Here is a 56,687-nt window from a genome sequence, read left to right as displayed (position 1 = left end):
CCAGACCTACAAGGCAGAGTCCGGCGGGTTCGTCCGCGAGCACTTCTTCGGCAAGACCCCGCAGACCAAGGACATGGTCGCGGACCTTTCCGATGACGAGATCTGGAACCTCAAGCGCGGCGGCCACGACTACAACAAGGTCCACGCCGCGTATAAGGCAGCCACCGAGTTCAAGGGCAAGCCCACCGTGATCCTGGCCAAAACGGTCAAGGGCTACGGACTCGGACCCCACTTCGAGGGCCGCAACGCGACCCACCAGATGAAAAAGCTCACCCTCGATGACCTGAAGAAGTTCCGCGACCACCTGCGGATCCCGGTCACCGACGAGCAGCTGGAGAAGGACCCGTACCAGCCTCCGTACTTCCACCCGGGCACCGATGCGCCGGAGATCCAGTACATGATGGAACGCCGCGCCCAGCTGGGCGGTTCTGTTCCTGAGCGCCGCTCCAAGCACCAGGAGATCGCCCTCCCCGAGGCAAAAACGTACGAGGTTGCCAAGCGCGGTTCCGGCAAGCAGCAGGCGGCCACCACCATGGCGTTTGTCCGGCTCCTCAAGGACCTTATGCGGGACAAGAACTTTGGCAAGCACATCGCGCCGATCATCCCCGATGAGGCCCGCACGTTCGGCATGGACGCGTTCTTCCCCACGGCGAAGATCTACAACCCCAAGGGCCAGAACTACCTATCCGTGGACCGGGACCTCGTCCTGGCCTACAAGGAATCGGCCCAGGGCCAGCTGATCCACCCCGGCATCAACGAAGCAGGCGCAGTCGCGGCGTTCACCGCCGCCGGCACCGCCTACGCCACGCACGGCGTACCGCTGATCCCGGTGTACGTGTTCTACTCCATGTTCGGTTTCCAGCGCACCGGCGACGCTTTCTGGGCCGCCGGGGACCAGATGGCCCGCGGGTTCATCATCGGCGCCACTGCCGGGCGGACCACGCTGACCGGCGAAGGCCTCCAGCACGCCGACGGCCACTCCCCGCTGCTGGCCTCCACGAACCCGGCAGTGGTCACCTACGACCCCGCATACGGGTACGAGATGGGCCACATCATCCGGGACGGCATCGAGCGCATGTACGGGCCCGATTCGGCTGACCGGAACCTGATGTACTACATCACGGTCTACAACGAGCCCATCTCCCAGCCGGCAGAACCCGAAGAGCTCGACGTGGAAGGTGTCCTCAAGGGCATCTACCTCCTGGCTCCGGCGAAGATCGACGGTCCCCGGACCCAGATCCTGGCCTCCGGCGTCTCGGTTCCCTGGGCCATCGATGCCCAGCGGCTGCTCGCCGAGGACTGGGGCGTCTCCGCCGACGTCTGGTCCGTCACGTCCTGGAACGAACTGCGCCGCGACGGCATGGCCGCCGAGGAAGAGGCGTTCCTGAACCCGGGCAAGCCCGCCCGTGTTCCGTTTGTGACCCAGCAGCTTGCCGGTGCCACAGGGCCCGTGGTTGCGGTCTCGGACTACATGAAGGCCGTCCCGGACCAGATCCGCCAGTTTGTGCCGAACGAGTTCGCCACGCTGGGTGCGGATGGCTTCGGCTTCTCCGACACCCGCGCAGCTGCCCGCCGCTTCTTCAAGAACGACATCCACTCCATCGTGGTCCGTTCCCTGGAACTGCTGGCGCGCCGCGGCGAAGTTGATGCCCAGGCCCCGGCCCAGGCAATCGAGAAGTACAAGCTGCACAACGTCAACGCCGGTTCCACCGGCAACGCGGGGGGCGAGTCCTGATCAACTCCCGCTGACCTGCTGTCAGCGGAAATGAACGACGACGGCGACCCTCACCGAAAAGGCGAGGGTCGCCGTCGTCGTCCCCCTGCCTTTCCGGACAGGAGGCCGCCTGTGATGCAGGTCCAACAACGTTGTAGCCTTTGCACAAATGGAGCTTGCCGGGCAAGCACCGTATGCTCGTAGGATGCCAGAGCCAACCACCCCGCCCGTGAAGCGCAAGCCGTCCTCGCGCAGCATGACACCGGAGAAATCCGAAACCCTGAAAAAGCTCCGGGCAAGCGTGGGCCAGCTCTCCACCACCACCCTTCGCCAGCTGGAAAAGTCGCTGCCGTGGTATTCGCGGCTCAGCTCCGACGAGCGCTCGGCCCTGGGCATGGTGGCGCAAAACGGCATCGCAGCGTTTGTCACCTGGTATGAGCGGCCCAGCTCACCGTCGTGGATCCTCACCGACGTTTTTGGGACGGCCCCCACCGAGCTGACGCGCTCCATCAGCCTCCAGAAGGCGCTCCAGCTCATCCGCATCGTGGTGGAAGTGGTGGAAGACCAGGTGCCGGTCATCGCCCCCGAAGCTGACCAGCCCTCCCTCCGCGAGGCGGTGCTGCGGTACTCACGGGAAGTGGCCTTCGCGGCGGCAGACGTGTACGCGCGGGCGGCCGAGTCCCGCGGTTCCTGGGATACGCGGCTGGAAGCGCTGATCGTGGACGCCATCCTCCGTGGCGAAAACACGGACGCGCTGCGGTCCCGGATCGCCGCACTGGGTTGGAAGGCACAGGAGAGGTTCACTGTGATGGTGGGCAATTCGCCGTCTGAACCCAGTGCCAGCTACGTCAGCGAACTGCGCCGCCTGGCAGGCCGCTACGCCGAGGATGCGTTGGTGGGCATCCAGGGCGACCGGCTGATCCTGATCCTTGGCGGCGTCCAGGACCGCGAGACCGCATACCTGAAACTCAGCGAAATGTTCGCCCCCGGCCCGGTGGTCTACGGTCCGGAAGCCGGCTCCCTGCTGGAGGCCAGCGGCTCAGCGCAGTCTGCCTTTGCCGGCCTGACCGCGGCAAGGGCGTGGCCCGCCGCTCCCCGGCCCGTGGCCGCCGATGACCTGTTGCCGGAACGCGTCATCTCCGGTGACGAAGCGGCGCGCCGTTCCCTGGTGAAGAACATCTACCGTCCGCTTGTCGCCGCCTCCAACGGGCTGGTCGAGACCTTGGGCACCTACCTGGAGTTGGGCCATTCCCTTGAGGCGACTGCCCGCGAATTGTTTGTCCACGCCAACACCGTCAGGTACCGGCTCAAGCGCGTCTGCGACGTCACGGGCTGGGATCCGCTGCTCCCCCGGGAGGCGTTTGTGCTGCAGGCGGCGTTGGTTGTCGGGCGGCTTTCGGCGCCGCCAAAAGCCCCGGCGGAGCGTCATCCGGCGCGGAATCAGCCGTGAGTCGTTGTAGACTTCCTACAATCTGACCCCTTGAGCTTGGTGCAGTGAAACACCGCTGGATGACCCCATAATTTGGAAAGCTGGATACGTGCTTGCAATAGTCTGCCCTGGACAGGGCTCACAGACCCCGGGTTTTCTGGCCCCTTGGCTGGAACTGCCTTCGGTAGCAGGCCATCTGGCCTCCCTCAGTGAGATCGCAGGCATCGACCTGACAGCCCACGGGACCACCTCTGACGAGGACACCATCAAGGACACCGCCGTTGCGCAGCCCCTGATTGTTGCCGCCGGGCTGGTGGCCGCAAAGTCGCTGTTCGACGTCGAACTCGGCACGCTTCCCGTGATCCTTGCCGGCCACTCCGTCGGTGAAATCACCGCCTCGGCCCTCGCCGGCGTGCTCACCGAGCAGGAAGCCATGACGTTCGTCCGTGAACGCGCCAACAGCATGGCCGCCGCCGCTGCCGTAACCCCCACCGGCATGAGTGCCGTGGTGGGCGGGGACCCTGCAGAGGTCCTGGCCGCCATCGAGGCCACCGGCGCTACACCGGCCAACGTCAACGGCGCGGGCCAGACCGTGGCAGCCGGAACTTTCGAACAGCTCAAAGCCCTGGCGGACAACCCGCCGGCCAGGGCGCGTGTCATCCCGCTGAAGGTGGCCGGGGCGTTCCACACCTCCCACATGTTCCCCGCCGTGAGCGCCCTCGAGGCGCTCAAGCCGGGCCTCAAACCGCAGAAGCCGCAGGTGCCCCTGCTGTCCAACTTTGACGGCCGGGAAGTGACCGACGGCGGCGCCGCCGTCGAGAGCCTCATCGCGCAGGTCTCCCGGCCGGTCCGCTGGGACCTCTGCATGGAAACCCTTGTGCAGCGCGGCGTCACCGGTGTCATTGAGCTGGCCCCCGCCGGCACCCTGGCCGGGCTCGCCAAGCGCGGCATGCCCGGAGTCAAGACCGTTGCAGTCAAAACCCCGGACGACCTCACGGCCGCACTGGCACTCTTCGCAGAACTGGAGGGAGATGCATGAGCGTTCCCACGCTGAAACAGGTTCCCGTCAACGAATACAGCCGCATCATCGGCCTCGGGGCATTCCGGCCTGATGTCATCGTCACCAACGACGACGTCTGCCAGTGGATTGATTCCTCGGACGAATGGATCCGCCAGCGGACCGGCATCGTGACCCGTCACCGGGCCGCTGCCGACGTCAGCGTCATCGATATGGCCGAGGGCGCAGCCCGGGAGGCCCTGCAGCAAGCAGGCATCGAAGCCTCCCAGCTGGGCGCCGTCATCGTTTCCACCGTCACCCACCCGTACGCCACGCCGTCCGCTGCCGCCGCCCTGGCTGACCGCATCGGTGCGACGCCGGCTCCGGCCTTCGATATCTCGGCCGCCTGCGCCGGGTACTGCTACGGCATCGCCCAGGCTGATGCCTTGGTCCGCGCCGGCACGGCCACGTACGTGTTGGTGGTTGGCGCGGAGAAGCTTTCCGACGTCATCGACAACCGGGAACGCACCATCTCCTTCCTGCTGGGCGACGGCGCGGGCGCTGTTGTGATCGGCCCCTCGGACACCCCCGGAATCGGACCCTCGGTGTGGGGTTCGGACGGAAGCAAGTGGGACGCCATCGGCATGACGCGTTCCATGCTGGATGTCCGCGACCTCAGCATGGCGGCCCGCCAGTCCGACGAGCCCGGCGACTTTGCCCTGCTCGAAGAGGCGCAGGAGCTCTACCCGACACTCCGCCAAGACGGGCAGACCGTCTTCCGCTGGGCGGTCTGGGAAATGGCCAAGATGGCACAGCAAGCTTTGGAGGCCGCTGGTGTCCAGGCTGAGGACCTTGTTGCGTTCATCCCGCACCAGGCCAACATGCGGATCATCGACGAGATGGTCAAGAAACTGAAACTTCCCGAATCCGTCACCGTGGCCCGGGACATCGCCGATGCCGGAAACACCTCGGCGGCCTCCATCCCTCTGGCCACCCACCGCCTGCTCAAGGAAAACCCTGAGCTCAGCGGCGGCCTCGCACTCCAGATCGGCTTCGGCGCCGGGTTGGTCTTCGGTGCCCAGGTAATCGTCCTTCCTTAGGAACGCCCCATACAGGCCGCATCCGCGGACTGCACCGTTTCCGGCATCCCCTGCCGGCAATAACAAGAAAAGGAGCCATCAATGGCTAGCAACGAAGAGATCCTGGCCGGCTTGGCTGAAATCGTCAACGAAGAAACCGGCCTTGCCCCCGAGGCTGTGGAACTGGACAAGTCCTTCACCGAGGACCTGGACATCGACTCCATCTCCATGATGACCATCGTGGTCAACGCCGAAGAGAAGTTCGGCGTGCGTATCCCGGACGAAGAGGTCAAGAACCTCAAGACCGTGGGCGACGCCGTCAGCTTCATCGCCGGCGCTCAGGCCTAGCCAAGGCTTCAGCCCCTTATGGCTGACTGGACTGCCGGTCCGTGCTCAGGCCGGACCGGCAGTCCACCACATTTTTCGGCAGCCAACTGCCCCACACGCGGGACCCCGCCGGACAACCGGATCGGCCTGCCCACCGACAGAGAGTGATCCAATGACACGCAAAGTAGTCATTACCGGTCTGGGTGCTACCACGCCCATCGGCGGCGACGTACCCACCATGTGGAACAACGCGCTGAAGGGGGTCTCCGGTGCCCGCACGCTGGAAGACGAATGGGTCGCCAAGTACGAACTGCCGGTCCATTTCGCGGCCCGCTGCTCCACTCCGGCGCTGGAGGTCCTGAGCCGCGTTGAGGCCAAGCGGATGGACCCGTCCACCCAGTTCGGCGTCATCGCTTCCCGTGAAGCCTGGGCCGATTCCGGCATCACCGAAATTGATCCCGACCGCCTTGCGGTCGCCTTCGCCACCGGCATCGGCGGCGTCTGGACCCTGCTGGACGCGTGGGACACCTTGAAGGAAAAAGGCCCGCGCCGCGTCCTGCCCATGACGGTGCCCATGCTGATGCCCAACGGCGTCGCAGCAGCCGTCAGCCTTGACCTTGGCGCCCGTGCTGGCGCCCATACCCCCGTTTCGGCCTGCGCGTCGGGCACCGAGGCCCTTCACCTGGGCCTGGAGCTGATCCGCTCCGGCAAGGCCGACGTGGTGATGTGCGGCGGCGCCGAAGCGGCCATCCACCCCATGCCCCTGGCCGCGTTCTCGTCCATGCAGGCGCTCTCCCGCCGCAACGATGATCCCCAGGGCGCCTCACGCCCTTACGATCTGGGCCGTGACGGCTTTGTGATGGGCGAAGGCGCCGGTGCGCTGGTGCTCGAGGCTGAGGAGCATGCCATTGCCCGCGGCGCCCGCATCTACGCCGAACTGGCCGGCACCTCCGTGACGGCCGATGCCTACCACATCACCGCCCCGGACCCGCAGGGCCTGGGCGCCACCCGCGCGCTGAAGGCAGCCATGTTCGACGGCCGGATCCAGGCCGAGGACGTTGTCCACGTCAACGCGCACGCCACCTCCACTCCCGTAGGTGACAAGCCCGAGTACACGGCCCTCCGCGCATCGCTGGGGAACCACCTCGACAACGTCGCAGTGTCCGCCACCAAGTCACAGATGGGCCACCTGCTGGGCGCGTCCGGTGCCGTGGAGGCAGTACTCACCGTGTTGGCCGTGTACCACCGCAAGGCCCCGGTCACCATCAACCTCGAGAACCAGGACCCGGAGATCCCGCTCGACGTCGTCACGTCGGCGAGGGATCTGCCGGCAGGCGACATCGTGGCGCTGAGCAACTCGTTCGGCTTCGGCGGCCACAACGCCGTGATCGCTGTCCGCAGCATCTAACAGCAGCGCGGGAACAGCAAGTACCGCAGTCGAAGCAGAGGCCCCGCCATGTGGCGGGGCCTCTGCTTTTGCTATGGAGCGCCGCATTCCGATCCGGCACGGCTTCTGCCGGGACAGCGGAGAGGAAATACGACAGAGTGATGTCCGACGGCGGTCAGCCCACCTGGTGCAGCCAGCGGACCGGTGCGCCCTCGGCTGCGTGGCGGAACGGCTCGAGTTCCTCGTCCCACGCCTCACCCAGGGCCAGGGAGAGCTCGTGGTACACGGCGGAAGGATCGCCGGCGCCCGATTCGTAGGCGTAACGGATGCGGTCCTCTGAGACCATGATGTTGCCGTGGACATCCGTCGTGGCGTGGAAGATTCCCAATTCGGGGGTATGCGACCAGCGGCCGCCGTCAACGCCCTGGCTCGGCTCTTCGGTGACCTCGTAGCGAAGATGGGCCCAGCCGCGAAGGGAGGATGCCAGCAGCGATCCGGTGCCCGGGGTTCCTGTCCAGGAGAGCTCGGCGCGGAACATTCCGGGCGCGGCAGGCTGAGGGGTCCACTCTAGATCCGTCCGCTTGTCCACGACGGATCCAATGGCCCACTCAACGTGCGGGCACAGTGCTGTAGGGGCTGAGTGAACAAACAGCACACCGCGGGTCATTGCAACAGACATTCCATCCTCCATAGCTGTAGGTACGTCTTCCCCAACGACCTCTGCCTGAATGAAACTGCCCGGTGCTGTATGTTCCAGCGGCGGTGTTCCCTGCCTGATTATTAAGCTGTGTCCGGACTTGCGGGTGACGCGCGAAGCGAAATAGCTTCAAGCGAACCTTGAAAGTTGCCGGACGTGACTCTTATTGTGCCGTACGCCGCGTAATTACGCCAGTGCGATTCGCCACAGGTGACAGGGTCCTAGAATTACCCCGCGTTGGCGGGAATCCCCGGCTCTCAGGCCCGGGGATGGGCCTGCCGGTAGCTGGTCCGGAGCCGCTCAACGGACACATGGGTGTAGATCTGCGTGGTGGCGAGGCTGCTGTGGCCCAGGATTTCCTGGACCGCACGAAGATCCGCGCCGCCATCGAGCAGGTGCGTTGCCGCAGTATGCCTTAGCGCGTGCGGACCGGTTGCTGAGGTGTCGCCCAAAGCTTCGAAGAGAGCATTCACCACGGTCCTGACCTGACGCTGGTCAACACGGTTTCCTCTGGCGCCCAGGAAAAGCGCCGGTCCGCTGTGGCCCGTCGCCAGGAGCGGCCTGGCCCTGCGGAGCCAGTCGTCGACCGCTACAGCTGCCGGGACGCCGTAGGGAACCGTCCGTTCCTTGTTGCCCTTGCCGACCACCCGTAGGGTCCGGCGGTCCGGGTTGAGATCGTCCACATCCAAGGCGGCCAGCTCCCCCACCCGCAGCCCTGTGGCGTATAGGAGCTCCACCATGGCCCGGTTACGCACCGGAACCGGTGACCCGTCAGCCGCGGTTTCTTCCAGACTGTTCAGCAGCCTGAGGAGTTGTTGGGACTGCAGCACCCCGGGCAGTGACTTTTCCGCTTTGGGAGCCCTGAGACGGAGGGCAGGATCGGTCTCGATGAGCTCTTCCCGCATGGCCCACGTGGTGAAGGAACGCGCTGTAGCCGATCTCCGCGCAAGGGTGGCCCGGGATATCCCGGCCTGGCTCTGCGCCCCGAGCCAGCGTCGGAGAGTGCCCAGCTCCAGTTCCGGCAGATCCGTGACGCCCTCGGAGGCGGCGTATTCCAGGAGGCTTCGAAGATCGGACAGGTATGCCCGAAGCGTATGCCCGGACCGGGCCCGCTCGGCGGTCAGGTATCTGCCGAAGTCTGCGAGTGCCTGCTCAAACGCCCGGGACAGTTCCTGATTCTGCACTGTTCCACTGTCCCAGAACTCCGCGGGAATCCCGTGCCGGACACAGGCAACTACGCTAATTCCTTGGCCCGTTTCCAGCCTCCCCTTTCTGAAGCTGCGAGACCCAGCAGGCCTAGCCTGCCCAACCCGGCCCGCACGGAGTCCGCACTGAGGCCGGCAACTGCGCAGAGCTTGTCCACGGACGTGGTGGACCGCAGCGGCAGGGCGTCAAGAAGGATCAGATCCTCCAGGGTCAGTCCGTCATGGTCGGCCGCATGCGCTGTCCCGGGCGCCGCAAGCCCCACGCCGCTTGGGGAGGCCAGTTCGGCGATCTCCGCGGCGTCAGTCACGCAGACAGCCCCGCCATCCCGGAGTAGACGGTGGCAGCCGGCGGAGTTGGCGCTGTGCACGGACCCCGGCACAGCTCCCACCGCCCGGCCAAGCGTCTCCGCGTGGTGGGCCGTGTTCAGCGCACCGGACCGCCAGCGCGCTTCCACCACCACCGTCACAGCGGCCAAGGCCGCGATCAGCCTGTTCCGTTGGAGAAAGCGGTAGCGAGTGGGCGCCGACCCCGGCGGCACCTCTGCGAGCACCGCTCCCTGGTTGCAGACCGCCCGCAGGAGATCCTCATTCCCGGACGGGTAGAACCGGTCCACACCACCAGCCATCAGCGCGATGGTAGGCACCGCCGCTGATCCCCCGGCCAGTGCTGCCCGGTGCGCGTGGGCGTCGATGCCGTACGCGCCCCCGGACACCACGGTGAAGCCCCGCTGAGCCAGGGAGTAGGCGAGGTCCCCGGTCACCGAGGCGCCGTAGCTGGTGCTGTCGCGGGACCCCACCAGCGCCACGCTCCGGGCCGGACCGGGAAGCTCCTGTTCCAGGCCCCGCCACCACAGACAGATGGGCTCCTGCATCCCAAGGTCCCCGAGCTGGGCAGGCCAGAGATCATCCGACGGGATAATCAGCCGGCCGCCAAGGCGTGCCATGGTGGCCAGGTCACGCTCGGGCGCCAGATCCGGAATGCGGGGAGCCCAGCGTTTGAGGGAGGTAGTCATCCCCGCCCAGCTGGTTCCGGCGCCGTTGTTCGCCAGCAGTCCGCTGATCTCCCGCTCCAGTGCCGGGCCGGCGGCCGCCTGGCCCGTGGCGATTTTCAAGGCGTCGGGTGCGCCGGTGGCCTGTACGAGGGCCAGTCCGGCCGCGTCCTGCGGTTCCATGAGCCGCGACAGGGCGGCCCGGGCGATCCGTTCGTTGTCCATGTGGTTTCTTCCTTCACGCAGCTGCCGAGGCAGCCTGCCGGAGGCCAAGGGCCTGGCCGATGTCGTTGGTGTCGGGCACGTCGCGGTGCGACAGGTCCGCCAGGGTCCAGGCCAGCCGGAGAACCCTGTCATAGCCCCTGGCGGTCAGCACGCCCCGCTCCAGTGAGTGGTCCAGGATCCGCGTGGCGCCGGCCGGCAACCGCAGGGCGCCGCGCAGAATCCGGCCGGGCACCTGCGAGTTCGTTTCCATTCCCAGCGGCTGCAGCCGTTCGGCCTGCCGCCAGCGTGCATCGCCGACCCTCCGTGCCACGGCGGCTGTGTCTTCTTCGGCGCCCGCCTGGCCGAAGTCGGCCAGTGACACGCGCTCCACCTGCAGCTGGATATCCACCCGGTCCAGCAGCGGACCGGACATCCTGGCCACGTAGCGGCGTCGCATCATGGGCGTACACGTGCAGTCCAGGCCCTTTCCCGAAGCCTTGCCGCAGGGACAGGGGTTGGCGGCAAGGACCAGCTGGAACCGGGCAGGGTAGGCTGCCGTTCCTGCCGAGCGGTGAATGACCAGCTCCCCGCTCTCCAGGGGCTGGCGGAGGGCGTCCAAGACGCGCCGTTCGTACTCCGGGGCCTCGTCCAGGAACAGGACACCGCGGTGTGCCCGCGACGCCGCACCCGGGCGCGGCAACCCCGATCCCCCGCCGATAATGGCGGCGGCTGTGGCCGAATGATGCGGGTTTTCGAACGGCGGCCGCCGCACAAGCTGAACGGCGGATGAGGGAAGGCCGCAGAGGGAGTGGATGGCAGTGACTTCCATGGCCTCATTGTCGGCAAGGTCCGGCAGGAGACCGGGAAGTCTTTCGGCCAGCATGGTCTTGCCCGCACCCGGGGGTCCGGTCAGGAGCAGGTGGTGGGCCCCGGCAGCGGCCACCTCGAGTGCACGCCTGGCTTCGCCCTGGCCGGAGACGTCGGCCATGTCAGGAACGGTCTGAGCCCCCGGTTCGGAGTCCCCGTGACCGGCCTCGTCCTCCGGCTCGAAGTCCAGTGCGAGCTCTTGCGGGTCTGCACCGAAATCGAGCGCCAGCCGCGCCAGCGTGCGGTACCCCTTGACGTTGGCTCCGGGGACCAGCGATGCTTCGCCGAGGTTGGCGTGCGCGACCACCACGTCCGGATAGCCGGCCTGCACCGACGCCATCACTGCCGGCAGGATGCCGCGCACCGGCCGTAACCGGCCATCCAACCCAAGTTCGGCGATGAAGACGGTCCGGCCGGTGGGCTTGATGTCATTTGCGGCCCTCAGGACTGCCATGGTCACGGCAAGGTCGAAGCCCGAACCGCGTTTGGGCAGCGACGCAGGGATGAGGTTGGCCGTGATCTTCCGCCGGCTCAGCGGAATTCCGGAATTCTTGGCCGCGGAACGTATGCGTTCCTTGGCCTCGTTGAGGGCGGCGTCCGGGAGGCCCAGGATTACGAATGCCGGCAGGGTCTGGCCAATATCGGCTTCTACCTCGACGATGTACCCGTTCAATCCCACCAGCGCCACGGAGTAGGCCCGGCCCAGCGCCATCTACCCCACCCCCTTGAGGTGTTCCACCAGGGGTTCGCCGCCGCCGTCGTCCACCACGGCGATGACGTCCACGCGCCGTAGCGGCATCCGCAGCTCCCGGTCCCGGCACCATGCCGAACCAAGCCGATGCAGCCGGGCGAGTTTGTCCGGCCCCACGGCTTCGAACGGGTGCCCGTAGTCCAGGGAACGGCGGGTTTTCACCTCTGCGATGACCAGGGCGTCCCCGTCTAGGGCCACAATGTCTATTTCACCTTCGGTGCAGCGCCAGTTGCGTTCCACCACCAGCATGCCGAGCGATTCAAGATAGCCGGCCGCGAGCTCCTCGCCGCGCCGGCCCAACAGGTCTTTGGATTTCATTTCTACCTCCGCAACCAGCCTGCAGTGGCAGGACAGCGGAGGACAGCAGGCTATTCGCGTATGTGGGCAACCCGGGAAAACCGCCCCAATACAGCGGGGCTGTGGAGGAGCAGTGGGCCGGCGTCAGTTGCCGAGGTCAACGTCCTTCGGCAGGGCGAGTTCCTCGTTGCGGGGCAGTTCTTCGACGTTGACATCCTTGAACGTGAGGACGCGGACTGTCTTGACGAACCGTGCCGAACGGTACACATCCCACACCCAGGCATCCTGCAGCGTCAGATCGAAGTAGACCTCGCCGTCGGCGCTTCGGGCCTGCAGGTCAACGTGGTTTGCGAGGTAAAAGCGGCGTTCGGTCTCGACAACGTAACTGAAGAGCCCGACAACATCGCGGTATTCACGGTAGAGCTGCAGCTCCATGTCGGTTTCATAGTTTTCAAGATCCTCTGCACTCATGCTTCCATCTTGCACCATCCAGGGCGCCGCAGTCGCAGCGTCCGCGCCGCATGAGCCCCACACCAGTGCGGCAGGCACTGGAGCGGCACGGAATCAGAGTTCGCTGCCCAGGAGGTTCCAACTCACCCGGTGGTACGGTGTGGCTCCGGCGGCGCGGAGCGCGTCCCGGTGAATTGCCGTGGCGTAGCCCTTGTTGATGTCCCAGCCAAACTCGGGGTATTCACTGTGCAGGCCGCGCATCTGCTCGTCACGTTCCACCTTCGCAATCACGCTGGCTGCGGCCACGCTGAGGCACTGCATGTCCGCCTTGATTTTGGTGTGGACGGGGGCAGTGCATGCGAAGTCGGCCGGTGGCTCGTCAAACAGGGAAGGCTGCCCGGCGGGCGATAGCCAGTTGTGGCTGCCATCAAGCAGCACCACATCTGGGCTGATGCCGGCCGCAAGGATGTCCTGCCAGGCGCGCGTACCGGCCAGCCGCAGCGCAGCAATGATGCCCAATGCGTCGATCTCCCGCGCGGAAGCGTGCCCGACGGCGGACGCAACACTCCAGCGTCGGACCAGCGGTTCCAGCCTCTCCCGTTCGGCGGGGCTGAGCAGCTTGCTGTCCCGCACACCGGCCAGGGGCTTCTGGGTATGGAGGTCCACGACGGCGATCCCGACGCTTACAGGTCCTGCCAGCGCTCCGCGGCCCACTTCGTCCACGCCGGCCAGGTAACGGGCGCCCTGCGCTTTGAACGTCCGCTCATGCCGGAGCGTCGGTGCTTTGGAGCGGACCCCGGCCGTCTGGCGGGCTGCAACCTTGGACGCGGTGGCCGGTATCACGGCGGACACTCCTAGCCTCCCGCAGGCACGTTCCGGAAGACGGCCGGATAGTTGTCAAGGACAGTGATCCGGTTCAGCGGCCATGCGATGACGGCGGCTTTGCCCTCCACGTCCACGAGGTCGACGAATCCGCCATTGGATTCCAGGTGCGAGCGGGAATCCGCGGAGTGGTTCCGGTTATCGCCCATGACCCAGACCTTTCCTTCCGGAACAACGACGTCGAAAGCACGGATCTGCGGTTCCTCAGCCCCGTTGACATAGGTTTCATCAATAGGAGATCCGTTGATGGTCAGTTTACCGCCGTCGTCGCAGCAGATCACTTCGTCACCGGGAAGCCCGATGACACGTTTGACGAGGTGCTGCTCGGAGTTGTCCGGCAGCAGTCCCACAAATGTCAGGCCGTCCTGGACCCATGTGAAAGGTCCATTCGGTTCATCCGGTGCGGTGCTCAGCCAGCCCTTGGTGTCACGGAAGACCACAACGTCGCCGCGAGAGAGGGAAAACGGTTCCGGTACCAGCAGGTTCACGAAGATACGGTCATTGACGTCCAGGGTGCTGACCATGGACTCGGACGGAATATAGAACGCGCGGAACAGGAACGTCTTGATCAGGAAGGACAGCACCACGGCGATCACCACCACCGTGGCAACCTCCTTCAGCCAGACAAAGAGCTGGCTGGGGGCGGCGGACTGGGAAGTCGGTGCCGCGGATCGCCTGCCGGACTGTGGCGCCGACGGGCCGCCATCCGCCACGCCGTCCGACGCGCCGCCGTCGGCACTTATTCCGTCGGAGGTGCCGCCGCCGGAAATCGCGTTGGCGGACATACCGTCGGTGTCGGCACCGGGGGCGCCGTCGCGAGGCGGCTCAGGTGTCCGGGCATTGTTCTCGGGCATTTACTGTCCGTCCTCTGTTGTTGATCCTGCCGCTGGCGGCCGTAGTACTGCAGCAAATCTATCAAGTGGCCAGACGATCTGGACCGGCCTGCCGATGACACGGTCCATTGGCACCATGCCTCCGCCGGGCGCCCCGAGCAGGCTGCGCGAATCAGCGGACGCGGAGCGGTGGTCACCGAGCAGCCAAAGCCTTCCGTCGGGCACCACGGCGCTGAAGATCTGCGTGCTTGGGCTGTCTCCGTCGAACAGATACGGCTCCTCAAGTGCCCCGCCGTTGACGGTGATCTTTCCGTCTGCATCGCAGCAAACCACGGTGTCCCCCGGCATGCCGATGACACGTTTGACGTACGTGGTGTCACTGCCGGCCAGGCCAAGCCACTGCCCGGCCGCTGCAACGGAATCCAGAAGGGGGCCCTTCCCACTGTGCAGGGGAGCAAACGAACCCCTGCCGTCGAAGACCACAATGTCGCCCCGACGGATGGGTTCGGCATGGAAGTCTGTCCTGGAGACCAGGATGCGGTCCCCGTTCGCAAGGACCGGCTCCATGGATTCGGACGGTATGTAATAGACATCCAGCCACAGGGAACGGACCAGCCCGCTGATGGCCACGGCCAGGAGAACTGCCAGGAACGCAAAACGCCAGCCCATTCTTCTGGGCTGGCGTTTTGTCTGGTCCATGATCCGTATTCCTGGGGCGCTGTTGCGAAGGGCTCCGGCGCTGGCCTGGTACGGCTGGGGCCTGCTTTGTAGGTCCCTGGGGACTTACTTCTTGGGCTGGAAGTCGCGCTTTTCCTTGATCTTCGCAGCCTTGCCGCGCAGGTCGCGCATGTAGTACAGCTTCGCGCGGCGCACGTCACCCTTGGAGACAACTTCGATCTTGTCGATGATCGGGGAGTGCACCGGGAAGGTACGCTCCACACCAACGCCGAAGGAGACCTTGCGGATGGTGAAGGTTTCGCGAAGACCGTCGCCGTGGCGGCCCAGGACGAAGCCCTGGAATACCTGGACACGGGAGTTCTTGCCTTCGATGATGTTCACGTGAACCTTGAGGGTGTCACCCGCGCGGAAGACAGGAACATCGGTGCGCAGCGAGGCTGCATCTACGGAATCGAGAATATGCATAATTGCACTCCTGGTGAACGCCACAGGTCATTCACTTTGGGTCACGGCGGGCAAGCCCGGAAGTACCGGAAATTACCGCCGAAAATTAAGTGGGGCCGGTTCCTTCACTGATTGAAGGTCCCGGGGTGTCCAGCTGTTGGTTGCGCTCCCCCTGTGGCAGGTGCGGACCCAGCAGACACAAAGACTAATTTTGCCACACTCGCGGGCCTACAGCCAATCGCCTTGGACCACAGACGCGCCGGTTCAGGTTGAGGCGTCGGTTCCAGTGTCCGTGCTGGTATCGGCCTGCCGTCGTGCCAGGAGGTGACCGTCGACGACGTCGTACCCGAGGTCGGCGAAAGCCGTCCGGTCGGCACGTGGCAGCTTCCCGGCGTCGAACGTTTCCAGCAGGTCCGGACGGCGTTCCGCCGTCCGCCGGAACTGCTCGTGGCGGCGCCACTGCGCGATCTTCCCGTGGTTGCCGCTCAGCAGCACTGCCGGGACATCCCGGTCCCGCCAGCTGGCGGGCTTGGTATACACGGGGTATTCCAGCAGCCCGTCCGAATGCGACTCCTCCACCAGGGAATCAGGGTTGCCCACAACGCCTGGCAGCAGCCTGCCGATGGCTTCGACCATGGCCAAAACGGCCACTTCGCCGCCGTTCAGCACATAGTCACCAAGGCTCATGGGGCGCACCGTGAAGTGCTCTTCCGCCCACTCGATGACACGCTCATCGATGCCCTCATAGCGGCCGCAGGCAAAAACCAGCTGGTCCTCTTCTGCGAGCTCATGGGCCAGGGCCTGGTTGAAGCGCTCCCCTGCCGGCGACGGGACAATCAAAACCGGTTTGACGGGCTCGGCCGCCGTGGCCTCGGCGCCCCCTGCGGCTTCACCGGCTCCGGCGCCAGCAGCTGCGGCAACGGCAGCCAACGCCTGCGCCCAAGGCTCAGGCTTCATCACCATGCCGGCGCCGCCGCCGTACGGGGTGTCGTCCACTGAGCGGTGCTTGTCGGTGGTGAAATCACGCAGGTTATGGACGCGCAGGTCCAACAGGCCGTCCTGGCGGGCCTTGCCAATGAGCGAGAGCTCCAGGGGCGCCAGGTACTCCGGGAAGATACTGACGACGTCGATTCTCATCTACGCGTTTTCCTCCGCTTCACCGGGGCCGGCTTCGCCGTCGTTGACCTCAAAGAGACCGTCCGGCGGCGTCAGCAGGACGAAGCCATCGGCCACATTGACCTCCGGAACGATCTGCTGCACAAACGGGACAAGGATTTCCTTGCCGTCCGGCGTTTCAACCACGAGCAGGTCCTGGACGGGCAAGGTGTGCAGGGCAGCGATCTTGCCGACCACCTGCGACCCGACGCGCGCTTCGAGTCCTACCAGTTCGTGCTCGTACCAGCCTTCGTCGTCGTCCTCGTTTAGCTCTTCGGTTTCGATGAAAAGCTTGGCGCCGCGCAGGGTCTCTGCCTGGTTGCGGGTCTCGATTCCTTCGAATGCGAGGAGCAGGATGTCCTTGTTCCAGCGCGCACCCTCAACAATGAGCGGGCCGGCCGATGCAGGCTCCACCACAAACTCGGTACCGGGAACAAACCGGTCCCCCGGAGCGTCGGTCAGCACCTGGACCGTCACTTCGCCGCGGATTCCATGCGGTTTGCCGATTCGTGCCACCTGAAGCTGCATCTGTTCCTCTGTCTGTGATCGTGCCGGGATTGGGCGATGTGGTGAAAGCACTCCGGCCCCTCCACCGTTGCTGGTGGAAGGGCCGGAGCAAAAAACTGATGTTGCCGAGCGCTTAGCGGCGGCGGTCGGTGTCGACGACGTCGACCCTGACCGGCTCGCCGTCTGCCAGTGCCGCCACAACGGTGCGCAATGCCCGTGCTGTGCGGCCCTGGCGGCCGATCACCCGTCCCAGGTCATCCTGATGAACACGAACCTCGAGGGTGTCCCCGCGGCGGTTGTTCTTCGAGCTGACCTTGACATCTTCCGGCGAATCAACGATTCCCCGGACGAGGTGTTCGAGCGCTTCTGCCAGCAATCTACTCAGCCTCGGTGGTCTCTGCCTCGGCCGGGGCCTCGGCTGCGTCAGACTGCTTCGACTTCTTGGTGATGGCTTCCGGGATGATCACGGAACCCTTTTCCGGGGCAACAAAGGCAGCCTTCGGAGCTTTGGTCTTCAGGGTGCCTTCCTGGCCCGGCAGGCCCTTGAACTTCTGCCAGTCACCGGTGATCTTCAGGATCGCGGCAACCTGTTCGGACGGCTGTGCGCCGACGCCGAGCCAGTACTGGGCACGGTCCGTGTCCACCTCGATGTATGAGGGCTCTTCGGTGGGGTGGTACTTGCCGATCTCTTCGATGGCACGGCCGTCACGCTTGGAGCGTGCGTCCATGACGACGATGCGGTAGTACGGTGCGCGCATCTTGCCAAAGCGCTTAAGGCGAATCTTTACGGCCACTTTTGTGGTCACTCCTGTTTCAGAAAAGGGGTGAACCGACGTTCTGCACCCGTGGGGCGGGCCATACTTGAGGGTTCGAAGGACAGGATCCGGACGCGGAGAGAGGGGCCACGCAGATCGAGTACCTGTTTATTGTGCCAGATCAGCGTCCGGATTTCGACTTGACACGTCGGGATGGGGCAGCCGCGCGGACCCGGCGGGCCACGGCCGGCCTACGACGACCAGACATACACCCCTGTGCGTGCGGCGTCATCGACGGAGTTGGCCAGCTCAGCGAACTGCTGGACATACGTCCGGGCCTCGGCCACGCCGAACGGCATGTCATCCTGGGCGGCCCACTTTTCAGCGACGTCGTCCAGGACATTGCCTTCACCTTCAGTCTCGTAGCTGAGCAGATCCGCCAGCGCACGCACCATGGCCGGCGGAACCCCGAGGAGGGAATCACTGGCCACGTCAACCATGGCCAGTTCGTAGTCCGCGCCACCGGCGTGCACCGCAACACCGGCAAGATCGCCAAGCTGCTCGATTTCGAAATCGCTGATTCCGGGAATCCGCAGGGCCTGGCCCGCCGGGGAGCCGCCTGCATCCAGGACGTCCGCCCGCTTCAGCGCGGCATCGTGAGTGGAAACAAAAATTTCAGTGAAGCCCATGGGAACAGCCCTCATTCCGTCGACGGTGCGGCCTGGAAGGGCAGCAGCAAGTGCCGCCCCGGCCGTTCAGAATCAGCCTAGTACAAGGCAGGCCGCACATTTGGCGTCCGCACTCAGCGGACGGCGACACGGATACTGTTGCGCCACGGGTCCTCGAAGCGAAGCTCGGCGCCCGTGTGGTGCGAGGCTACACCGGCGACCTTCAGGCGGTCGGCGAGCGCTCCGACGTCATCCCCGGAAGGGACCTCGATGAGCACTTCGCCGAGGCCCAGGGTGTCCTTGCGGGGACCGGCTCCGCGGCTGTTCCAGACGTTCATGGCCATGTGGTGGTGATACCGGCCCGCGGAGACAAACAGCGCCTGCCCGTGCCAGCCGGCGGTCTTTTCGAAGCCCAGCGTGCCCACGTAGAAATCGTGCGCTGACTGGACGTCGCCCACCTGGAGGTGGACGTGGCCCACGCCGGCTTCGCTGGCCCGCTGGCCGGCCACGGATTCCTGGGTCAGGTGCTGCTCGAGGTAGCGCTGCGGCGGCAGTGCCAGGCTGTCCATCACTACATCCTTCCCGTTCCAGGACCAGTTTTCGCGGGGCCTGTCCCAGTACAGCTCGACGCCGTTGCCTTCGGGGTCATTGAAGTAGAAGGCCTCGCTGACGAGGTGGTCGGCGCTGCCCGTGAAGGACCGGGGTTCGTACTGGGCGGCGGTGGCTACCGTGGCCGCCAGCGACGCCTGGTCGCCAAAGAGCAGTGCGGTGTGGAACAGCCCGGCCTCTCCCCTGCCAGGCAGATTCAAGGACGGGGCGGCCGCGAGATGCACCAGCGGGCGTTGAAGGCGGCCAAGATAGACGCCGCCGTCCTGTTCTGCGACGACCTCCAGGCCGAGCGCACGATGGTAGTAGTCGGTCATCAGCTTCACGTCGCCCACCTTGAGCATTACGGTGCCCATGGAGAGGTCGGCAGGAAGGAGATCCCGGCTGGTGGCTTCTGCAGTCATTTGAAAACTCCCGGTCCGTTGGCCTTCGGATGAAAGCGGCTATGGTTCTAATTTACTTGAAGCTTCAATTTAATTCAAGTGGCGGAGCAGACTGATTGCGACCGCTTTCCCGTGATTGCTGTCACCAGTCCACCCTCGGCCTGTGGTAGCTTCGACTTGACCACACGGGAGCCCTTGCACGGGCTGAGATCGGGCCGACGCAGCCTGCGACCGTTGAACCTGTCCGGGTAATGCCGGCGAAGGAAGTGAGTATTCATTGAATACACAAGAAACACAGCTGATCCCCGTCCAAAATGAAACCGACGTGGATCAAACGCTCCAGCCTGAAACCCAGTCGCTGAAGTCCCACTCGCTGGCGTTTATCACCGATGAGGCCACCGGGATCCGGGTTCCCGTGACGGAGATCGCGCTGGAACCGTCGCCGAACGGCGAGGCGAACGGGCCTTTCCGGACCTACCGCACGGCCGGTCCGGGCAGCGATCCTGTGGTGGGCCTCAACCCGTTCCGCTCGGAGTGGATCGCCGCCCGCGGCGATACCGAGCCCTACAGCGGACGGGAACGGAACCTGCTCGACGACGGCAAGTCGGCGGTGCGCCGAGGCGCAGCCTCCGCAGAGTGGAAGGGTGCACAGCCGGTGCCCCGCCGCGCCGTCGACGGCCGGACCGTCACCCAGATGCACTACGCGCGGCAGGGTGTCATCACCCCCGAGATGCAGTTCGTTGCCCTCCGCGAGAACTGCGACGTGGAACTGGTCCGCAGCGAAGTGGCGGCCGGACGGGCCATCATCCCCAACAACATCAACCACCCGGAATCCGAACCGATGATCATCGGCAAGGCCTTCCTGGTGAAGATTAACGCGAACATCGGTAACTCCGCGGTGACCAGCTCCATTGCCGAGGAAGTGGACAAACTCCAGTGGGCCACCCAGTGGGGCGCCGACACCGTGATGGACCTGTCCACCGGCGATGACATCCACACCACCCGCGAATGGCTCATCCGCAACGCCCCCGTGCCCATCGGTACAGTGCCGATATACCAGGCGCTGGAGAAGGTCAACGGCGAGGCCAATGCTCTGACCTGGGAAATTTTCCGGGACACGGTCATTGAGCAGTGCGAGCAGGGCGTGGACTACATGACCATCCACGCCGGTGTGCTGCTGCGTTACGTGCCGCTGACGGCCAACCGCGTCACCGGCATCGTCTCCCGGGGCGGTGCGATCATGGCGGGCTGGTGCCTGGCCCACCACCAGGAGAATTTCCTGTACACGCACTTCGACGACCTGTGCGAGATCTTCGCCAAGTACGACGTCGCGTTCTCCCTGGGCGACGGACTGCGCCCGGGAGCGACGGCGGACGCCAACGACGCGGCCCAGTTCGCCGAGCTCGACACCCTGGCTGAACTGACCCAGCGGGCGTGGGAATTCGATGTGCAGGTCATGGTGGAAGGTCCCGGGCACGTCCCGTTCCACCTGGTGCGGGAGAACGTGGAACGCCAGCAGGAACTCTGCAAGGGCGCCCCGTTCTACACACTCGGGCCGCTGGTCACGGACATCGCCCCGGGCTATGACCACATCACGTCCGCCATCGGCGCCACCGAAATCGCCCGGTACGGCACGGCCATGCTTTGTTACGTCACGCCCAAGGAACACCTTGGCCTCCCGAACAAGGACGACGTGAAGACCGGCGTGATCACCTACAAGATCGCCGCCCATGCAGCCGACCTCGCCAAGGGCCACCCCGGCGCCCATGAACGTGATGATGCCCTGTCCAAGGCCCGGTTCGAGTTCCGCTGGCGCGACCAGTTCGCGCTGTCCCTGGACCCGGTCACGGCGGAGGCCTTCCATGACGAGACGCTGCCCGCCGAACCGGCCAAAACCGCCCACTTCTGCTCCATGTGCGGCCCGAAGTTCTGCTCCATGAAGATCAGCCAGGACATTAGGGACGAATACGGTTCCGCCGATTCGCAGGCGGCCATCGCCGAAGCCTACAGCGGGATGCGCGAAAAGAGTGCGGAGTTCCTGGCCGCCGGCGGGAAGGTCTATCTCCCCGAGCTTCGGATCCCAGCCGGGAGCTGACGGCTCAGGAAGCCTGAACTGAGCGTGACCTGCCGACGTCGGCGATGAAGGACCGGATGGCACGGTCACCTTCGGCTGAGTCCTGGGGCCGGTGTCCTCCCGCAGCAGTGCGGTGCAGGGCACCGGTTTCCTGCAGATATCCAGCGATCTCTTCATAGAGCGGTTCCCACCCACCCGTCAGGACCATGGTGGGGACGCCCGGAACAATATGGAGTTGGGCCTCCCACGACGGCGCCTGCAACCGGAGCCGGCGCGCCGACCGTTTTTCCTCCGGCGTGGCGGGCTCCTGCAGGTCCGCCGCGAACATTCTCCGGACGAACTCCCGCTGGAAGTCTTCATCGCTGAGTTGGTGCCGGACGTCGAACAGCGGTTGCATCAGGGCCATGTAGGCAGACGTGGCCGGCAGTTCGGCGGTCAGGGACAAACATGCCGGTTCAACCAGCGTGAGGGAAAACACCAGATCGGGGCGTTCGACGGCGGCCATCATGGCCGCAATGGCGCCCTCGGCGTGGGCGACGACATGGCCCCCGGCGGCCCCGCGGCCGTCATCCGCAAGTGAGCGCAGGATGATGGCGGTGTCTTCAGCGAACGAGGACTCCACGGGTTCAGCCACCGGATCAAAGCCGTGCCGTCGCAGGAAGAGGGCGTCGTACGTCAGCGCCATTCCGTGCTGACGCAGCCACGCCGCCGCACCGAAAGGTCCGGCGCCGTGCACGAACACTACGCGCTGTTTGAACATGACCCAACCCTATTCCACGGTGCAGACATCCCAATTGGGTAGCAGTCAATGTCGTTATGAGTGCTCAAAAAGACACCTGCTGCTACCCAGTCGGGAGGGTGGTTACTTGCCGAGGAACTTGTCGAATCCCTTGGGCAGGTTCAACTGCGAAGGGTCGAAGTCGCCGCCCTGTTGGCCGAACGCTGCCCCCGTGGGGAGAGCCTTCGCCGCGCCGGCCCGCCGGGCCTCGGCATCCTTGAGCTCCTGGGCAGCCTTGGCAGGGTTGCCTGAGCGGGCCTTCTTCTTCGGGGCGTTCTTGCCGCCCTTCCGCGCACCGCCGGGGCCGCCCATGCCGGGCATCCCTGGCATTCCCGGCATACCGCCGCCCTGGGCCATCTTCTTCATCATCTTCTGGGCCTGGCCGAAGCGCTCCAGCAGGCCGTTGACCTCGGAGACATGCACGCCTGAACCTCTGGCGATGCGTGCCCGGCGGGAGCCGTTGATGATCTTCGGGGCGACGCGTTCGTGCGGCGTCATGGAACGGACGATCGCTTCGACCCGGTCGATCTCGCGCTCGTCAAAGTTCTCCAGCTGCTCGCGGATGTTCTGCGCTCCGGGCATCATCATGAGCATCTTCTTCATGGAGCCCATGTTGCGGATCTGCTGCATCTGGGAGAGGAAGTCGTCCAGGGTGAAGTCTTCCTGGTCGGCGAATTTCTTCGCCATCCGGGCGGCTTCGTCCTTGTCCCAGTTCTTCTCGGCCTGCTCAATCAGGGTGAGGACGTCACCCATGTCCAGGATGCGGGAGGCCATGCGGTCCGGGTGGAACAGCTCAAAGTCATCCACGCCTTCGCCGGTGGAGGCGAACATAACCGGCTTACCGGTGACCGACGCAACCGACAGTGCGGCACCGCCGCGGGCGTCGCCGTCGAGCTTGGACAGCACGATGCCGGTGAAGTTCACACCCTCGTCAAACGCCACAGCCGTGTTCACGGCGTCCTGTCCGATCATGGCGTCGATCACGAACAGCACTTCATTGGGGACGATGGCGCGGCGGATCTCGCTCGCCTGCTCCATCATCTCGGCGTCAACACCGAGGCGCCCGGCGGTGTCGACAATCACGACGTCGTGCAGCTTCTGGCGCGCTTCCTCGACGCCGGCGCGGGCGACGGCGACCGGGTCACCGGCGGGGTGCTCCAGTTCCGAGGTGGCTCCGGGGTGCGGTGCGAAAACGGGCACGCCGGCGCGGTTGCCGACAACCTGGAGCTGCGTGACGGCATTGGGCCGCTGGAGATCACATGCCACCAGGAGGGGGCTGTGGCCTTGGGCCTTGAGCCATTTGGCGAGCTTGCCCGCGAGGGTGGTCTTACCGGCACCCTGGAGGCCGGCCAGCATGATGATGGTGGGGCCGGTCTTGGCCAGGCGGATGCGGCGGGTCTCGCCACCGAGGATCTCAACGAGCTCCTCATTGACGATCTTGACGATTTGCTGGCTCGGGTTCAGCGCCCCCGATACCTCTGCCCCGAGGGCACGCTCGCGGACGCGGGCCGTAAACTCACGCACCACGGGAACGGCGACGTCGGCATCGAGGAGGGCGCGGCGGATCTCCCGGACTGTGGCATCAACGTCCGCCTCAGTGAGGCGGCCCTTGCCACGGAGATTCTTGAAGGTTGCTGTCAACCGGTCAGAGAGTGAATTGAACACGCGCCGCGCACTTCTTTCAGTGGATTTACAGGGGGGACTCGACTATCTAGGGTACCAAGCCGGCTTGCCGGATGGCATGCTGGCAGGGTGACGAGCCAAACAAGTGTAAAAACCCTGCTCATTCTGGGTGCCTCAGGTGATCTGACCGGCCGCCTTCTGCTCCCGGGACTGGCCCGGCTGGTGGCGAGCGGCCGCGCCGATGGCCTGACCCTGGTGGGCGCCGGCTCCGATGCCTGGACGCCGGAACAGTGGCGGACCCGGGTCCACGAAGCCTTCGCCCCCGCCGCGGAGGCCGCCGACGCGGCTGGAAAAAAGGCACTCACCGCCTTGGCGGAAGCTACCCCCTACCACCAGCTGGATGTTACGGCGGACGGAGCCCTGGCGGCATTGTTGGCAGGCCTGGAAGGCCCCACCGCGATCTATTTTGCGCTGCCTCCCCATGTCAGCCAGCTGGCCTGCGAGTCCCTGCACCGTGACCAGGTTCCGGCCGGAACACGGCTGGTGATGGAGAAGCCGTTCGGCGCAAGTGTTGCCTCGGCCCGTTCCCTTAACCACACGCTCGCCGCCCTGGTGCCGGAGGACCACATTCACCGGGTGGACCATTTCCTGGGCAAGGCGACGGTGCTGAACATCCTGGGCCTGCGCTTTGCGAACAATTTCCTGGAACCCGTCTGGAACCGCGAGCATGTGGAGAAGGTCGAGATCATCTTCGACGAGGACCTGGCACTGGAGGGAAGGGCGCGGTATTACGACAACGCCGGCGCCCTGCGCGACATGATCCAGAGCCACCTGCTCCAGATCATGGCCCTGATGGCCATTGAGCCGCCGGCCACCATCGGGGAGCGGGACCTCCGCGACGCCATCGCAGCCGTGCTCCGCGCCAGCAGCATCAGCGCGCCGTACGCGAAATCCACGCGCCGGGCCACGTATACGGCGGGTTCAATTGCCGGCAGGAACGTCCCGGACTATGCGCAGGAAGTAGGGGTGGACGCAGCCCGCGGGACAGAGACCCTGGCGGAAGTCCGGGTGGACATCGACAACTGGCGATGGAAGGGGGTCCCGTTCATCCTGCGGTCGGGCAAGGCCATCGGGGTGAAGCGCAAGGAAGCCGTGGTCACCTTCCGCCCCGTCCCGCATCTTCCGGCAGGATTCACGGGCGTGGACTCCCCCAACCAGCTGCGGATCGGGTTCGGACCGGATACCCTGGCGTTCGACGTCGACGTCAACGGTCCCGGCAGCATGTTCAGCCTGAGCCGCACAACGCTGAATGCGGAGCTGAGCGCTTCTGAGCTGCTGCCCTATGGCGAAGTGCTGGAAGGCGTCCTGAGCGGCGACCCGCTGCTCTCGGTGCGCGGCGATACAGCGGAGGACTGCTGGCGGATTCTTGAGCCGGTCCTGAAGGCCTGGCAGCGGGGCACGGTGCCGCTGGAAAAGTACGACGCCGGTTCGGCCGGTCCCGCCGGATGGCCCGGTTCCGCGGCGGCTGGCTAAGTGCTGCTTGGGTAAGCGCCGGCTGGGTATGCCAGAACAAAAAGAGCGGGCAGGGAACCTTTCGAGGTTCCCTGCCCGCTCGTCCGTGTGGATCAATAGATTTCTGGAACAGCTAGATGGCGGCGACGCCGCGTTCGCCAGTCCGGACCCTTACCGCTTCGAAGACCTCCACGGTCCAGACCTTGCCATCGCCCGCGCGGCCGGTGTTGGAGCTGGCGATGATGACGTCCAGGATGTCATCGGCCTGTTCGTCCGTGGCGAGGACTTCAACCCGGATCTTGGGCAGGAGGTCCACGTTGTATTCAGCTCCGCGGTAGACCTCCGTGTAGCCGCGCTGGCGGCCGTAGCCGCTGGCCGCGCTGACCGTCAGCCCCTGGACGCCGTAGGACTCCAGGCCCTCCCGGATGGCTTCGAGCTTCTCCGGGCGGACAATAGCTGTGATCAGTTTCATGCTTCTACGCTTTCCTTGCCCGCTGCCGGTTCGGTCTTCTTTGCGCCGTCAGCGGCCGAGCCCTTGCCCTTGATCAGTTCGTGGAGCGGCTGGAAGCTCCCGCCGTGGCCGCCCACTCCGAACTCGTACGCCGTTTCGGCGTGAAGGCTGAGGTCAACACCAACGACTTCCTGCTCCTGCGAGACGCGGAAGCCCATGGTCTTGTGGATGGCGAAGGCGATGATTGCGGTGAGGATGGCCGAGTAAGCGATGGCGATGCCCGCTGCTGCGAGCTGGGCCCAAAGCTGGGTCGCGCCGCCGCCGTAGAAGAGGCCACCGCCCACACCGTCGGTGGGGAGGGCAATGAAGCCCAGGGCAACCGTTCCGATGATGCCGGAGACCAAGTGAACGCCCACAACATCCAGGGAGTCATCGAAGCCCCAGCGGAACTTGAGGCCGACAGCCAGGGCCGAGGCGACACCGGCGATGACACCGAGACCGAGCGCGCCCACCGGGCTGACGTTGGCACAGGCCGGGGTGATGGCAACCAGGCCGGCAACCACACCGGAGGCAGCACCAAGGGAAGTGGGGTGGCCGTCGCGGATACGTTCGGTGACGAGCCAGCCGAGCATTGCCGCGGCCGGGGCTGCGAGGGTGTTGACCCAGATCAGGCCGCCCTGCTCAGCAGTGGTGGCCGCGCCGCCGTTGAAGCCGAACCAGCCGAACCACAGGATGGCTGCACCGAGCATCACGAACGGGATGTTGTGCGGGCGGTGGTTGGGGTCCTTGCCGAAGCCGCGGCGGTTGCCGATGATCAGGACCAGGACGAGGGCTGCCACACCGGCGTTGATGTGGACCACGGTGCCGCCGGCGAAGTCGATGGCCGGGCCGAGTGCCTGGCCAACTGCGCCTTCAGGGCCGAAGAGGCCTCCGCCCCAGACCATGTAGGCAAGCGGGCAGTAGACAAGGGTGACCCAGACAGGGACGAAGAGGGCCCAGGCGCCAAACTTGGCGCGGTCAGCGATCGCGCCACTGATGAGTGCGACGGTGATGATGGCGAAGGTGGCGGCATAGCCGACCTTGATGAGCCCGTCCGGCGTGGTGATGCCTTCAAGGCCGAACGTGGCGAACGGGTTCCCGACGATTTGCAGGAAGCCCTCGCCGGAGCTCATCGAAGCGCCCCAGAGGACCCAGACCACGCCGACCATGCCGATGGAGATGAAGCTCATCATCATCATGTTCAGTGCAGCTTTGGCGCGCGTCATGCCGCCGTAGAAAAATGCCAGACCTGGTGTCATGAACAGCACGAGTGCTGCTGCCACCATGAGCCATACGTGACCTGCGGTAAGTTCCATGGTGCACGTCCTCCCTATGATCGATGCTGCGGAATGCTCCGCCTTACTAACGCCTTTTGCGTCCTGTATCGAGTCTGTCGCTGCCGTGTTTCGCCCGCAGAGGATTTACATTGCTGGCTTGTTACAACAACCTCCCGGAAGTAAATGGTGCATATCTGGCTTGTTACGGTTATGTTTCACCACTGCCGCCGACCCTCGGCTGCCTACCTTGCAAGGAACCCGCCCCATGACGGCACCATCACGCGTGAGCCGCGCCACAGCGCGGATCTTGTCCGTTATCCGCCCGCAGAGGCCCACGCTTCCGCGCGACATCAAGGTGATGCTCGCTGCGGCGTTCCTGATTGCCCTCGGCTTTGGGCTGGTGGCACCGGTCTTGCCGCAGTTCGCCACCACTTTCGACGTCGGGGCAACAGCGGCCGCCGTGATCGTGAGCATCTTCGCCTTTATGCGGCTGGTGTTCGCACCGGCCGGCGGGGTCCTGGTCGGACGATGGGGTGAGCGGCCGGTCTATGTGGCTGGGCTGCTGATTGTGGCGGTATCAACCGCGGCGTGCGCTTTTGCCCAGGACTATTGGCAGCTCCTGGTCTTCCGGGGGCTCGGCGGCGTGGGCTCGGTGATGTTCACGGTGGCCTCCATGGCCCTTGTGGTGCGGCTGGCGCCGCCGGAAAGCCGGGGCAGGGTATCCGGCGCTTACGCGTCCGCGTTCCTGATCGGCAGCGTCCTGGGCCCGGTGGTGGGCGGGCTGCTCGCCGGATTCGGCTTGCGGGTGCCGTTCCTTTGCTACGCCGCCGCGCTGATCCTTGCTGCCGCGGTGGTGCAGACCCAACTCAGCCACGCGCCGTCCGCGGACCGGTCCACAGTGGGCCGCGCCCCGGACATGCGCTTCGCCGATGCCTGGGGGATTGGTGTCTACCGCTCGGCGTTGCTGTCCAGCTTCGCCAACGGCTGGGCCACATTCGGTGTGCGGATGGCCACCGTCCCGCTGTTTGCCGTTGCTGCGCTGGGTGCCGGTCCCGAGGCCGCTGGCCTTGCGCTGGCCGTTTTCGCCGCGGGCAATGCCGCCGCGCTGACGTTCTCCGGACGGTTGGCGGACAGCCTGGGCAGGCGGCCGTTGATGGTCGTGGGGCTCCTGGTCGCCGGGCTCGCCACGGCCGCCATCGGCTTCACGTCCCACCTGGGCTGGTTCCTCGCCGCATCGGTTGTGGCCGGGGTGGGGTCCGGCCTGCTGGGACCTGCCCAGCAGGCCGCCGTCGCGGATGTCATTGGCAATGAGCGGTCCGGCGGGCGGGTCCTGGCGGCCTACCAGATGACCTCGGACATCGGTGCCATTGCCGGGCCGGTGCTGGTGGGCGTCCTGGCGGACCGGCTGGGCTACGGCTGGGCATTCGGCGTCACCGGCGGTGTGCTGGTGCTCGCGGCGGCCTGCTGGTCCGTGACGCGCGAGCCGCTGAAACGCATCGAGGGGTGAGGTCCCGCTGCTAAAGCCTGTGCTTAGCGGCGGGAACTCACCCCCCGTTGGTGTCGACCCGGTGTAGACCCGGTCCCTAGTTCAGCAGGGCGTCGACAAAGCTCTCAACTTCGAACGGAGCCAGGTCATCGGCGCCTTCGCCAAGACCGATCAGCTTGACCGGCACGCCGAGTGATTTCTGGATGGCCACCACGATGCCACCCTTGGCGGTCCCGTCGAGCTTGGTCAGGACGATGCCGGTGATGTTCACAACCTCGGAGAAAACGCGGGCCTGGTTCAGGCCGTTCTGGCCGGTGGTGGCGTCCAGAACCAGCAGAACCTCATCCACCTCGGCCAGTTTCTCGATGACGCGCTTGACCTTGCCGAGTTCGTCCATAAGGCCGGTCTTGTTCTGCAGGCGGCCCGCCGTGTCAATCATGACAACGTCGACTTCCTGCTCAATGCCCGCCTTGACCGCCTCATAGGCGACGGACGCCGGGTCCGCGCCGTCGACGTCGGACTTCACGGTGGGAACACCCACACGCTGGCCCCACGTGGCCAACTGCTCCGCGGCTGCCGCGCGGAACGTGTCCGCCGCGCCCAGCAGGACGTCCTTGTCCTCGGCAACGAGCACGCGGGCGAGCTTGCCCACGGTGGTGGTCTTGCCCACGCCATTGACGCCTACCACCAGCACGACGGCCGGCTTGTCCGCGTGCCGGTCGGTGCGCAGGGCGCGGTCCATCGTGGGATCCACGAGCTTGATCAGTTCCTCGCGGAGCAGTGCCTTGACCTGCTCAGGGGTCCTGGTGCCGAGCACTTTCACGCGTTCCCGCAGAGCGTCGACCAGCTGCATGGTGGGTTCAGTGCCGAGGTCGGCCAGCAGGAGGGTCTCCTCCACTTCGTCCCAGACGTGTTCATCGATCTTATCGCTGGACAGCAACGCGAGCAGGCTCTTGCCGAGGATGTTGTTCGACCGGACCAGTCGCTCACGGAGGCGGGTCAGGCGGCCGGCGACGGGAAGGGGCGTCTCAACCTGGATGGTTTCCAGGCCCGCCACGTCATCAGGAACATCGGTGACTTCGAGGTCTTCGAGGTCGACGCCGGCGGGAGCGTTGCGCTCGGCCGGAACCACGGGCGCGTCCTCGAGCAGTGTTCCCCCGCCTTGCGGGGTGGCGGGATCATTGGCGTCGCGCGTCCCGGGGTACTGGGTGATGTTCTTCCGCGTCTTCAACAGGACCGGGATCAGCCCGCCAATAACCGCCAGGGCAGCAACAATGGACAGAATAATGGGGAGGATGTCATTCACCCCCCTAGCTTCTCACAAACGCGGCAGGCGTTCGGGGCCGCCACCTGCACGGATGCTACACGTCGGCACCCAGCCGCTGGCTGATGACGGTGGACACGCCGTCCCCGCGCATGGTGACGCCGTACAGCGCATCAGCCACTTCCATGGTCCGTTTCTGGTGGGTGATCACGATCAGCTGGCTGGACTCCCGCAGCTCTTCGAAGATGGTGATGAGCCGGCCGAGGTTGGTGTCATCCAGCGCCGCTTCAACCTCGTCCATAACATAGAACGGCGAGGGTCGGGCCTTGAAGATGGCCACCAGGAGGGCGACGGCGGTGAGCGACCGTTCGCCTCCTGACAAGAGTGAGAGGCGCTTGATTTTCTTGCCGGCAGGTCGCGCTTCGACTTCGATTCCGGTGGTGAGCATGTTCGAAGGGTCGGTGAGGACCAGCCGGCCTTCGCCGCCGGGAAAGAGGCGCTCAAAGACGTGGACGAACTGGTCCCGGGTGTCCTCAAAGGCCTCGGTAAAGACCCGCTGGACCCGGTCATCCACTTCCTTGATGATGTCCAGCAGGTCCTTACGGCTGGACTTCAGGTCCTCCAGCTGGGTGCTGAGGAACTGGTGCCGTTCCTCCAGGGCCGCGAACTCCTCCAGTGCCAGCGGGTTGACCTTGCCCAGGGCTGACAGGTCCCTTTCGGCTTTCCGGAGGCGCTTCTCCTGCTCCTCGCGGACAAAGGGCATGCCTTCGGGGACCGGTGTGCCGTCGTCGTCCACGGGTGTCCGCAGTGCCGCCCATTTGTCCCCGCTTTCCTCCGCGGGGACGGGCACGGGAACGTCCGGGCCGAAGTCCGCCATCAGCACGTCGGGGGTAATCCCGAGTTCCTCGATGGAACGTGTTTCCAGGGCCTCAATCCGTGCCCGCTGCTGGGCGCGGGCCAGTTCGTCCCGGTGAACCGAGTCCGTCAGCTCTGCCAGCTCGCGGGCCAGCGCATCATTGGTTGTCCGGGTCTCCAGCAGCGCACGGTCCCGCTCTTCCCGGTTCTCTTCGGCGCGGTCACGTTCATGCCGGGCCAGCTCAACAGACACGTCGATGAACCGGATTGCCACCTCCACCGCAGCGGAGACGGCTGCCGCCCGTCTGGCCTGGATCCGACGGCGGCGCGCCCGTTCTGCAGCCTCTTCACGCGCCCGTCGTTCGGTGGCCGCTGCCCGCTCCAGCGATAGGGCCCGGTTGCGGGTGGCGGTCAGCTGCTCTTCGGTGCTGCGCAGCGAGAGCCTCGCGTCCATCTCCGCAGACCTGGCCAGCGATGCGGCCAGTGCGAGCGCATCGCGCTGTTCGGTGGAGGGTTCCTCTTCGGCGGGCGCCTCCTGCGCCGCAGCCAGCCGCGCCGCAACGGCGGCGAGCGCCTGTTCCTCGGTAACAACATTGGCCTCGGCCCTGGCCAGCGAAGTGGCCAGCCTGTCGCTTTCGCCGACGGCGCTGCGCAGGATGGAGTTCAGCTGGCCGAGCTTTTCGGCCACGGCCGCGAGCCGGGCGTCGGAATCGTGCAGGCGGTCCAGGGCAGCTTCTACCCTCGTCCGGGCTTCGGCGCGCCGGACCTCGGCGCCTGCCAGGGCGAACCTGTTCCGTTCCAGATCCGCGGTGACAACGGCCAGCCGGGCCTCGGCGTCGTCCACGGCGGCCTGCACCTCAAGCAGGGACGGCGCCTTCGCCGAGCCTCCAGTCACTGTAAGGGCGGTAAACACGTCCCCGGCCCGGGTCACGGCTGTCAGGTCCGGGCGTTCGGCAACCAGCAGCCCGGCACCATCCAGGTCTTCAACAACTGCCACCCCCGTCAGGAGCGCGGCCACAACGGGCGCGGGCCCGCCCCCGCCTGATGCCAGGTCCACAGCCCAGCGTGCGCCTGCCGGCAAGGGTCCGCCCGTGCCGGAGATTGCGTCCGGCAGGGGCGCTGCAGACGCCAACAGCAGGGAGGCGCGCCCCGCATCGTCGTCCTTCAGGAGTTGCACCACGACGGCGGCCACGGCTGGATCCCGGACCACGATCGCTTCGGAGGCGTCGCCCAGTGCCGCGGCTATCGCCGTTTCATAACCCGGCTGAATGGTGAGGCCCGAGGCAAGCGTGCCCACAACGCCAGCCAGCCCGGAGTTGAGGGCGTGCGCCGCGCCGTCTTTTCGGTTAAGGCCGAGCTGCAGTGCGTCCCGTCGGGCCACGAGCGCGTCACGTTGGCGGACAGCTTCTCCCCCTGCGGAGGTCAGATCGGCAATCTCCTGGACGACGGCGTCGAGCTCTGCGCTGGCGTCCTCGTAGTCCGCGTCGAGGCTTTCCTCCCCCTCTTCGACCCCCGCCACCTGCGTTTCCAGCGCGGTGAACTCCGACTGGGCCCGGCGGCGGCGTTGCTGTCCGGCGGCGAGTGATTCCCGCAGCCTGCCCAGCTCGGCCTGCGCAGATTCAACCCGCGATCTTGCCGCACCGACTTGTCCGGCAAGCTTCGCCAGGCCCTCGCGGCGGTCCGCTGCGGCCCGGAGGACGGCAGTGAGCCTTTTTTCCTCGGCAGACGCCTCGAGTTCGGCCCCCGCCTTCGCAGCCGTCGCTGAGTCCAGCGCGCTGCGCCGGTCCAGGATGTGGCGCTCCAGCTCCGTCAGCTCGTCCCGGACTCGGACGGCCTGCCGTTCCAGCTGCTCAGGATCCCTGCCCGAGTACGGTTCAGCATCAACGGCGCCCAGCAGCCGGCCGCGTTCCTGGGCCAGTGAGCCCAGCGAACGGAGCCGTTCCCTGGAAGCGGAGAGCCGGTACCAGGTATCCCGCGCGGCGTTGAGCTTTGGCGTGGCCTCGGCGGCGAGCTGTTCCACAGCTGCCTGCTGGCGGCGCCCCTCCTCCAGCTGCTGCTCCACTACGGCACGGCGGGCCTTCAGCGCCGTTTCGTCAGCCACGTCCTGCTCAAGTGAACTCTGCTGCTGGACGAGGTCGTCGGCCAACAGCCGTGCGCGTGCGTCCCGGACATCGAACTGGACCCGCTGGGCGCGGCGCGCCACATCAGCCTGCTTGCCGAGTGGTGTGAGCTGGCGCCTGATCTCCCCCGTCAGGTCGCTCAGCCGTTGCAGGTTCGCCTGCATGGCCTCCAGCTTGCGGACCGTTTTTTCCTTGCGGCGTCGGTGCTTAAGGATCCCGGCGGCTTCCTCAATGAAGCCGCGGCGGTCCTCCGGAGTGGCGTGCAGGACCTTGTCCAGCTGCCCCTGGCCCACGATGACATGCATTTCCCGGCCCATACCGGAATCCGAGAGCAGTTCCTGGATGTCGAGCAGGCGGCAGCTGGCACCGTTAATAGCGTATTCAGAGCCCCCGGTGCGGAAGAGGGTCCGCGAGATAGTGACCTCGCTGTATTCGATGGGCAGCGCCCCGTCAGCGTTGTCGATGGTCAGGGACACATGGGCCCGGCCCAGCGGCGGCCGCCCGGAAGTCCCGGCAAAAATAACGTCCTCCATTTTTCCCCCGCGGAGCGTTTTGGCTCCCTGCTCCCCCATCACCCAGGAGAGGGCGTCTACCACGTTGGATTTCCCGGAACCATTCGGCCCCACCACTGCCGTGACGCCAGGCTCAAAATCGAAGGTTGTGGCCGATGCAAACGACTTGAACCCACGGACGGTAAGGCTTTTGAGGTGCAAGGTGTTTCTGGTCTCCTGAATGGCTGAAGCGGCTGCTTTGCTGCCCCAAATCTACTGCGTTATGGCGGAAATCCGCGGATTTCCGGGTGCCTGTCCCTGCACCGGACAGCGCCCGATCATGCCCGGCAGGGCGACGGCGGCCTACCAGCGGCCGTTGCGGGGGCGCGGCTGACAGACCGGGCAGGTGTAGGAGGAGCGGTTCATGAATTGCTCGCGGCGAAGTATGGAGTTAATTCCGACGGCGGCACAACGGCTGCAGGGTTTCCCTTCTCGCCCGTAGGCGTTCAGGGAGCGGTCGAAGTAGCCAGAGGCCCCGTTGACGTTGACGTACAACGAATCAAAGCTGGTACCGCCGGCGGCAAGTGCGTCCAGCATAACTTCGCGCGCGCTGGTGATGAGCCGTTCCGCGTCGCCGCGTCGCAACGTATCGGTGGGCCTGGCGTAATGCAGTTTTGCCCGCCACAGGGACTCGTCGGCATAGATGTTGCCGATGCCTGATACGAGACCCTGGTCCAACAGGGCGCGTTTGAGGCCCGTCTTGCGCTTCCGCAGCCGGCTGTAAAAAAGGTCAAAGGAAAACGCCGGGTCCAGGGGATCCCGGGCGATGTGGGAGGCTTCCTCGGCGATGAACGCAACGGGAGATTCCGCCTGGCCGCCCGGGCCTCCGTCGTCCGTGGGAACCATGCCGGTGACGAACAGCCCGCCGAAAATCCGCTGATCCACAAACCGGAGCTGTTCAGGCATACCGGCCACGGGACTCAGGCGCAGCCTGACCTTGAGGTGTTTCTCGTCGGGCACGTCCGCGTCCTGCATCAGGAGCTGGCCGCTCATCCCGAGGTGGGCCATCAGTGCGACGGTCGGCGTGCCAGTGGCGCCGGGTGTCTCACACAGCGGCATCCAGAGGAATTTTCCGCGGCGCACCACGTCCACAACCGTGGCACCCTGGAGGTTGCCCCTGAAATCCTCGGCGCCCAGGGCATGGCGGCGGAGCGAACGCGGGTCCAGCACGTCTACCGATGTGATGGTCCGACCGCGGACCCAGCTCACCAGTCCGCGGCGGACCACTTCAACTTCAGGCAGCTCAGGCACGGCTCAGCCTAGACGCTGCGGGAGGACTCCGGTGATGCGCCCTCCGCTACAGGGGCAGCGGCGGCTCCCGCGATTGGGGAGAGCTGACGCCAGGCGTCCGCGGCAGCTTCCTGCTCCGCTTCTTTCTTCGAGTGGCCTGATCCGTTGCCGTATGGCTTGCCCCCGATATTCAGGACAGCCGTGAAAGTACGGGCGTGGTCCGGCCCCGACCCCTCAACGGCGTAGAAGATGGTGCCGAGCTGCCGGCTGGCCGCCAGTTCCTGGATGCTGGTCTTCCAGTCGGTGCCGGCGCCGAGAGCGGCAGCATCCTTCAGCAGCGGGCCAATCAGGCGCATGACCAGCTGACGGGCAGTCTCGATGTCGTTGGACACGTAGGTGGCACCAATGAGTGCTTCCATGGTGTCCGCCAGGATCGAAGCCTTGTTCTTGCCCTCGGTGAGCTTTTCGCCCTGTCCCAGGTAGATGTAGTCGCCGATGCCGAGGCTTCGGCCGATGCCGGCGAGGGCGCGGGTGCTGACCACCGCAGAGCGGCGTTTGGCGAGGTCGCCTTCGGGCAGTGTGGGGTTGTCCCGGTACAGGGCATCGGTCACGGAGAAGCCCAGGATGGAGTCGCCCAGGAATTCGAGCCGCTCGTTGGTGGGGATGCCGCCGTTTTCGTAGGCGTAGGAACGGTGTGTGAGAGCAAGACGAAGCGTCCCGGCGTCAATGGAGACACCGAGACGCTTCAGAAGCTCTTCAGTTGAAGACATCATGTCAGCCCAAGCGGCCGATTAGACGTCTGCTACCTTGCGGCCCTTGTACTCAAGGAACAGCGCGGTGCCAGCCGAGTCGGTAACGACCTTTGCCTGGTGCGGCAGGCTGTAGGTAACCTGGCCGTTTTCGACAGTCTTCACCAAGTGGGGGGCAGTTGCCTTCCACTGGGAGCGGCGGGCGCGGGTATTCGAGCGAGACATTTTCCGCTTCGGGACAGCCACGGCTAACTCATTTCTCTCTAGACAAACACGTACAAATCAGTTTTGCCGGTCAGGCTTAGCCAAGTCGGCTAGGGCAGCCCAGCGAGGATCTACGATCTCGTGGTGGTGCCCCGGCTCGTCTTCCAGGCGGACTCCACATTCGGAGCAAAGGCCCTGGCAGTCTTCCCGGCACACCGGCTGGAACGGCAGCATGGTTACAACTGCGTCCCGCAACACCGGCTCAAGATCGATAACATCGCGCTCGACTCGATATTGCTCTTCTTCGTCTTCTTCGTCCGAAAGCACAACGCCCTCGTAGAAGAAAAGTTCTTGCACATTGACCTCAAGGTCATACGCAAGGGGATCCAGGCATCTGCCGCATTCGCCTTTTACTTCGGCGACCGCGGTGCCTGATACCAGGATTCCTTCGTGTACGGCCTCAAGCCTCAGATCCAGCTCGATGTCCGAGCCTTCCTGAACGCCAATGAGTGCCACACCAAGATCACTTGGTGCGGGTACATGTTCCTTCAGTGTCCGCATGCTGCCCGGGCTGCGCCCGAGGTCCTTGACGTCGAACGCCAAGGGCGAACTAGCATCTCGTTTAATGAGAACTCCTGTTGAACATATGACCGACGTACCATCTTAGCCTGAAGAACCGCAGGGACTCAAACCAGGCGACGGACGGCCGTCGAAGTACCGGACTAGCCTACCCTCTTGGCGGCTGATCGGGCGCAGACCCGCCCGCGAGCAACCTTTTATGTACCGACCGGGGCACGTAGTCGGACACGCTGCCACCCAGACCGGCCACCTCTTTGATCAGGGTGGATGACAAATGCAGGTAGTGCGCCTCCGCCGGCAGGAACACCGTTTCCACGCCGCTGAGCTGGCGGTTCATCGTGGCCATCGGAAGTTCGTAGTCGAAGTCTGAGGATGAGCGGAGACCTTTGACGATCGCGGAGACGCCGCGCTGGCGGCAGTACTCGGCCAGGAGACCGTCGCCCACCGGTTCCACCACAATGCCTTTGAGGGACGCCAGGGTTTCGCGCGCCATATCCAGGCGGTCCCCCAGGCTGAACATGTACTTCTTCGCATAGTTGGTCGAAACCGCCACGATCACCTCATCGAAGAGGCCAGCGGCACGGGCGATGACCTCGAGATGGCCGTTGTGGATGGGGTCAAAGGATCCGGGGCAGACAGCGCGTCTCATGCACCGAACCTACCGCATGGGGCGGCCGGGATACCATGACTGGATGCATCCACCACGGGACCTTTCCATGCCCAGCGTGCCTGCCCCGTGGCAGCGCACCGCCTCAGGCGCCAATCTGCTGGGACCTGCCGGCCAACTGGGCGTCACCATCTTCGAAGAGATGACCACGCTGGCGGCGCAGACCGGCGCCATCAACCTCGGGCAGGGCTTTCCCGACGAGGACGGACCGCGGGAAATCAAGGCGGCAGCGATGGCCGCCATCGAAGCCGGGGCCAACCAGTACGCGCCCGGCAAGGGCATCCTGGAACTGCGTGAGGCCGTGGCTGCCCACCAGGAGCGGTTCTACGGGCTGGCCCCGGACCCACACACAGAGGTCATCGTCACTACCGGCGCCACAGAGGGGATCGCCGCAACGTTGCTGGCGTTCGTCGGCCCTGGTGACGAGGTGCTGACGTTCGAACCGTTTTATGACTCGTACGGCGCCGTCATCGGCTTGTCAGGCGCCACTCACGTCACTGCCCCGCTGCTGGCTCCCGACTTTTACCCGGACATGACGGCCATGGAGGCGGCCTTCACCGACCGCACCAGGGTGGTGCTGTTGAACAACCCGCACAATCCCACCGGCGCCGTCTTCCCCCGCCATGTTCTGCAGCGCGTCGTTGAGCTTGCCGCAAAGCATGACTGCCTCATCATCACCGACGAGGTGTACGAGCACCTCACCTTCGGCGCCAGGCACATTCCTGTCGCCACCCTGCCGGGTGCAGCGGAGCGGACCATCACCATCTCGTCCGCCGGAAAGACCTTCTCCTTCACTGGCTGGAAGATCGGTTGGCTGACCGGCCCGGATCATCTGGTGGCGGCCGTCCGGACGGTCAAGCAGTTCCTGACTTACAGCTCCGGTACACCGTTCCAGGCGGCCATTGCGACCGGCCTTGCACTGCCGGATGAGTTTTACCAGGGCGTTGCGGCCACTCTCCAGAAAAAACGGGACATCCTCAGCGAAGGCCTTCGCGCCGCAGGATTCGACGTTTACACGCCGCAGGGAACCTATTTCGTCAACGTGGACACCGCACCCCTTGGCATTGGCGACTCCGTGGACCTGGCCCGCAGGCTGCCCGGACTGGTGGGAGTGGCCGCGATCCCCGTCCCCGTCTTCTGCCACCCGGAGGGCGCGGAACGGACACGGAGCCTGCTCAGATTCGCGTTCTGCAAGAAAGTGCAGCTCCTCGAGGAGGCCGCCGCCAGGCTGGCGACCCTCAGCGGAAAGCTCTGATGGCGGAGCCCGACGGCACACGTTCCACGCGGTTCCTGCGGACCACGGGACAGCACGCGTCCATCGAGCCCGATGCTTTCACCGACGGCGGCTACGTCCTGAGCATCGGCGGGGCCGAGCAGTCCCATGTTAACCTGGCGCATCCTGAGGAGATCTTCTACGAGTACCTGCGACGGATCGGCCACATTGTGGACCTCGCCGCTCCCGAAGGCCGGCCAATCACCGCGCTCCATCTTGGGGCCGGAGCCCTGACCCTTGCGCGCTACATCCAGGCGACGAGGCCCGGATCCGTCCAGTATGCGGTGGAGCTGGAACGCGAGCTCCTCGACTTTGTCCTGCAGCAACTCCCCCTGCCTGACGGTACCGAGCTGCACACCGTCATCGGCGATGCCCGAGACGCCCTGGCGGACCTGAACGCGGAACTTCTGTTCGACGTCGTGATCCTGGACATCTTCTCCGGACCGGAAGCCCCGGCCCACATCGCCTGCGAGGAGTTCTACCAGGGGGCCCGTGCACGCCTTGCACCGGAAGGCTTGCTGATCGTCAACGTGGGCGATGAACCCGGCCTGACCCTGGCACGAAGCCAGGCCGCCGCCATGCGCCGCGCCATGACCGATGTGGCGGCCTTCGCCGAAACCGGGATGTTCGCGGGCCGCTACCCCGGCAACATCATCCTCGCCGGAACGCAGGCGCCCTGGCCCGAAGCTTGGACCGCCGAACTGACGGCACGCGGCCCCCACCCCGCGAAGGTTCTGGCCGGCGTGGACCTGGATGGCCTCGCTGGCTGAATCTCAGTCCTCCGGAAGCACTGAAGGCTCCGCGAACCAGAGCCGGGTTTCGCCGTACTTCTTCTCGGCAAACCGTTCCAGACCGGCCGGCCAGAACGGCTCCGGTGAACGCGAGGACCGCTCCACCACCACCACGGCCGCCGGAGCCAGATGATCGGCGAGATTGCCCAGCACCGCCGACAGGGCAGGGTCATCCAGCGGATACGGCGGGTCCAGGAACACCAGGTCCCAGCTGGCCGTCTCCGCCGCGCGCTCCAGGAAGGACTCCACCTTGGACCGGTGGACCGTCACCGCCTTGCGGCCCAGCACGCCGTTGATCAGGTCCGCATTGCGTTGGCACACGGAACTGGCCTTGGCATCGAATTCCACGAGGTCCACCGCCTCAGCGCCCCTGCTGCCGCTCTCCACGCCCAACGATCCGGACCCTGCGTACAGGTCCAGGACCCGGGCACCGGCAATGATCCCGAATGCGTCGAGCCGGGAGAACAGTGCTTCCTTCACGCGGTCGGTAGTGGGCCTGGTCAGGGAGCCGGGGACGCTGACCAGGGGGGTCCCGCCTGCGGCGCCCGCGATGATGCGGCTCATGTCCGCCTCCTATCCGCGCTCAAGGAACGCCTCCTTCTCGGGGTTCAAGTACTCGTCAATGGCCTCCGCCAACCGCGGATGCCGCGCCAGGGCCGGATCCGAGCCCACAATTTCCTGGGCGTCCTGGCGCGCCTGCGCAATGATGTCCTCGTGTTCCAGCACGCGCAGCAGTTTCAGGGTGGAGCGCCCGCCGGACTGCGACGCGCCCAGGATGTCGCCCTCGCGGCGCAGCTTCAAATCCTCCTGCGATAGCTCGAAGCCGTCGGTGGTTGCCGCCACGGCATCGAGCCGGCGCCGGCTCGGGTGCCCGCGTTCGAGGTTGGTGACCAGCAGGCACGTTCCGGGAAGCCCGCCACGGCCCACCCGGCCGCGCAGCTGGTGCAGCTGGGAAATGCCGAAGCGGTCGGCGTCGAGGATCACCATCAAGGTGGCGTTATGGACGTCGACGCCGACTTCGATAACGGTGGTGGAGACCAGGAGCTTGGTCCGGTTGGCGGTGAAGTCGGCCATCGCGGCGGACTTCACTGCGGTGTCCAAACGGCCGTGCATGGGCCCGAGCGGCACACCGGCCAGAGCTGGCTCCTGCTGGAGATGTTCGACGACGGCAGTCACCGACGCGAGCTCGCGCGCAGCGCCGTCGCCTGCCAGGTCAGCCGCGGAAGGTTCCGCTTCCCCCGGACTGAAGTCGCCGTCGTCGTCCGTTCCGATCCTGGGGCACACCACGTATACCTGGTGCCCGGCGTCGATCTCCTCACGGGAACGGGACCAGATGCGGTCTGCCCAGCCGGGGTTTTCGGCGAGGCCCACCACATGGGTGGAAATCGGTGCCCGGCCGGCGGGCAGCTCGTCCAGGATGGAGGTTTCGAGGTCGCCGAAGACCGTCATGGCCACGGTGCGTGGAATGGGGGTGGCCGTCATGACGAGCAGGTGCGGGGGCTTGTTGGCCTTTGACCTGAGAACGTCCCGCTGCTCCACGCCGAACCGGTGCTGTTCGTCCACCACGATCAGGCCAAGGTCGTAGAACGCGACGTTGTCGCTGAGCAGCGCGTGCGTGCCGATCACGATCCCGGCCGCGCCGGATGCGGCGTCCAGCATGGCCCGTTTCCGGGCGGCGGTGGGCATGGAGCCGGTGAGGAGAGTGACCTGAACGGCCCCTTCGGCCAGGCTGCCCAGCAGCCCGTCCGGGGACAGCATGGGGTCGCGGGACAGGGAGCCCAGGGTCCGCCGGATGGATTCGAAGTGCTGGGCGGCGAGGACCTCGGTGGGCGCCAGGAGGGCCGCCTGCCCGCCGGCATCCACCACCTGCAGCATGGCCCGCAGCGCGACGATGGTTTTGCCCGAGCCGACCTCACCCTGCAGCAGCCGGTTCATGGGGCTGTCCTGCGCCAGCTCCGTGGCCAGCGTTTTTCCGACGGCGGCCTGGCCGGCGGTGAGCGTGAAGGGCAGCTGCCTGTCGAACGCCGTCAGGAGCCCGTTGGTGGCCGGGCGCCGCGCCGTGGCTTCCTCGGCCGCAAGCTGGGCACGGCGCCGGGCCAGTGCCGCCTGCAGGACCAGGGCCTCCTGGTATCGCAATCGCTCCTGGGCCTTCTTCCAGTCAGCCTGCGTTTCCGGCTTGTGGATGAGCCGGTAGGCCTCGGCCACGGGAAGGAATTTTTCCCGCGCGGCGACCGTCTCCGGCAGCGGATCCGGCAGGGCGTCCAGATCCACGGTTTCCAGGAGCGTGGAGATGACTTTCTGAATCGACCAGCTGGTGAGCTTTGCGGTGGCCGGGTAGACCGGGATGGGCATCGCGGCGAGCTTTTCGGGGTCCATGGTCGGCATGTCCGGGTCCTCGTCGAGGAGGTGGAAGTCCGGGTTGGTCAAGCCCAGGGACGGGCCGTACCGGGTCACCTTTCCGGAGAACATCACCCGCCGGCCGGGCAGGAGCTGGGCTTGGGCCCGGTAGCCGCTGAAGAAGGTGACCTTGAGCGTGCCGTGCCCGCTGCCGGGGCCGACTGAGGCAAGGCGCGGACGCCCATGGGAGGCGGCGTCGTCGGTGATCACGACGTCGGTGATGGAACCGCGGCGGGTATGCATCTTGCGGGTGCTGCTGGAGAGCACGCGCGCGATGAGGGTGACCTCCTCGTCCACGGGCAGCTCGCTGATGGGGGTCAGCTCGCCGCGGTTCAGGTACCGGCGGGGGAAGTAGTTCAGGAGGCCGCCGACTGTGGCGATGCCCAGGTGTTTCTCAATGGCCGACGCTGACCGTTTTCCGATCAGGCGTTCCAGGCCTAGGCCGAGTTCAGCGCTCATGCCCACTGGAGTTCACCGGAGCTGGTTCGGGTTCGCGGGCCAGGGCGAGTTCGCTGACCGAAATGTCGCTGGGCTCGCCGAGGGAACGGATCAGGGCGACCGCGGGTGCGGCGTCGGGGACGTGCACGTGGACCCGCCACCGGTACCTGCCGTGCGCATCTGCCAGGCTGTCCACCTGGCTCATGATGACGGACTCGCCGATTTCGTCGAGCCGCTGGCGCAGCGTGGCCGCGCTGAGCGGCGAAAGGCTGATGGTGGACATGACCTCAACGCCGTCGTCAGCCGGCATATCAGCGTGGATGTGGGGGTCCTGGACGTCATAGCCGTGCAGCCCGTCGAGGAGTTCGTCCTGCAGCTCCTCGCCAAGGACGGCGGAGCGAAGGCAGTCGAGGATGAGCAGCATACCAACGCCCCCGGCATCGACCACATGCGCGGCTTCAAGGGCCGCCAACTGGCTCTCGGTGCTGACTACTGCTTTCAGCGCGCCGTTGACGGCAGCGTCGAGGGCTTTGCCCAGGGCATGGTTGCTGTCGTTGCCGTTGTGTCCGGCGTCCACTGCCGCGGCGGCGCGGGCGGCGGCCTCCATGACCGAAAGCATGGTGCCTTGTACGGGATCGCTCAACGCGGACCAGGCGCGGATCTGGGCGCGGTTCAGGGCGGCGGCCAGAAGGGTTGAGGTCAGTCGGGTGTGACCGGCCAGGGGTTCAGCCGCAGCGCAGAGGAAGACCGAGAAAAGGGTTCCGGAGTTGCCCCGGGCCTGCTCCATTGCGGCCCGGCCGGCGCGCGCCAGCACTGCTCCGACATCCGCCTGGCCGGGATCAGCAGTGACTGCCGTGCCTTGGACCGCAGGGCCGGTGTGCAGGGCACGGGCGGCCGCCCGAACGGTCAGGTAAAGGTTGGTGCCGGTGTCACCGTCCGCCACGGGGAAAATGTTGATGGCATTGAGGCGGTCGCTGTGGTTGGCAATGGCGGTTTCAGCCTTGTCCAACCACCGCTTCATCGCTTGCGCGTTGGCGGCAACCTTAGTCTGCAAAGTGATCCCATCCCCCGGTGCCAACGGCGTGGCCCGCAATTGTGACGCCCGGAAGTGTGGCGCTTCCCAAGGCTTGTACTGAGCCTATCGCAGTGAATCCGGCAGGCAGCTGAACGCCGGCCGGGAATGTGGCCAGCAGGCCGTGGTCCTCTCCCCCGCCCAGCACCCAGGCCATGGGGTCAGCTCTGAGAAGGTCCGACGCCGGATGCAGGGCTTCCGCGAGAGGCTTCAATGCCGCGGGGTCAAGGTCAAGGACGACGCCGCTGGCGGCGGCGAGGCGGCCGCCGTCGCGCACCAGGCCGTCCGATATATCCAGCATGGCAGTGGCTCCGGCTGACCTGGCCAGCGGCCCCGCGGACAGTGGCGGCCGTGGCCTGCACTGCACTTCCACGAGCGCCCATTGCGCGGGCGCCAGGGATTGCACAGCAGCCTCCGCTTCCAGGAGCGCAAGCCCGGCCGCGGCCCTGCCCACCGTACCGGCCAGGGCCACAACGTCGCCGGCACGGGCCCCCGACCGCAGGACCGCGTTGCCGCCAGCCAATGAGCCCAGCACGGCGACCGTCACGGAGATTTCCCGGCCGCGGCCCAAATCGCCCCCCGCCACCGAACAGTCTGTGGCCCCGAGTTCCCGGATTCCCGCAGTCAGGCCGTCGGCCAGGTCCGCCACCCAGCTGACAGGGGTGTCGGGCGGCAACGTCAGGCTCACCACCAGCGACGTGGCCACGCCGCCCATGGCGTTGATATCGCTGAGGTTCTGGGCCGCCGCCTTCCAGCCGACGTCGAAGCCCGTGGTGCGGTACCCGTTGGGCCATTGGAGCCGGAAGTCCTGGTCCTGCACCTGGGTATCGATGCTGATTACTGTCCTGCCATCCGGAGCGGCGATAATGGCGGCATCGTCTCCCGGGCCAAGCAGGGTTGCCGAACCGTGCGTTCCGGCCATTTCCAGCCGCGGAAAGATCCGGGCCAGCAGTTCGGCTTCGGACAGCGCGGCGACAGTCAGCGTTTCTTCAGTCAACGGAATTTCAGGCACGCCCCTACGCTACAGCGCGGCACCGACATTGCTGGTCCGCCCCTTGTTGTGGAGGTCCTCGCGACGGGCGTCCGGTCCTTCCTGCGTCCCGCTCCATACGGCGGCGACGCTAGGCTGGATGGATGCGCAATCCCCGTTTTCCCTTGCCTGTCCGCGTGTCCGGAATTCTGCTGACCGCGGCCCTCACTGGAGCCGCTTTGTCCGCCTGTGCCCCGACTGTGGATGTCACAGCCGCGGGCGACGCGGCGAATCCGGCCTGCGCTCCGATGATGGTGGCCCTCCCGGACGCCATCGGCGATGCAGCCCTGCGGAAAACCAACAGCCAGGCCACCGCCGCCTGGGGGGACCCGTCTCAGGTGATCCTGCGCTGCGGCGTCAACGTTCCAGGCCCGACGACTGACCGGTGCGTGAGTGTCAACGGCATCGACTGGGTTATCAAGGAGGGCGATCCGGTGTGGACGCTGACTACCTTCGGCCGCGACCCCGCCACGGAAATCCTGATGGATCCGGAGAAGATCAGCTCCGCAACTGTCCTGGCGGATCTTTCCGCCTCAGCCGGAAAGATCCCGGCCAGCCGGAACTGCGTGGGTCAGGAAGACCTGCAGAACCTGCCCACCACCCGGTAGGGGGGCAGGTGGTGGGCCCACGCCGGTAGGGTTCCCTGGCCGAAGCGGAGCGAGGTTAGGGTACCGGTGGGGACTACCGCAGGCCGGTCTTCCGGTTCAAGGCCAGATGGATCAGCTCATCAATCAGGTCCGCGTAGTTCAGGCCTGATGCTGCCCACATCTGCGGGTACATGCTCTTGGGCGTAAACCCGGGCATGGTGTTGATCTCGTTGATGATCAGTTCGCCGTCGGGCGTGTAGAAGAAGTCCACACGGCTCAGGCCTTCGGCACCTACAGCGTCAAAGGCGGCTGCCGCGAGGTCACGGACACGCACGATGGCTTCCTCGGGAATGTCCGCGGGGCAGCTCAGCGCGGCGGCGTCATCTTCAACATACTTAGCGTTGAAATCGTAGAATTCGTGCGTTCCGGCGGCAACGGAGATTTCGCCCGGCATGGAAGTTCGGGGGGCATCGGTCCCGCGTCCTTCCAGGACGGCGCACTCGATTTCACGCCCTACGATGCCGGCCTCGATGACCAGTTTGAGGTCGTGGCGTCGGGCTTCCTCGACGGCTGCGTCGAGTTCCTCGAGCGAGTCGACTTTGGAGATCCCCATGGACGAACCCGCCCGCGCCGGCTTGACGAACACGGGAAAGCCGAGCTGGTCCACCTGTTTGCGGACAGATTCCGCGTCCTTGACCCACTGCCGGTCCGTCACGGCAATGTACGGCCCCACGTGCAGCCCGGCGGACTCGAAAACGACCTTCATGTAGTGCTTGTCCATGCCCACAGCCGACGCGAGCACGCCGGCGCCGACGTAGCGGGTGTCGGACAGTTCCAGGAGTCCTTGGATGGTGCCGTCCTCGCCAAAGGGACCGTGAAGCAGCGGAAACACAACGTCCACCGTGCCGAGTTCCTGCGGGACCTGGTTCGGCGAGGCGACGATCAGCTGGTGCTCGCCGCCGATCTCGGCAAGTGTCACGGTTTCCGACGACGGCGCGACCTCCGGCAGTGACGACGCGGACAGCGACCACTGGGCGGTATCCCCCGCGGCCAGCACCCACTGCCCCGATTTGGCGATGCCGATGGGGATGACATCGTATTTGTCTTTGTTGATGGCGCCCAGGACGCCGGCGGCGGTCACGCAGCTCACGGCATGTTCACTGGACCGGCCACCAAAGAGGACCGCGACGCGGGGTTTGGCCCGGGGGGCGGAGTCCGCTGCGGTCAGGTTATCGTCGGACATCGTCAGTAATCGCCTTCGGGTTTCAGGTCCCGGGCCAGCAGCAGCGGCCCCAGTTGGTCAACGGACAGTTTGCCGGCCAGGACGGCTACGACGGCGGCAGTGATGGGCATTTCGACGCCCAGTTTCCCCGCAAGTTCATGCACAGCCTGGCCGGATTTGATGCCTTCGGCTGTTTGTGTCATCTGCTGCGCCAACTGCTCAAGGGTAAGTCCCTGGCCGAGCATCCGGCCGGCCGTATGGTTTCGCGACAGCGGCGAGGAACACGTCGCCACCAGATCCCCCAGGCCCGCCAGCCCGGCTATGGTCCGTGCCTCGCCACCAAGGGCAAGGGCGAGCCTGGATGTTTCGGCCAAGCCCCGGGTGATCACGGAGGCCTTGGTGTTGTCCCCCATCTGTTTACCTTCACAGATGCCCACGGCCAGCGCTATGACGTTCTTGACGATGCCGCCAATTTCCACGCCGACGACATCCGCCGTGGTGTACGGACGGAAGTAGGGTGCGGTGCAGCTCCTCGCGATCCAGCCCGCGGCCGCCGCATCGGAACAGGCCACCACAGAAGCAGTCGGTTCCTCCCGGGCGATCTCCATGGCCAGGTTGGGACCGGAAACCACGGCAATGCGGTCCTTGGGAATCCCCAGTTCGTCGCTGATCACCTCACTCATCCGGGAGTCCGTGCCGAGCTCCAGGCCCTTCATCAGGGACACCACCATGGCGTCAGCGGCGATCAGCGGCTTCCATTCACGGAGCTGGAGTCTCAGTGACTGTGCAGGAACGGCCAGGACTACCAGGTCCGCGCCCGCCAGCACCTCGCTGACGTCTGTGGACGCTGTGATGCTGGGCGGCAGCTCTGTGTCCTTCAGGTACTGGACGTTTCGGTGCGTGCTGTTGATCTGCTCCACCACTTCGCTGCGCCGGCCCCAGATCCGGATGCTCCGCTGTTCCCCCGCTGCCCGAGCCGCATCGGCGAGGATCTTGGCGAACGTGGTACCCCAGGAACCGGCACCCAGGACGGCGACAGACCGGGCGGAACCCTGACGGCTTCCGTCAGCCATCAGGTGGCATCCGCAGCGTCGTCAGGATTTTCCCGCACAACGAAGCGCCCATGCGTGGCTTGATTGTGCTTGGAAGGGTCCCAGCGTTCAGCGGGCGGCTCCTCCCCGCGGATGTCGGCCAGCAAACCGGTCACGGCATCCATGATCTTCTCGGTAGCCGCGGTCAGCGTTGCTTTGTCCAGTGGCCGGCCAATGAACTGGCTGAGGTCAACGGGCTTGCCCACCATCACCCTGGACGTCCTGCGCGGGAAAAGGTGGAACCGCTTCGCATAACGCGGGAACACCTCATGGGCCCCCCAGTGCGCGATCGGCACCACGGGAATGCCGCCTTCCAAGGCAAGGCGGGCAGCGCCGGTGTGGCCCTTCATCGGCCACAGCCCGGGATCGCGCGTGAGTGTACCTTCGGGGTAGATGATGATGGCCCCGCCGTCCGCCACAATCTCCTGGGCGAGCTGCAGCGAGCGGTTCGCTCCCGCCGTCGAACGTTCCACCGGGATCTGCCGGGTGGCCCGCAGGACCGCGCCCAGGACGGGAACCTTGAACAGCCCGGCCTTCGCCAGGAAGTGCGGGGCGCGCTTCTGGTTGTAGAGAATGTGCCCCACGATCAGCGGATCGATTTCCGTGCAATGGTTGGGCGCGGCAATAAACCCGCCGGCGGGGAGATTCTCGAGGCCTTCCCACTTCTTGTTCATCATTGCGTTCAGCACCGTGCGCACTATGGCCGCGACCACAACGAATGTGGCCTGGCTCTTGGCCGTTTCCTTCACGTACCCACCGCTACTTTGTCGAGGTGATGTCGAAGTCGGCGCCGAGGCCGGACAGCTTTTCGGTGAAACGTTCGTAGCCGCGGTTGATGATGTCGATCCCGGTCACGCGCGACGTGCCCGAAGCGGCCAGAGCCGCGATCAGGTGGCTGAAGCCGCCACGCAGGTCCGGTACGTCGATGTCGGCGCCCTTGAGCTGGGTGGGACCGGAGATGACGGCGGAGTGGAGGAAGTTGCGCTGGCCGAAGCGGCACGGCACGCTGCCCAGGCACTCGCGATGCACCTGGATGCTCGCGCCCATCCGGATGAGCGCGTCGGTGAAGCCGAACCTGTTTTCATAGACGGTCTCGTGAACGATCGACACGCCTTCGGCCTGGGTCAGGGCCACCACCAGCGGCTGCTGCCAGTCGGTCATAAAGCCGGGGTGCACATCCGTTTCCAGGACCAGCGGGTTGAGTTTGCCGCCCCGGTGGTAGAAGCGGATGCCGTCCTCGCCGATGTCCATGCCGCCGCCTACCTTCCGGTAGGTGTTCAGGAACGTCATCATGTCCCGCTGCGAGGCGCCTTCGACGAAGATGTCACCGCGGGTCACCAGTGCTGCCGAAGCCCACGACGCCGATTCGTTGCGGTCCGAGAGGGCACGGTGGTTGTAGCCGCCCAGGTCCCGGACGCCTTCAATGCGGATGGTCCGGTCGGTCTGGACGCTGATGATGGCGCCCATCTTCTGCAGCACTGCAATGAGGTCGATGATCTCAGGTTCCGTGGCAGCGCCGGAAAGCTCCGTGATCCCTTCGGCGCGGGTGGCGCTGAGGAGCACCTGCTCCGTGGCACCCACCGAGGGGTAGGGCAGATTGATCTTGGCGCCATGCAGGCCCTTGGGCGCAGAGATGTGAATGCCGCCCGGGCGCTTTTCCACCACGGCGCCGAACTGGCGGAGCACGTTCAGGTGGTAGTCGATGGGCCGGTCACCGATCTTGCAGCCGCCAAGGTCCGGAATGAAGGCCTCACCGATCGCATGGATCAGGGGTCCGCAGAGCAGGATGGGGATCCGCGAATCACCGGCGTGGGCATCGATAGCCGTGCTCGGGGCGGTTTTGGCCGCCTTCGGGTCCAGGGTGAGGTCACCGCTGACGGGATCCTTGACCACCGTCACTCCGTGCAGCTGCAGGAGCGACGTGACAACCTCGACGTCCTTGATCTCTGGAACGTTCCGCAACACCGACGGCTCGTTGCCCAGTAATGCGGCCACCATGGCCTTGGGAACAAGGTTTTTGGCCCCCCGGACGCTGACGCGGCCTGTAAGCGGGACTCCGCCGCGGATTGTCAGAACACTACTCATATACCGGTTTCCTTACGATTACTCGCCCCAAAATCCTTGCAAAGGCTCCAGCTAAGCATAGGAGGTTGCGTTACCGAACCGAAATACGGGCGCCGAAAGCCTCCGGCGCGGCGCCGTGCAGGCGGCTCCGTCCGGGGCGGGAAATTCCGCGCTCCCGCTCAGGAAAGGCGGGCCGGAAGCGTTGTGGGCATAAAGGCCGGACGGGTGGCCTCGAAGGCAGTGATGTCCTCTTCGTGCTGGAGTGTCAGGCCAATGTCGTCCAGGCCCTCCAGGAGGCGCCAGCGCGTGTAATCGTCGATTTCAAAGGGTGCCACGATGGTGCCGCAGATGACAGTCTTGGAGACGAGATCAACGGTGACTTCGGTGCCGGGAGCGTTCTCGAGCTCTTTCCAGATCAGCTCGATGTCGTCCTGGGCGAGCTCAGCGGCCAGCAGACCCTGCTTGCCGGAGTTGCCGCGGAAAATATCAGCGAAACGGGACGACAGGACGGTCTTGAAGCCGTAGTCCTTCAGAGCCCAGACGGCGTGTTCACGAGACGAACCGGTGCCGAAATCCGGGCCCGCCACCAGGACGGAGCCGGCGTTGAACGGCGCCTGGTTCAGGATGAAGGCCGGGTCCTTGCGCCAGGCGGAGAACAGTGCGTCCTCGAAGCCGGTGCGGGTGATCCGCTTGAGGTAGACCGCGGGGATGATCTGGTCCGTGTCAACGTTGCTCTGGCGCAGCGGCACGCCGATGCCGGTGTGGGTGGTGAACTTTTCCATGGGGGCCTCCTAGGCTGCGTCGGTGCGGATGGCGGCGGATTCGGGAGCCGGATCGAGGTCCGACGGCGAACTCAGGGTGCCACGGATGGCCGTGGCCGCTGCCACCACCGGCGATACCAGGTGAGTGCGGCCGCCCTTGCCCTGACGGCCTTCGAAGTTTCGGTTGGACGTCGAGGCGCAACGCTCCCCCACCTCCAGCTGGTCCGGGTTCATGCCCAGGCACATCGAGCAGCCGGCGAAGCGCCACTCGGCGCCGAAGTCCTTGAAGATTTTGTCCAGGCCTTCGGCCTCTGCTTCCAGCCGCACGCGGGCCGAACCGGGCACCACCAGCATCCGGATGTTGGGGTCCTTCTGGCGTCCGCGGACGATGTCCGCAGCGGCCCGGAGGTCCTCCATGCGCGAGTTGGTGCAGGAGCCCAGGAAGACCGTGTCCACCCGGATGTCTTTCATCGGCGTACCGGCGGTCAGCCCCATGTACTGCAGGGCGCGTTCGGCGGCAGCCTTGGCGTTTTCGTCGCCGAAGTCCTCTGGGGACGGCACCTTGGCGGAGAGCGAAACACCCTGCCCCGGGTTTGTGCCCCAGGTGACGAACGGCTCCAGCGTGTCGGCGTCCAGGGCCACCTCGACGTCGAACGTGGCGTCGTCGTCGGTCCTCAGCGTGTTCCAGTACTCGACGGCGGCATCCCATTCGGCGCCCTGTGGCGCGTGCGGGCGGCCATTCATGTAGTCGTAGGTGATCTGGTCCGGGGCCACCAGGCCGGCGCGGGCACCGGCTTCGATGGACATGTTGCAGATGGTCATGCGGGCTTCCATGGACAGCGCGCGGATGGCGGAACCGCGGTATTCCAGGACGTAGCCCTGGCCTCCGCCGGTGCCGATCTTGGCAATCACGGCCAGGATGATGTCCTTGGCGGTGACGCCCGGGCGCAGCGTGCCTTCGACATTAATGGCCATGGTCTTGAACGGCTTCAGGGACAGCGTCTGGGTGGCCATGACGTGCTCCACCTCGGACGTGCCGATGCCCATCGCCAGGGCACCGAACGCGCCATGGGTGGACGTATGGGAGTCGCCGCAGACAACGGTCATGCCAGGCTGCGTGAGGCCAAGCTGCGGGCCAACCACGTGCACGATGCCCTGTTCCGCGTCGCCGAGCGAGTGCAGGCGAACGCCGAACTCCGCGCAGTTGTTGCGCAGCGTCTGGATCTGCGTGCGGCTGGTGAGATCGGCAATGGGCTTGTGGATGTCCAGCGTGGGAGTGTTGTGGTCCTCCGTGGCGATGGTGAGGTCCGGGCGGCGCAGCTTGCGGCCCGCCAGGCGCAAGCCCTCGAAGGCCTGCGGAGAAGTCACCTCATGGACAAGGTGAAGGTCAATGAAGAGGAGGTCGGGCTGGGCATTGGCTCCTTCGCCCTCGCCTTTGCGCACCACATGTGCGTCCCAGACTTTCTCGGCCAGTGTCTTTGCCACGGCCATCTCCCTTCACTGCTGTTTGGCTGTTTGGTTCCACTGAACCAGCAGGGCTGCATTTTGTGCCAGCCCAAAGATTTGCATCTCAGATAATGAGACGGCAATATCATTACATGGACAATTCTAGTGGAGTCGGCGTCATTGATAAAGCGGCCCATGTGCTTGATGCATTGGAGGCCGGCCCCACCACGCTGGCACAGCTGGTGGCCGCCACGGGCCTGGCCCGGCCCACCGTGCACAGGCTCGCCCTGGCCCTGATCCATCACCGGCTTGTAAGCCGCGACATCCAGGGCCGGTTTGTCCTCGGCAGCCGCCTGGTGGAGCTGGCCTCCGCCGCCGGCGAGGACCGTCTCATCGCTTCCGCCGGGCCGGTCCTGATGCAGCTGCGCGACGCCACCGGCGAAAGCTCCCAGATCTTCCGCCGCCAGGGCGAATGGCGTATTTGCGTCGCCTCCGCGGAACGCCCCATCGGCCTGCGCGACACCATCCCCGTCGGCACCAAGCTTTCCATGAAGGCCGGCTCCGCCGCCCAGGTGCTGCTCGCCTGGGAAGACCACGACCGGCTTCTTGAGGGCCTGCAGGCCGCCCGTTTCACGCCCACCGTGTTGGCAGGCGTACGACGGCGGGGCTGGGGACAGAGCCTCGGCGAACGCGAGCCCGGGGTCGCCTCAGTCTCGGCCCCCGTCCGGGGACCGTCCGGACGCGTGATCGCCGCCGTCTCGATCTCCGGCCCCATCGAGCGGCTCACCCGCCAGCCGGGCCGCCTCCACGCCGAGGTGGTCTGCAACGCCGCACGGCTCCTCACCGAGGCCCTGCGCAAGAGCAACGACTGAGGCCCCGTCCGTCCAGGCCTGGCTGCCCCCGGCTAGGCTGTCGGCATGAACAGCTACGCAGTCTTCCTCCGCGGGATCAATGTCGGCGGGATCAACATCAAGATGGCGGACCTCAAGGATGCACTTGCGTCGCAGGGGTTCGCGGATGTCAAGACACTGCTGGCCAGCGGCAATGTGGTGCTTGCCAGCGACGAGGATCCTGCTGCGGTCAAGCGGACGTTTGAAAAATGCCTGCGTGACGCGTTCGGCTACGACGCCTGGGTAGTTGTCCTGACGGCACACCGGGTCTCCGAACTCGTGGCGGCCTGCCCGTATCCGCCGGACGACAAGGCAACACACACGTACATCACACTGGCCTCGGACACCACCATGCTCGATGAGCTGGACGCGGCCGGCGCAGCCCTTGACGGGGCTGAACAGAAACGGCTCGGTCCGGAGGCACTGGCCTGGCTGGCTCCGGCCGGCGGGACGCTGGACAGCCCCTTCAGCAAGATCTCGTCCAAGGCCAAGTTCAAGGCAACCACCACCACCCGGAACCTGCGGACGCTGATCAAGGTCAGCGACGCCGCGTCCGTCCTGGCGTAACGGCCTTAGTTTCCAGCCGCAGCCATCAGCGCCGCGTTGAAGGACGCGAGCCTGCTGACCTCAACTTCCACCGGCTCCACCACGAAGTCCCGGGCAACCTCGCCCACCGCTGCCCTCAGCCGTTTCCTGGCCCTGGCCGCACGCGCCCTCGCGGCTTCCGACCCAATGAATTTTCCGGTCAGCGCCAGGAAGATCCCCAGCACCACACCGCCGGCAATCATCAACGTCGGCACCGGCCAGCCTTCCACCTTCGGAACCTCGGGGACGGGCAGTTGGAGATAGCCGAGCCCTGCCAGCACGCCAAGCCAGCCCAGGCCACCCAGGACTGTCAGCAGCGCGAGCCACTGGACCACGTTGAACACCCCCCACCACCAGGACTTCCGGGACGCCATCAGGTCCGTGCCCGCGATGGCCTGGTCCAAGGCATCCGGCAACGCTTCCCGCCCTTCCCGGGCAGCACCCCGGATTGCCGCACGCCACGGTCCGGGCGCGCCCGCACTCGCCGCGTCCGCAAACTCACGGACAGCAGCATCCGTCCGGGCGCGTTCCGGAGCTCCCGCTGCCGGGAGCGACGTCCGGTTAAGTTGGGACGGAAAAGAACTTCTCAGATTGAGCCGGCGGAGCGGATCCGGCCGGAACCGCACCAGCCACCGCGTCACCGGCCACCCCGTGCGGCGCGTCGACTCGATGCGATAGGACCGCGCAACTGCGTCCACCACCACGGGCACGTTGGCGGCCGTTGCCAGCTCATCGGTGAGTCGGGATTTCGACGCCGGCCTGACACCGGCGGCTTCACCAGCGCCGGCGGCTTCCCGGAGTTGCCCGGAGGCCCGCGAAACGTCCGCGGCCAGCCGCTGCGAAAGTGCCTGGCGCTGCACCACAACACCCCGGATGGCGCTCCGGACTTTGTCCACACCGGTGCCCTTCAGGGCCGATGCGCCCAGGACCTGAACCTTGCCCAGCCCGTCGCGGGCAAGGATCCCTTTCAAGGACTCCAGCACAGGCTGCACGTCCCGTTCAGGCAAGCGGTCCACCTGGTTGAGGACCACCAGGGTCACGGCACCATGGGCGGACAGGGGCGTAAGGAAATCGTTGTGGACTGCCGCGTCGGCGTACTTTTGCGGGTCCAGGACCCAGACCAGGACATCAACCAGGCCAACCATGCGCTCCACGATCGCGCGGTTCGCGGCCCTGGTGGAATCGAAGTCAGGCAGGTCCAGCAGGATCAGCCCCGTGCCCTCGTCCGCGAAGCCGGCCACGGGCTCGGCATGGTGGCGGTTGCGCACCTCAAGCCAGTCCAGCAGCGGCTCGCTGCCGTCAGCGCCCCAGACACCTGCCAACGGTTCCGACGTTGTGGGGCGGCGGGCGGCCGCCGTCGCGATTTCAGCGCCGCTGACCGCGTTGAAGAGTGACGATTTGCCGCTGCCGGTGGCACCGAAGAACCCAACAACGGTGTGATCAGCCGACAGTGACCGCCGGGAGCTCGCGCGTTCGAGTAGCTGGTACACCTCCTCGAGTGCGGCATCCGGCAAGACGCCTTCGGCGAGTTCGCGGGCATCATTGAGGGCTTCGAGCCTGCGGTCCAGCTGCGACGCTTCACGGGCAACGCTGTGGCGGCTCATGCCTTGTCCGCCAGGCGGGCCAGGGCAGCGGCGTGGTCGGTCAGGATCCGGCCGGTGTCCGCGCCGCCCTCCGGCAGGCGTTGGAGGAATTTCTGCTGCTCTGCCTGCAGCAGCCGCTGGCAACGGGCATGGAGGTCATCCCGCGCAGTCTGCGCCAGCCGGCGGACCGCGGCTTCGCCGAACACTGCCTCGAGCAGTTTCTGGCCGACGACGGCGGTACCGCCCGCCACGCCGATCTCCAGCCCGGTGAGGCCGGCGGTCATGGAAAACACCACGATCATCAGCGCGGCACCCAGTCCGTTAATGCCGAAGGAAAGCCATCTGGCCTGCGTGCGCTTGCCCTGCCCTTCCGTCCGGATCAGTTCCATCAGGCCGGCCTGCCAGGCCCTGATCTCCGCTGCGGCCACATCGGCAAATCCGGGGCTGGTGCCGGACAGATCGTCCGTCCCCAGGAGCCCGCGGCCGGCCGGGTCCGAGCGCCACCGCTGGTGAGTTTCCTCGCCGGCGTTGGCGGCCTCGTCCAGGATGACGGCCTGCAACCCCGTTTCGATGGCGGCCTCAACCCGGACGGCCGGCGTCGGCTCGCCCCGGAAGAACGCTCCCACGCGGTCCCGCAGCCGTCCGATGTTCTGTTCCAGCGCCCGGAAGAATTCCCCTGTTCCGACGAAGTCCTGCCAGCGCGCCAATACTTCGCCGCGGAGGAGGGCGCCGTCCTTTGTTGCGTCCAGGATCCGCGCTCCGGCATCGCGATAGGCGGCCTCAGCGCCTGCACGGAGCGAGGCCGCGGCCCGCTCCTGTCCCTGGACCGCGTGCGCCACGGCGCCGACCCGCCCGGCCAGCGCCTTCACCGTCCCGTTGAGGGTCCGGCGGGCAATTTCGGACCGCCCAGCGGCGTCGGCTGCAAGGTCCTGCAGCCAGCGCCGCAGCGGCTCCACGGCGCTCGTTGGCAGCATGCCAAGATGGTCCAGGTCCGTCTCCGGCACAATGAACAGTCCGGCATCGCCGAGGCCTTCCTGCCGCAGCAACGCGCGGAGATCGGCGCTGACTTCGGCTTCCGCCTCCGCCGGCACACGGTCCAGGACCAGGGCCACCATGATGTCCCGCGAGGACGCGTCCAGGAGCAGCTTCCACGGGACCGCGTCTGCGTAGCGGTTGGCAGTGGTCACAAAAACCCAGAGGTCCGCGGCGGCCAGCAATTGACCGGCGAGCCGGCGGTTGTCGTCGGAAATGGAGTCGACGTCGGGAGCGTCAAGCAGCGCGATCCCCTGCGGAACAGCCTTGTCCGCCACCAGCACCAGGGAGGAAATGGCCTCCGCATCGGGTGTTGCGCCGGCCCGGCTGGCCGGGACGGGTTCCGTGGAAACAGTCCCCCGGATCCGGTTGAGGGTGGGCAGCACACGGTGGCCTTCGAACCAGCCGGCATCGGCCGGGTGGTGCAGCAGAATGGGCTGCCGGGTGGTGGGCCTGATGGCGCCGGAGCGTGTGACCGGGTGCCCCACCAGGGCGTTGACCAGCGTTGACTTGCCGGCGCCCGTGGAACCCCCGACGACGGCAAGCAGCGGTGCGTCCAGGCTGCGGTACCGCGGCAGGATGTAGTCGTCCAGCTGGGCGACGGCGTTCCGCGTGTCCTGGCGCGCCTGTTCGACGTCCGCAAGGGCGAGCGGCAACGACACTGCGGACAGATCCCCACGCACGGCCTCAAGCAAGGCCAAGGCTGGCTCCGACGCCGCGTCGAGCCGGTCCGGCTGCGTTCTCGGGGCGCGCTTAGGCGGCGAAGGCTGCGTGGGACGAAGCCCGTCTGAGGAGGTCACAGGATCATCATGCCAGTTGCGCCGGCTTTTCCACCGGGCCCCGGTTTTGTCCTATAACCCGCAGCGCAGCCTCCACAACGAAAAAACGGCCCCGGGCTGATGCCCGGGACCGTTCGTTGGTGACCCCAGCGGGATTCGAACCCGCGTTACCGCCGTGAGAGGGCAGCGTACTAGGCCGCTATACGATGGGGCCGCGTACTTCCAGGAAGTTTTCACTTCCAACCGGCGCCAGGCCGGTTTGCTAAGTGAGTATTTCATACACTCAGCGCGCGTTTCAAATCGGCGAACCGATCTGAAACCACTGATTTGCCGCGGTTAGCCTGCGACCAAACAGAGCTGGGATACCAGGACTCGAACCTAGAATGACGGTACCAGAAACCGTAGTGTTGCCAATTACACCATATCCCAATGATACTTTCGGGCCGGAGTTTCGGGCTTCAAGCCGCGCTCCGTGCGCCTCAGCACGAGAAATTACTTTACCCGAGACTTTGGGCTGGCACAAATCGGCGCCGAAGGACTGAGGTCCGGACCCCTTGCCAGATCACCCGGAATAAGTTTACTCTCGGTAAGTTACCCGAGAGTAACCACCCTCTGCCTTTGCTGCAGGCACTTCGGATTTTAGTTTTGCGTCCGGACTGCCGCCCCTGGTCCAGGTGGGTGGCCGGCAGATTTCACACTGCCGGCAAACCGTCGAGAGGACCCACCGTGACACAAAGTCGTGCCGCCGCGCCCACCAAGACCCGAACCCGGGCACAGCAGCTTGCTATCGCCGTCCTGGCCCTGATGCTGATTGCTTTGCTTGGGTTTTACACCCTGGTCACCGGCAGGATCACCGACGGATCGGCCAAGCTGATGGACGGTG

At 65.9% G+C, this 56,687-nt stretch carries 54 protein-coding genes, 2 tRNA genes and 1 riboswitch (2 of these 57 running past the window's edge); of the genes, 15 read left to right on the top strand and 41 right to left on the bottom strand.

Going from position 1 to position 56,687, the window contains the following annotated elements; all coding sequences use genetic code 11:
- The 6 genes from aceE to ACVWY0_RS01795 form a co-directional block, all read left to right on the top strand.
- Nucleotides 1-1,735 carry the 3' portion of a pyruvate dehydrogenase (acetyl-transferring), homodimeric type gene (aceE, locus tag ACVWY0_RS01820; protein ID WP_485835180.1) on the top strand. It extends 1,034 nt beyond the left edge of the window, so 1,735 of the gene's 2,769 nt are visible here — the last part of the coding sequence; its start codon lies beyond the left edge, outside the window; the stop codon is at nt 1,733-1,735.
- 184 nt (nt 1,736-1,919) lie between these two features.
- Nucleotides 1,920-3,164, top strand: coding sequence for a PucR family transcriptional regulator (locus tag ACVWY0_RS01815; RefSeq protein WP_056349053.1), 1,245 nt, complete (start codon nt 1,920-1,922; stop codon nt 3,162-3,164).
- 88 nt (nt 3,165-3,252) lie between these two features.
- Complete coding sequence (locus ACVWY0_RS01810; RefSeq protein WP_485835179.1) at nt 3,253-4,182, top strand: ACP S-malonyltransferase; 930 nt, start codon at nt 3,253-3,255, stop codon at nt 4,180-4,182.
- Nucleotides 4,179-5,240, top strand: coding sequence for a beta-ketoacyl-ACP synthase III (locus ACVWY0_RS01805; protein WP_252565833.1), 1,062 nt, complete (start codon nt 4,179-4,181; stop codon nt 5,238-5,240). Before ACVWY0_RS01810 ends, ACVWY0_RS01805 begins: the two co-directional genes overlap by 4 nt.
- A gap of 81 nt (nt 5,241-5,321) precedes the next feature.
- Nucleotides 5,322-5,567, top strand: a complete 246-nt coding sequence (locus ACVWY0_RS01800; RefSeq protein ID WP_009359314.1) for an acyl carrier protein — start codon at nt 5,322-5,324, stop codon at nt 5,565-5,567.
- Nucleotides 5,568-5,718: 151 nt separating this feature from the next.
- The gene (locus tag ACVWY0_RS01795; protein WP_485835178.1) at nt 5,719-6,954 is read left to right on the top strand and encodes a beta-ketoacyl-[acyl-carrier-protein] synthase family protein; all 1,236 of its coding nucleotides are present in this window, start codon (nt 5,719-5,721) and stop codon (nt 6,952-6,954) included.
- A 154-nt stretch (nt 6,955-7,108) separates the two neighbouring features.
- Here ACVWY0_RS01795 and ACVWY0_RS01790 read toward each other — a convergent pair whose 3' ends face one another.
- From ACVWY0_RS01790 to ACVWY0_RS01715, 16 genes are all read right to left on the bottom strand, one after another.
- Nucleotides 7,109-7,612, bottom strand: coding sequence for a DUF3145 domain-containing protein (locus ACVWY0_RS01790; RefSeq protein WP_056349065.1), 504 nt, complete (start codon nt 7,610-7,612; stop codon nt 7,109-7,111).
- Nucleotides 7,613-7,887: 275 nt separating this feature from the next.
- Complete coding sequence (locus tag ACVWY0_RS01785) at nt 7,888-8,814, bottom strand: tyrosine recombinase XerC (RefSeq protein WP_485835177.1); 927 nt, start codon at nt 8,812-8,814, stop codon at nt 7,888-7,890.
- A gap of 50 nt (nt 8,815-8,864) precedes the next feature.
- On the bottom strand, nt 8,865-10,049 hold the full coding sequence (gene dprA / locus ACVWY0_RS01780) for a DNA-processing protein DprA (RefSeq protein WP_485835176.1): 1,185 nt from the start codon (nt 10,047-10,049) through the stop codon (nt 8,865-8,867).
- A 13-nt stretch (nt 10,050-10,062) separates the two neighbouring features.
- Entirely contained in the window at nt 10,063-11,607 is a 1,545-nt protein-coding gene (locus ACVWY0_RS01775; protein ID WP_485835175.1) for a YifB family Mg chelatase-like AAA ATPase, read from the bottom strand.
- Nucleotides 11,608-11,964, bottom strand: coding sequence for a YraN family protein (locus tag ACVWY0_RS01770; RefSeq protein WP_111909355.1), 357 nt, complete (start codon nt 11,962-11,964; stop codon nt 11,608-11,610).
- A 123-nt stretch (nt 11,965-12,087) separates the two neighbouring features.
- Nucleotides 12,088-12,414: a DUF2469 domain-containing protein gene (locus ACVWY0_RS01765; RefSeq protein ID WP_111909356.1), complete on the bottom strand. Its 327-nt coding sequence runs from the start codon at nt 12,412-12,414 to the stop codon at nt 12,088-12,090.
- 93 nt (nt 12,415-12,507) lie between these two features.
- Entirely contained in the window at nt 12,508-13,236 is a 729-nt protein-coding gene (locus ACVWY0_RS01760) for a ribonuclease HII (RefSeq protein ID WP_485835174.1), read from the bottom strand.
- Between the two features lie 11 nt (nt 13,237-13,247).
- Complete coding sequence (gene lepB, locus ACVWY0_RS01755; RefSeq protein WP_485835173.1) at nt 13,248-14,129, bottom strand: signal peptidase I; 882 nt, start codon at nt 14,127-14,129, stop codon at nt 13,248-13,250.
- Nucleotides 14,130-14,807, bottom strand: a complete 678-nt coding sequence (gene lepB, locus ACVWY0_RS01750; RefSeq protein ID WP_485835172.1) for a signal peptidase I — start codon at nt 14,805-14,807, stop codon at nt 14,130-14,132. It lies immediately after the preceding gene.
- Nucleotides 14,808-14,891: 84 nt separating this feature from the next.
- Nucleotides 14,892-15,251, bottom strand: coding sequence for a 50S ribosomal protein L19 (gene rplS / locus ACVWY0_RS01745; protein ID WP_056349088.1), 360 nt, complete (start codon nt 15,249-15,251; stop codon nt 14,892-14,894).
- Between the two features lie 243 nt (nt 15,252-15,494).
- Nucleotides 15,495-16,367 (bottom strand): tRNA (guanosine(37)-N1)-methyltransferase TrmD, encoded by an 873-nt coding sequence (trmD, locus tag ACVWY0_RS01740; protein ID WP_485835171.1) that lies wholly within the window; start codon nt 16,365-16,367, stop codon nt 15,495-15,497.
- Complete coding sequence (gene rimM, locus ACVWY0_RS01735) at nt 16,368-16,913, bottom strand: ribosome maturation factor RimM (protein ID WP_485835170.1); 546 nt, start codon at nt 16,911-16,913, stop codon at nt 16,368-16,370.
- Between the two features lie 112 nt (nt 16,914-17,025).
- Nucleotides 17,026-17,268 carry an RNA-binding protein gene (locus ACVWY0_RS01730; protein ID WP_056349097.1) on the bottom strand — a complete coding sequence of 81 codons (243 nt, stop codon included), beginning with the start codon at nt 17,266-17,268 and terminating at the stop codon, nt 17,026-17,028.
- A gap of 1 nt (nt 17,269) precedes the next feature.
- The gene (gene rpsP / locus ACVWY0_RS01725; RefSeq protein WP_056349101.1) at nt 17,270-17,686 is read right to left on the bottom strand and encodes a 30S ribosomal protein S16; all 417 of its coding nucleotides are present in this window, start codon (nt 17,684-17,686) and stop codon (nt 17,270-17,272) included.
- Nucleotides 17,687-17,898: 212 nt separating this feature from the next.
- Nucleotides 17,899-18,336 carry a hypothetical protein gene (locus ACVWY0_RS01720; RefSeq protein ID WP_200950819.1) on the bottom strand — a complete coding sequence of 146 codons (438 nt, stop codon included), beginning with the start codon at nt 18,334-18,336 and terminating at the stop codon, nt 17,899-17,901.
- Between the two features lie 113 nt (nt 18,337-18,449).
- Nucleotides 18,450-19,325 (bottom strand): VOC family protein, encoded by an 876-nt coding sequence (locus ACVWY0_RS01715; RefSeq protein WP_485835169.1) that lies wholly within the window; start codon nt 19,323-19,325, stop codon nt 18,450-18,452.
- A 154-nt stretch (nt 19,326-19,479) separates the two neighbouring features.
- Nucleotides 19,480-19,587: riboswitch (TPP riboswitch) on the top strand.
- Between the two features lie 42 nt (nt 19,588-19,629).
- Between ACVWY0_RS01715 and thiC the strand changes: the two genes are divergently transcribed.
- Nucleotides 19,630-21,399, top strand: coding sequence for a phosphomethylpyrimidine synthase ThiC (thiC, locus tag ACVWY0_RS01710; protein WP_485835168.1), 1,770 nt, complete (start codon nt 19,630-19,632; stop codon nt 21,397-21,399).
- Between the two features lie 4 nt (nt 21,400-21,403).
- Here thiC and ACVWY0_RS01705 read toward each other — a convergent pair whose 3' ends face one another.
- Nucleotides 21,404-22,138, bottom strand: a complete 735-nt coding sequence (locus ACVWY0_RS01705) for an alpha/beta hydrolase (protein WP_485835167.1) — start codon at nt 22,136-22,138, stop codon at nt 21,404-21,406.
- 102 nt (nt 22,139-22,240) lie between these two features.
- Nucleotides 22,241-23,821 (bottom strand): signal recognition particle protein, encoded by a 1,581-nt coding sequence (ffh, locus tag ACVWY0_RS01700; RefSeq protein WP_056349117.1) that lies wholly within the window; start codon nt 23,819-23,821, stop codon nt 22,241-22,243.
- A gap of 87 nt (nt 23,822-23,908) precedes the next feature.
- On the opposite strand from ffh, the gene ACVWY0_RS01695 reads away from it, so the two are divergent.
- Nucleotides 23,909-25,312 carry a glucose-6-phosphate dehydrogenase gene (locus ACVWY0_RS01695; protein WP_485835166.1) on the top strand — a complete coding sequence of 468 codons (1,404 nt, stop codon included), beginning with the start codon at nt 23,909-23,911 and terminating at the stop codon, nt 25,310-25,312.
- 112 nt (nt 25,313-25,424) lie between these two features.
- Here the strand turns inward: ACVWY0_RS01695 and ACVWY0_RS01690 are convergent, their stop codons facing one another.
- Both ACVWY0_RS01690 and ACVWY0_RS01685 read right to left on the bottom strand, forming a co-directional pair.
- Nucleotides 25,425-25,763 (bottom strand): P-II family nitrogen regulator, encoded by a 339-nt coding sequence (locus tag ACVWY0_RS01690; protein WP_252601601.1) that lies wholly within the window; start codon nt 25,761-25,763, stop codon nt 25,425-25,427.
- A complete protein-coding gene (locus ACVWY0_RS01685) occupies nt 25,760-27,097 on the bottom strand; it encodes an ammonium transporter (RefSeq protein WP_252601604.1) in 1,338 nt (445 codons plus the stop codon). Before ACVWY0_RS01685 ends, ACVWY0_RS01690 begins: the two co-directional genes overlap by 4 nt.
- 226 nt (nt 27,098-27,323) lie before the next feature.
- On the opposite strand from ACVWY0_RS01685, the gene ACVWY0_RS01680 reads away from it, so the two are divergent.
- Nucleotides 27,324-28,565: an MFS transporter gene (locus ACVWY0_RS01680; RefSeq protein ID WP_485835165.1), complete on the top strand. Its 1,242-nt coding sequence runs from the start codon at nt 27,324-27,326 to the stop codon at nt 28,563-28,565.
- Between the two features lie 76 nt (nt 28,566-28,641).
- Here ACVWY0_RS01680 and ftsY read toward each other — a convergent pair whose 3' ends face one another.
- From ftsY to coaD, 7 genes are all read right to left on the bottom strand, one after another.
- Complete coding sequence (gene ftsY, locus ACVWY0_RS01675) at nt 28,642-29,850, bottom strand: signal recognition particle-docking protein FtsY (protein ID WP_485835164.1); 1,209 nt, start codon at nt 29,848-29,850, stop codon at nt 28,642-28,644.
- 55 nt (nt 29,851-29,905) lie between these two features.
- Complete coding sequence (gene smc, locus ACVWY0_RS01670) at nt 29,906-33,496, bottom strand: chromosome segregation protein SMC (RefSeq protein ID WP_485835163.1); 3,591 nt, start codon at nt 33,494-33,496, stop codon at nt 29,906-29,908.
- Nucleotides 33,497-33,637: 141 nt separating this feature from the next.
- On the bottom strand, nt 33,638-34,585 hold the full coding sequence (mutM, locus tag ACVWY0_RS01665) for a bifunctional DNA-formamidopyrimidine glycosylase/DNA-(apurinic or apyrimidinic site) lyase (RefSeq protein ID WP_485835162.1): 948 nt from the start codon (nt 34,583-34,585) through the stop codon (nt 33,638-33,640).
- 8 nt (nt 34,586-34,593) lie between these two features.
- Entirely contained in the window at nt 34,594-35,334 is a 741-nt protein-coding gene (rnc, locus tag ACVWY0_RS01660; protein ID WP_485835200.1) for a ribonuclease III, read from the bottom strand.
- A gap of 21 nt (nt 35,335-35,355) precedes the next feature.
- A complete protein-coding gene (gene rpmF, locus ACVWY0_RS01655; protein ID WP_009356569.1) occupies nt 35,356-35,559 on the bottom strand; it encodes a 50S ribosomal protein L32 in 204 nt (67 codons plus the stop codon).
- Between the two features lie 36 nt (nt 35,560-35,595).
- The gene (locus ACVWY0_RS01650) at nt 35,596-36,120 is read right to left on the bottom strand and encodes a YceD family protein (RefSeq protein ID WP_082576166.1); all 525 of its coding nucleotides are present in this window, start codon (nt 36,118-36,120) and stop codon (nt 35,596-35,598) included.
- Between the two features lie 124 nt (nt 36,121-36,244).
- A complete protein-coding gene (gene coaD / locus ACVWY0_RS01645; RefSeq protein WP_058932102.1) occupies nt 36,245-36,745 on the bottom strand; it encodes a pantetheine-phosphate adenylyltransferase in 501 nt (166 codons plus the stop codon).
- 43 nt (nt 36,746-36,788) lie between these two features.
- Between coaD and ACVWY0_RS01640 the strand changes: the two genes are divergently transcribed.
- Nucleotides 36,789-38,018 carry an aminotransferase class I/II-fold pyridoxal phosphate-dependent enzyme gene (locus tag ACVWY0_RS01640; RefSeq protein WP_485835161.1) on the top strand — a complete coding sequence of 410 codons (1,230 nt, stop codon included), beginning with the start codon at nt 36,789-36,791 and terminating at the stop codon, nt 38,016-38,018.
- Entirely contained in the window at nt 38,018-38,806 is a 789-nt protein-coding gene (locus ACVWY0_RS01635) for a spermidine synthase (protein ID WP_485835160.1), read from the top strand. The genes ACVWY0_RS01640 and ACVWY0_RS01635 overlap by 1 nt, the downstream gene beginning before the upstream one ends.
- 3 nt (nt 38,807-38,809) lie before the next feature.
- Here the strand turns inward: ACVWY0_RS01635 and rsmD are convergent, their stop codons facing one another.
- The 4 genes from rsmD to thiL are packed head-to-tail and all read right to left on the bottom strand — an operon-like array spanning nt 38,810 to nt 43,746.
- Complete coding sequence (rsmD, locus tag ACVWY0_RS01630) at nt 38,810-39,391, bottom strand: 16S rRNA (guanine(966)-N(2))-methyltransferase RsmD (RefSeq protein WP_485835159.1); 582 nt, start codon at nt 39,389-39,391, stop codon at nt 38,810-38,812.
- Between the two features lie 9 nt (nt 39,392-39,400).
- Complete coding sequence (locus ACVWY0_RS01625; protein ID WP_485835158.1) at nt 39,401-41,683, bottom strand: ATP-dependent DNA helicase RecG; 2,283 nt, start codon at nt 41,681-41,683, stop codon at nt 39,401-39,403.
- Nucleotides 41,673-42,683 (bottom strand): DAK2 domain-containing protein, encoded by a 1,011-nt coding sequence (locus ACVWY0_RS01620; RefSeq protein ID WP_485835157.1) that lies wholly within the window; start codon nt 42,681-42,683, stop codon nt 41,673-41,675. The genes ACVWY0_RS01625 and ACVWY0_RS01620 overlap by 11 nt, the downstream gene beginning before the upstream one ends.
- A 22-nt stretch (nt 42,684-42,705) precedes the next feature.
- Complete coding sequence (gene thiL, locus ACVWY0_RS01615) at nt 42,706-43,746, bottom strand: thiamine-phosphate kinase (RefSeq protein ID WP_485835156.1); 1,041 nt, start codon at nt 43,744-43,746, stop codon at nt 42,706-42,708.
- Nucleotides 43,747-43,868: 122 nt separating this feature from the next.
- Here thiL and ACVWY0_RS01610 point away from each other — a divergent pair, with 122 nt between their 5' ends.
- Nucleotides 43,869-44,372: a DUF3515 domain-containing protein gene (locus tag ACVWY0_RS01610; protein WP_485835155.1), complete on the top strand. Its 504-nt coding sequence runs from the start codon at nt 43,869-43,871 to the stop codon at nt 44,370-44,372.
- A gap of 73 nt (nt 44,373-44,445) precedes the next feature.
- Here ACVWY0_RS01610 and ACVWY0_RS01605 read toward each other — a convergent pair whose 3' ends face one another.
- The 6 genes from ACVWY0_RS01605 to leuC form a co-directional block, all read right to left on the bottom strand.
- Nucleotides 44,446-45,594 carry a D-alanine--D-alanine ligase family protein gene (locus ACVWY0_RS01605; RefSeq protein ID WP_485835154.1) on the bottom strand — a complete coding sequence of 383 codons (1,149 nt, stop codon included), beginning with the start codon at nt 45,592-45,594 and terminating at the stop codon, nt 44,446-44,448.
- Nucleotides 45,595-45,596: 2 nt separating this feature from the next.
- On the bottom strand, nt 45,597-46,646 hold the full coding sequence (locus ACVWY0_RS01600; RefSeq protein ID WP_485835153.1) for an NAD(P)H-dependent glycerol-3-phosphate dehydrogenase: 1,050 nt from the start codon (nt 46,644-46,646) through the stop codon (nt 45,597-45,599).
- On the bottom strand, nt 46,646-47,413 hold the full coding sequence (locus ACVWY0_RS01595) for a lysophospholipid acyltransferase family protein (RefSeq protein WP_485835152.1): 768 nt from the start codon (nt 47,411-47,413) through the stop codon (nt 46,646-46,648). Before ACVWY0_RS01595 ends, ACVWY0_RS01600 begins: the two co-directional genes overlap by 1 nt.
- Nucleotides 47,414-47,423: 10 nt before the next feature.
- Nucleotides 47,424-48,749 (bottom strand): UDP-N-acetylglucosamine 1-carboxyvinyltransferase, encoded by a 1,326-nt coding sequence (gene murA, locus ACVWY0_RS01590; RefSeq protein ID WP_056349177.1) that lies wholly within the window; start codon nt 48,747-48,749, stop codon nt 47,424-47,426.
- Between the two features lie 158 nt (nt 48,750-48,907).
- Nucleotides 48,908-49,510 carry a 3-isopropylmalate dehydratase small subunit gene (gene leuD, locus ACVWY0_RS01585; protein WP_248760121.1) on the bottom strand — a complete coding sequence of 201 codons (603 nt, stop codon included), beginning with the start codon at nt 49,508-49,510 and terminating at the stop codon, nt 48,908-48,910.
- A gap of 9 nt (nt 49,511-49,519) precedes the next feature.
- Nucleotides 49,520-50,974: a 3-isopropylmalate dehydratase large subunit gene (leuC, locus tag ACVWY0_RS01580; RefSeq protein WP_485835151.1), complete on the bottom strand. Its 1,455-nt coding sequence runs from the start codon at nt 50,972-50,974 to the stop codon at nt 49,520-49,522.
- A gap of 113 nt (nt 50,975-51,087) precedes the next feature.
- Between leuC and ACVWY0_RS01575 the strand changes: the two genes are divergently transcribed.
- Both ACVWY0_RS01575 and ACVWY0_RS01570 read left to right on the top strand, forming a co-directional pair.
- Nucleotides 51,088-51,807: an IclR family transcriptional regulator gene (locus ACVWY0_RS01575; RefSeq protein WP_104061235.1), complete on the top strand. Its 720-nt coding sequence runs from the start codon at nt 51,088-51,090 to the stop codon at nt 51,805-51,807.
- 45 nt (nt 51,808-51,852) lie between these two features.
- Nucleotides 51,853-52,392 (top strand): DUF1697 domain-containing protein, encoded by a 540-nt coding sequence (locus ACVWY0_RS01570; RefSeq protein WP_485835150.1) that lies wholly within the window; start codon nt 51,853-51,855, stop codon nt 52,390-52,392.
- A 5-nt stretch (nt 52,393-52,397) separates the two neighbouring features.
- Here ACVWY0_RS01570 and ACVWY0_RS01565 read toward each other — a convergent pair whose 3' ends face one another.
- The 4 genes from ACVWY0_RS01565 to ACVWY0_RS01550 form a co-directional block, all read right to left on the bottom strand.
- The gene (locus ACVWY0_RS01565; protein WP_485835149.1) at nt 52,398-54,014 is read right to left on the bottom strand and encodes a GTPase; all 1,617 of its coding nucleotides are present in this window, start codon (nt 54,012-54,014) and stop codon (nt 52,398-52,400) included.
- A complete protein-coding gene (locus ACVWY0_RS01560; RefSeq protein ID WP_485835148.1) occupies nt 54,011-55,726 on the bottom strand; it encodes a dynamin family protein in 1,716 nt (571 codons plus the stop codon). Before ACVWY0_RS01560 ends, ACVWY0_RS01565 begins: the two co-directional genes overlap by 4 nt.
- 216 nt (nt 55,727-55,942) lie before the next feature.
- A tRNA-Glu gene (locus ACVWY0_RS01555) sits at nt 55,943-56,018 on the bottom strand.
- A gap of 143 nt (nt 56,019-56,161) precedes the next feature.
- Nucleotides 56,162-56,233 (bottom strand) — tRNA-Gln (locus tag ACVWY0_RS01550).
- Nucleotides 56,234-56,530: 297 nt separating this feature from the next.
- Here ACVWY0_RS01550 and ACVWY0_RS01545 point away from each other — a divergent pair.
- Nucleotides 56,531-56,687, top strand: the 5' portion of a protein-coding gene (locus ACVWY0_RS01545) for a hypothetical protein (RefSeq protein ID WP_485835147.1). 1,238 nt of this gene lie beyond the right edge of the window; only the first 157 of its 1,395 coding nucleotides appear in the window; the start codon lies at nt 56,531-56,533; the stop codon falls past the right edge of the window.

The sequence above is a fragment of the Arthrobacter sp. UYNi723 genome, from assembly GCF_054057635.1.
The sequence above is the reverse complement of the archived record's forward strand: the minus strand, read 5'-3'. Positions and strand labels throughout refer to the sequence as shown.

Excerpts from the sequence above, each read along its gene's own strand:
- ACVWY0_RS01690 (WP_252601601.1), bottom strand. The coding sequence starts at position 25,763 with ATGAAACTGATCACAGCTATTGTCCGCCCGGAGAAGCTCGAAGCCATC.
- ACVWY0_RS01640 (WP_485835161.1), top strand. The coding sequence starts at position 36,789 with ATGCATCCACCACGGGACCTTTCCATGCCCAGCGTGCCTGCCCCGTGG.
- rsmD (WP_485835159.1), bottom strand. The coding sequence starts at position 39,391 with ATGAGCCGCATCATCGCGGGCGCCGCAGGCGGGACCCCCCTGGTCAGC.
- rplS (WP_056349088.1), bottom strand. The coding sequence starts at position 15,251 with ATGCATATTCTCGATTCCGTAGATGCAGCCTCGCTGCGCACCGATGTT.
- ACVWY0_RS01600 (WP_485835153.1), bottom strand. The coding sequence starts at position 46,646 with ATGGCTGACGGAAGCCGTCAGGGTTCCGCCCGGTCTGTCGCCGTCCTG.
- murA (WP_056349177.1), bottom strand. The coding sequence starts at position 48,749 with ATGAGTAGTGTTCTGACAATCCGCGGCGGAGTCCCGCTTACAGGCCGC.
- ACVWY0_RS01795 (WP_485835178.1), top strand. The coding sequence starts at position 5,719 with ATGACACGCAAAGTAGTCATTACCGGTCTGGGTGCTACCACGCCCATC.
- ACVWY0_RS01635 (WP_485835160.1), top strand. The coding sequence starts at position 38,018 with ATGGCGGAGCCCGACGGCACACGTTCCACGCGGTTCCTGCGGACCACG.
- lepB (WP_485835173.1), bottom strand. The coding sequence starts at position 14,129 with ATGCCCGAGAACAATGCCCGGACACCTGAGCCGCCTCGCGACGGCGCC.
- ACVWY0_RS01570 (WP_485835150.1), top strand. The coding sequence starts at position 51,853 with ATGAACAGCTACGCAGTCTTCCTCCGCGGGATCAATGTCGGCGGGATC.
- ACVWY0_RS01815 (WP_056349053.1), top strand. The coding sequence starts at position 1,920 with ATGCCAGAGCCAACCACCCCGCCCGTGAAGCGCAAGCCGTCCTCGCGC.
- ACVWY0_RS01715 (WP_485835169.1), bottom strand. The coding sequence starts at position 19,325 with ATGACTGCAGAAGCCACCAGCCGGGATCTCCTTCCTGCCGACCTCTCC.
- ACVWY0_RS01775 (WP_485835175.1), bottom strand. The coding sequence starts at position 11,607 with ATGGCGCTGGGCCGGGCCTACTCCGTGGCGCTGGTGGGATTGAACGGG.
- lepB (WP_485835172.1), bottom strand. The coding sequence starts at position 14,807 with ATGGACCAGACAAAACGCCAGCCCAGAAGAATGGGCTGGCGTTTTGCG.
- ACVWY0_RS01565 (WP_485835149.1), bottom strand. The coding sequence starts at position 54,014 with ATGAGCCGCCACAGCGTTGCCCGTGAAGCGTCGCAGCTGGACCGCAGG.
- coaD (WP_058932102.1), bottom strand. The coding sequence starts at position 36,745 with ATGAGACGCGCTGTCTGCCCCGGATCCTTTGACCCCATCCACAACGGC.
- rimM (WP_485835170.1), bottom strand. The coding sequence starts at position 16,913 with ATGCAGCTTCAGGTGGCACGAATCGGCAAACCGCATGGAATCCGCGGC.
- ACVWY0_RS01705 (WP_485835167.1), bottom strand. The coding sequence starts at position 22,138 with ATGTTCAAACAGCGCGTAGTGTTCGTGCACGGCGCCGGACCTTTCGGT.
- ACVWY0_RS01680 (WP_485835165.1), top strand. The coding sequence starts at position 27,324 with ATGACGGCACCATCACGCGTGAGCCGCGCCACAGCGCGGATCTTGTCC.
- ACVWY0_RS01575 (WP_104061235.1), top strand. The coding sequence starts at position 51,088 with ATGGACAATTCTAGTGGAGTCGGCGTCATTGATAAAGCGGCCCATGTG.
- ACVWY0_RS01605 (WP_485835154.1), bottom strand. The coding sequence starts at position 45,594 with ATGTCCGACGATAACCTGACCGCAGCGGACTCCGCCCCCCGGGCCAAA.
- ACVWY0_RS01720 (WP_200950819.1), bottom strand. The coding sequence starts at position 18,336 with ATGGGCTTCACTGAAATTTTTGTTTCCACTCACGATGCCGCGCTGAAG.
- ACVWY0_RS01790 (WP_056349065.1), bottom strand. The coding sequence starts at position 7,612 with ATGTCTGTTGCAATGACCCGCGGTGTGCTGTTTGTTCACTCAGCCCCT.
- ACVWY0_RS01620 (WP_485835157.1), bottom strand. The coding sequence starts at position 42,683 with ATGAAGCGGTGGTTGGACAAGGCTGAAACCGCCATTGCCAACCACAGC.
- ACVWY0_RS01765 (WP_111909356.1), bottom strand. The coding sequence starts at position 12,414 with ATGAGTGCAGAGGATCTTGAAAACTATGAAACCGACATGGAGCTGCAG.
- rnc (WP_485835200.1), bottom strand. The coding sequence starts at position 35,334 with ATGTCTTCAACTGAAGAGCTTCTGAAGCGTCTCGGTGTCTCCATTGAC.
- ACVWY0_RS01800 (WP_009359314.1), top strand. The coding sequence starts at position 5,322 with ATGGCTAGCAACGAAGAGATCCTGGCCGGCTTGGCTGAAATCGTCAAC.
- dprA (WP_485835176.1), bottom strand. The coding sequence starts at position 10,049 with ATGGACAACGAACGGATCGCCCGGGCCGCCCTGTCGCGGCTCATGGAA.
- ACVWY0_RS01770 (WP_111909355.1), bottom strand. The coding sequence starts at position 11,964 with ATGAAATCCAAAGACCTGTTGGGCCGGCGCGGCGAGGAGCTCGCGGCC.
- ACVWY0_RS01625 (WP_485835158.1), bottom strand. The coding sequence starts at position 41,683 with ATGAGCGCTGAACTCGGCCTAGGCCTGGAACGCCTGATCGGAAAACGG.
- ACVWY0_RS01805 (WP_252565833.1), top strand. The coding sequence starts at position 4,179 with ATGAGCGTTCCCACGCTGAAACAGGTTCCCGTCAACGAATACAGCCGC.
- leuD (WP_248760121.1), bottom strand. The coding sequence starts at position 49,510 with ATGGAAAAGTTCACCACCCACACCGGCATCGGCGTGCCGCTGCGCCAG.
- trmD (WP_485835171.1), bottom strand. The coding sequence starts at position 16,367 with ATGAGAATCGACGTCGTCAGTATCTTCCCGGAGTACCTGGCGCCCCTG.
- ACVWY0_RS01610 (WP_485835155.1), top strand. The coding sequence starts at position 43,869 with ATGCGCAATCCCCGTTTTCCCTTGCCTGTCCGCGTGTCCGGAATTCTG.
- ACVWY0_RS01685 (WP_252601604.1), bottom strand. The coding sequence starts at position 27,097 with ATGGAACTTACCGCAGGTCACGTATGGCTCATGGTGGCAGCAGCACTC.